This is a genomic window from Corynebacterium dentalis (assembly GCF_900232865.1).
GTDB lineage: Bacteria > Actinomycetota > Actinomycetes > Mycobacteriales > Mycobacteriaceae > Corynebacterium > Corynebacterium dentalis.
This window is the reverse complement of the sequence record NZ_OCTS01000005.1, coordinates 230,685-288,355: the sequence shown is the minus strand read 5'-3', so window position 1 is coordinate 288,355 and position 57,671 is coordinate 230,685. Positions and strand designations below refer to the sequence as shown.

The window sequence follows — 57,671 nt, the reverse complement described above, 5'->3', positions numbered from 1 at the left end:
GTCGCGATAGCGTGCTGTTTATTCACGTCTCCCTGGTTCCATACCTGGCACCGTCGGGCGAGTTGAAGACCAAGCCCACCCAGCACTCCGTGGCCGCCCTGCGCAGCATCGGCATTGTGCCGGACGCACTGGTTCTGCGCGCAGATCGCGACGTTCCGCAGTCCATGAAGGACAAGATCGCGCGCATGTGCGATGTGGACGAAGAAGCCGTCATCGCCTGCCCAGATGCGCCGTCCATCTACGACATCCCGAAGGTCCTGTACGCCCAGCATCTGGATACGTACGTTATTCGCCGCCTGAACCTGCCGTTCCGCGATGTGGATTGGACCACGTGGGGTCGCCTGCTGGAGTCCGTGCACAATCCCGAGGGTGAGGTGCGCATTGGCATCGTCGGTAAGTACATAGACTTGCCGGATGCCTACCTGTCTGTCGCCGAGGCCGTGCGCGCCGGAGGTTTCGCCCGCAACATCAAGGCACACGTGGAATGGGTTTCCGCCGACGATTGCGAAACCCCCGAGGGCGCCGCGAAGGTGCTCGGCGAGATGGATGGTGTGATCATCCCCGGCGGCTTCGGCAACCGCGGCGTGGAGGGAAAGATCGGCGCCATCGAGTACGCCCGCGAGAACAAGCTTCCTCTGCTGGGCATCTGCATGGGGTTGCAGTGTGTTGTTATCGACGCCGCGCGCCTGGCCGGGCTCACCGAAGCTACCTCCACGGAATTCGAGCCAGACGCGGCTATCCCGGTGATCTCCACGATGGAGGAGCAAAAGGCCGCAGTTGCCGGCGAGGCTGACCTCGGTGGCACGATGCGTCTGGGCGCCTATCCAGCAAAGCTCGCCGAAGGTTCTCTGGTCAAGGAGCTCTACGGAAGCGCCGACGTTTCCGAGCGCCACCGCCACCGCTACGAGGTGAACAATAAGTACCGCGAGGCCATCACTGAAGGCTCTGGCCTGCAGTTCAGTGGCACCTCGCCGGAGGGTCTGCTGGTGGAGTTCGTGGAATACCCCAAGGAGACCCATCCATTCTTCGTTGCCACCCAGGCGCACCCGGAGTACAAGTCTCGTCCGACCCGCCCGCATCCGCTGTTCCAGGGACTTATCGACGCCGCGCTGGATCAGAAGTAGTCAATCATGAGCCACGATTCGCATGCACACTCCACCGATGATCAGCAGGATCTGGATTACACAGTAAAGAACTCCGAGGTGATCTTCGACGGACCCATCTTCGCGGTGCGTCAGGACACCATTGAGACCAGCACAGGCGAGGCGAAGCGGGATGTGGTGGAGCATTTCGGGTCGGTGGCCATCGCAGCACTCAAGGATGATCACTTGCTGATGGTGCGTCAGTACCGTCACGCGGTGGGTCGCTACCTATGGGAGATCCCAGCAGGTTTGCTGGACATGGCTCGTGAAGACCCGTTGACTGCCGCTCAGCGCGAACTCGCCGAAGAAGGAGCCGTAGCGGCACGAAAGTGGTCGCTGTTGGGGGATGTGATCTCCTCGCCGGGCTTTTCCGAGGAAATGTGCCGCATCTTCAAGGCTCAGCACATTCACGAGGACCTCAGCGATTTCGATATTCCCGAGGCTGCCGACGAAGAGGCGGACATGCAACACCAGTGGATTCCCCTGAGCCAGGCACTGGCATGGGTACAGGACGGCACCGTGGATAACGCCATCGCCGTGGCCGCGATCCTGCACCTAGCCGCCGGCACGGAGCGAAGCATCGAGGAAGAGTTCGCTTTTAGCTCCGCATTGGGATCCCGCCGCGCACCCAAGGTGGCGCCAGGCGAAGATATGAAACCGGTGCGCTAAGTGGCGGCGGCCGAAAGCACGGGCAACGAGCAGAACCAGAAGTTGGTTCAGCGATGGATCCGCCACTTGAGAACTGAGCGGGATCTTTCGCCGCATACGTTGAGCAGTTACAAGCGTGACGTCGGGAAATACGTGACGTGGCTGGGGGACAAGGACCTCGGTGACGTCACCGCCACGGACATCGAGAACTACCTGGTCTACGTCCGCGGCGAGTTGGGGTTGGCCGCCAGTTCCACCGCTCGCATGCTCGCCAGCGTTCGCGGACTGCACAGCTTCGGGTTCCAGGAGCGCGCGCTGCCCATCGACGTGGCCGCCAGCGTCCCCGCTCCCGCCCGTGGTACCAGCATCCCCAAGGCCATGAGTGTGGATGATGTGGTTAGTTTGATCGACGCCTGCCCCAACGGCGACGGCGCCGGACCTCTGCAGCTACGAGACCGTGCGCTGGTGGAGATGCTGTACTCCACCGGAGCTCGGATCACCGAGTTGTTGGACTTGGACGTGGATGACTGGGACGCGGAAAACCAATGGGTGCTGGTGCGGGGCAAGGGCGGCAAGGAGCGGATCGTTCCGCTGGGCACGCCGGCACTGCGGGCGCTCGAACAGTATCAGGTGCGCGGGCGAGAAGCACTGAACAAAAGGGGGAGTCCAGCCTTATTCCTTAACCGATCCGGGGCGCGAATGGGGCGGCAAAGTGGTTTCAAGGTGGTCTCTGAGGCCGCCGAGAGGGCAGGCGTAGGACCGGTATCCCCGCACACGTTGCGCCACAGCTTTGCCACGCACTTGCTGGAAGGTGGCGCTGACGTGCGCGTTGTCCAGGAATTGCTAGGGCATGCGAGTGTGGCCACCACGCAGATCTATACCAAGGTGTCCCCGCAGCATCTGCGCGAGATTTGGGCCACCAGCCATCCGCGAACCTGACAGTCTGGCGTGAGTGCGCTGGCAAGTTGTGCGTTGAGTGTTTCGCGTTCCCGCCGCCTGCTAATCTGGAACGTGTAATTTAGTCTCCGACGTGCTGTGCATGCACACTTCGGACGCAGGTGTAACCACCACCTGCAAGTACAGTATTGAGATCAAGGGAAAGGGCTTGACAGTGTCCACTAATGACGCGCTGTTTAGTGAGCCCGAGCAGCGAATGGGACTCACTGGTCGGCCACTGCGTGAAATGCCAGATCCGCAGCCCTTGGACTCCCACGGACCGGCCACCATCATCTCCATGTGCAACCAGAAGGGTGGCGTGGGCAAAACCACTTCGTCGATCAACCTGGGTGCCTCACTGGCAGAGTTCGGTCGCAAGGTGTTGCTGGTGGATTTGGATCCGCAGGGCGCACTGTCCGCTGGCTTGGGCATCAATCATGATGAGCTGGACGTGACCATCTACGACCTATTGGTGGATAGTCGCAACTCCATCTTCGATGCTCTGCACTCCTCGCCCGTGCAGAACCTGGATGTGGTTCCTGCGAACATTGACTTGTCTGCAGCCGAGATCCAGCTGGTGAACGAGGTGGGGCGCGAACAGGCTCTGGCTCGCGCGCTGCGCCCGGTGATGAAGGATTACGACATCATCATCATCGACTGCCAGCCCTCCTTGGGCCTGCTAGCCGTCAACGCCCTGAGCTGTTCGGACTCCGTGATCATCCCCGTGGAATCGGAATACTTCTCCCTGCGCGGACTGGCTCTGCTGATGGACACGGTGGAAAAGGTCCGCGACCGCCTGAATTTCCGTCTGGAGACGCTGGGCATTCTGGTCACCATGTTTGACCGCCGCACGCTGCATGCCCGCGAAGTGATGGAGCGGCTCGTGGAGGCCTTCGAGGACAAGGTCTTCGATTCCGTGATCACCCGGACCGTCCGCTTCCCAGAGACTTCCGTGGCTGGCGAACCAATTAACTCGTGGGCGCCGACTTCCCAGGGTGCCGAGCAATACCGCAACCTGGCCAAAGAAGTCATCGAGCGCATCGCCAAGCTGCCCTAGAGCGCTAGCTGCAAGCGCCACGCGTAGGAGAACATGACAGAACAGCAGACAGCCGAGCAGCCAGAGCTCCCCGGATTCCGGGTCGCTCTGGCTAATTTTGATGGTCCCTTTGACCTGCTGCTCCAGCTCATTCACTCCCGGAAGATGGACATCACGGAGATCGCGCTGGCCACGGTCACGGATGAGTTCATCGCCTACACCAAGGGCCTGTCACACTCCGCAGACGATTTGGACGAGGTGACAGAGTTCCTCGTGGTGGCGTCGACCCTCTTGGACCTCAAGGCAGCACGCCTGGTGCCGCGAGGAGAGGTGGAGGACGAAGAAGACCTGGCGCTGCTGGAATCTCGCGACCTGCTGTTTGCCAAGCTGCTGCAGTACAAGACGTACAAGGGAGTGGCGGACATCTTCGCGCAATGGCAGCGTGACGCGGCCCGGAGATTCCCGGTGCAGCTTTCGATGGAAGAACACCATGCCACGCTGCTGCCACCGGTCACGCTGGGGCACACCCCGGAGAGCTTCGCCGAGCTGGCAGCTGCGGTATTCCGCCCGCGACCCAGCGGCGTGGACACCGGGCACATCCACACCGTGGCGGTATCCGTGCCGGAACAGGCCGGGCACATCCTCAACACCCTGAAGGTTGCCGGCGCGGATCACTGGGTGAACTTCCAAGCGCTGATTGCGGACTGCGAGATCTCGATGACCGTCATCGGGCGCTTCCTTGCCCTGCTGGAGCTCTACAAGGCGCGGGCGATCGGTATCGAGCAGCCGGAACCGCTGGAAGATATGTCCATTGCCTGGACCGGGCTGGACGTGGATCCAGCGGTGGTCGCGTCCGCCAACTGGAACTAGGCTGCACAAAACATCAGGCTTCAATAACCCCTCTAACCCCGAGCTACAACAAGTCACGATCTCTACAGGAAGGCCGCCATGGATCTCTCGCCCGTCAGCCTGCTGCGCAGCCGCATTGAATCCCTATTGCTGGTCTCAGACGAGCCGATTCCGGCCGCGGATCTCGCTCACGTGCTGGATTCCCTCGGTGACAACGAGGCCGTCTCTGCGGAACACGTGCGGGCAGAACTGCAGGCCATTGCCGACGAATATGATCAACGCGGATCCGGCTTTGAACTGCGAGAACAAGACGATGTTTGGCGGCTATACACACGCCGAGCTAACTCTGACGTGGTGGAAGCCAAGTTGTTGGACGGTACTCAGCAGCGCCTGTCCCGCGCGGCGCTGGAGACCCTCGCGGTGATTGCCTACCGCCAGCCATGCACCCGTGCCCAAGTGGCCAGCGTGCGCGGCGTGAACTGCGATGGAGTCATCCGCACGCTGTCCCTGCGCGGGCTAATCGCGGAGACAGGGGAGACCGGCGGCGCGCACTTGTACTCCACCACGGATCTGTTCCTGGAACAGCTGGGGTTGGATTCGCTGGAACAACTTCCAGACCTGGCCCCGCTGTTGCCTGATGTCGACGACATTGACGACTAATTGAAACAGCAAAATCCCTGATAGACTGCCAGCTGTAATAATCATTCCTACGTGAGGAATTCATACAATGAACGACCCCGCTCGCCGAGACGGCACACCGGAACAGAAGCCTAAAGATACGGACATCTATCTCTCCAAGGCTAAGCCGGCGAAACGTCAGCATGTCACAGAGAGTGAATTGGCCAAGGCTTCCGATTCCTCACCCAAAGAAAAAATCCGCCTTCAGAAGGTGCTCGCCGCCGCAGGTGTGGCCAGCCGCCGTATGAGCGAGAAGCTCATCGCCGCAGGCCGCGTAGAGGTCAATGGTGAAGTGGTCCAGCAAATGGGACTGCGCATCAACCCGAATGTGGATATCGTCCGCGTGGACGGCACCCGCGTGCAGGTCAACGAGGAAATGGTCTACTTCATCCTCAACAAGCCCCGCGGCGTGCACTCCACCATGCACGACGAGCTGGGCCGCCCTTCCGTGGGCGAGCTCATCGACGTCCGTTTCAAGCAGGGCCAGGGCCTGTTCCACGTCGGCCGTTTGGATGCCGAAACCGAAGGTCTGCTGTTCCTGACCAACGATGGTGAGCTGGCCAACCGCCTGATGCACCCCAAGTACGGCATCTCCAAGACGTACATGGCCACCGTGCTGGGCGAAGTCAACCGAAACATCATCAAGGAACTTAAAGACGGCGTGGACCTGGATGATGGCATCGCCCGCGCCGATAACGTGCAGATCGTAGACGTCTGGCAGGGCAAGTCTTTGCTAAAAATCGAGCTGCACGAGGGCCGCAAGCACATCGTGCGCCGCATGCTCAAGGAGCTCGGCTACCCGGTCACCGCGCTGGTTCGCACCAAGATCCACACCGTTCAGCTGGGCGAGCAGAAGCCGGGCACCGTCCGCGCGCTGAACCGCTCTGAGCTGGCAAGTTTGTACAAGGCCGTGGGGCTGTAAAGCACCCCTGATCACGCCATAACGCTTCATTTTAGAAAGGCATTGAATAGGGATATGAGCGAGAGCAACCTCACCTACCTCACCACGGTCGACAACCTCGTCGAGGGCGGATTCATCCTCGCAGTCGACGGCCCCTCGGGCACCGGAAAGTCCACGGTCTGCCGCCGCATCGCGCAGGCCGCGGGCGCCAAGTACTTGGATACCGGCGCGATGTATCGCGTGGCCACGCTGCACGTGCTGCGCCAAGGAATCGACATGGAGTCCTTCGATCCTGCGGATGCGGGTTCGGTTTCTCGTATTGTCGACGCCACCGCCACGCTACCTATGCAGGTCAACGAAGACCCAGACTCCACCGAAGTTCTGCTGAACGGCGAGGATGTCTCCGCCGAGATTCGCGGAGCAGAAGTCACGCGCCACGTCTCCGCGATTTCCGCGATTCCAGAAGTCCGCGAAAACCTGGTGAACCTGCAGCGCGCGATGGCGCTGGACGCGGGCCGTTGCGTGGTCGAGGGCCGCGATATCGGTACCGTGGTGCTGCCCAACGCACCCGTGAAGATTTTCATGACCGCTGCCGCAGAGGTCCGTGCGCAGCGACGCTATGAACAGGACATCGCGGCCGGCCGTGATGCGGATTTCGATGCCGTGCTTGCCGATGTGCAGCGCCGTGACGACGCTGATTCTTCCCGTGCAGTTTCACCTTTAAAGCCCGCTGATGATGCCGTGGTGCTGGATACCGGCGACATGAGCATCGAGGAAGTACTGGAGAAGTTCGCGGAGCTCGCGTTGGCGTCGGAAGACAACCCGGCAGACCTGACGCTGGACCAGGACGTCGACGAGCAGGACGTAAACGGCCACGACGGCGACAACACAGCTGATGACGACCTCGACGAGCTGGTGTTCCGCACTACCGGCGGCGCGGTGGTTGGAGCGGACGGCAAGGTCGTGCGCGAGGACATCTCCGAGGTCAGCGATGACATTGATGTGGTCGACGAGTCCGAGGCCGCGATGGATGAGTCCGAAACTGAGTTGGATGAGGTAAATACCGATTTCGACGAAGAGGACTTTGACGACAGCGAGTTCGGCGAAGCAGACCTCGCCGAGGATTCCTACTACGTCGACGATTCCGATTCCTTCGACCTGCTCGCTAGCGATAGCGAGAACACGGACTGGGATGCGGTGGAAGAAGCCTTCGGCGTGCTCGGCACCGACGAGGTGGAGAAGGAAGCGCTGTGCACGGTGGCCATCGTCGGTCGCCCCAACGTGGGTAAGTCCACGCTGGTCAACCGCTTTATTGGCCGCCGTGAAGCTGTGGTGGAGGATTTCCCCGGCGTGACGCGCGACCGCATTTCCTACCTCGGCGAGTGGACCGGTCGCCGCTTCTGGGTGCAGGACACCGGCGGCTGGGACCCAGATGCTAAGGGCATTCACGGCGCTATTGCTCGCCAGGCGGAAACCGCCATGGCCACCGCAGACGTGATCGTTTTCGTGGTGGACACCAAGGTGGGTATCACCGCGACGGACGAGATTATCGCCCGCAAGCTGCTGCGATCCTCCGTGCCCGTGATCCTGGTGGCCAACAAGTTTGATTCCGATAGCCAGTACGCGGACATGGCTGATTTCTGGTCCCTGGGTCTGGGCAATCCTTTCCCGGTTTCTGCTCAGCACGGTCGCGGTGCCGCGGACGTCATGGACCAGGTCCTCGAGGACTTCCCGGACGTGCCACGCGAGACGTCTATCGTCGCCGGTCCGCGCCGCGTGGCGCTGGTGGGTCGACCGAACGTGGGCAAGTCTTCGCTGCTGAACAAGATGACCGGCGAAGAGCGCTCCGTGGTGGACAACGTGGCTGGTACCACCGTGGATCCCGTGGACTCTATCGTGGATTTGGACGAGCAGACCTGGCGCTTCGTGGATACCGCCGGTATCCGCAAGAAGACGAAGACCGCCCGAGGTCACGAGTTCTACGCATCTCTGCGCACCCGTTCGGCCATCGATTCCGCCGAGGTGGTGGTGTTCCTGGTGGACGCCTCCGAGCCGATCGCGGAGCAGGATCAGCGCGTGTTGCGCATGATTCTGGATTCCGGACGCGCTCTCGTGGTGGCCTACAACAAGTGGGACCTGGTGGATGAGGATCGGCGCGATCTGCTGGAGCGCGAGATTGAGCTGCAGCTGGCACACGTTCCGTGGGCTCGTCGCGTCAATATCTCCGCCAAGACCGGACGTGCGCTGCAGCGCTTGGAGCCCGCCATGATTGAAGCTCTTGAGAGCTGGGATCAGCGCGTTTCCACTGGTCAGTTGAACAACTGGCTGCGTGCCGTGATCGCCGAGACCCCACCTCCTATGCGCGGTGGTCGTCTCCCTCGCGTTCTTTTTGCGACGCAAGCCTCGACCAAGCCTCCGGTGATCGTCTTGTTCACCACGGGATTCTTGGAGCACGGTTACCGTCGCTTCTTGGAGCGTAAGTTCCGCGAGACCTTCGGTTTCCAGGGCTCGCCAGTGCGCATCGCTGTGCGCGTGCGTGAGAAGCGGGGACGGAAGAAGTAGCGAAAGAACCTCCAGGTTCCGTGGCGCTAGATCTTTGGCGCCAGTCCTGAGGAGCTAGCCGTTGAGGTTATAGAGCTTGGGCCGCTGCAGCTTCGGCTGCGGTGGCCACTGCTTTATGGATGCTGCGATCCAGCGTGGGCTGGGCCTGCCGCTTTGGGTGCGCGGTGGCGCGCAGCGCCATGTACGCGATCTTGTCCGCTGCTTTGTTCAGCGGGTCCCCGGCATGGCCCAGCACGCGGCGGAGTTCTACATCGACCACCCCGTCTAGCACTTTCCACGCCTGGTGGAAGCGGGTGCGGGCGCCAGGGGAGATGCCCCGCCAGACGCGCCGCGACCGGCCTCCGCGCAGGACGTATCCCGTGGCTTCTAATGCGGCCATGGAATCGGATTCCACGATGGCGGACGTTGCGCCGACCCTGGCTAAGTACTTCAGTGCCAAGGTAATGGTCTCCAGTTCCAGCTCATCAGTCGAGGCTTTGGTGGCCTGCGTTCGCAGCTGGTAATCGCCGTTGGACGCCACAAAACACATGGTGCCTCGGGTCTGTGTATCCGAGGACGCATCGCAGGAAATGCGGATGTGGCCGCCGCCCCCGGCACTCTTGGAGGAATTGGGCAACCAGTGGAGTTCGGTGGTTTCTACTTCTTTGGTTTCCACCTGCTTCGGCGCTTCGCCTTCACGCTTGGCTCTGCGCTTGAGTCCCTTGGCACCGGTCCGGCGCATGTGGGCTGCCTTGTCGCTGGCGCGGTTTTGCTCGGAGAACGAGCCGGTGAGGTCAAAGCCGTTTTTCTTCAACAGCGAGGCGAGGGGGACGCGGCGTCGACCAACAACCACCCACGCTGCATCCTTGCCCTTGTTCGCCTTGCGCAACTCCTGATTCAACTCACGGAGAATGTGCGGATTGGGATCCTTCTCATCCGTGGTGCCCAGGTGAATGTAGGGCTTGTTGCCCTTCGGATTGATCGCCAGAACCCATTCCGTGCGAACGCCCGTAGGGGAAGACTTCCACGGCTCCTCCCACACCGCGATGGCGATGTGCAGTGGCCGATTGACCTGCTCGTCGGTCACTTTGCGCGTCTGATAGGTGCGCGATCGTGTGCCGGTGAGAGCCTCGGTCTCGAGTGGAGTCATGGGGTACAGGTTATCTGGTTGTCGATGCTGCACTCGCGGTTGGGGAGGTGCTTGCGAATGGGATTGGAGCGGCGCCAGCAACGAGGCGATGAGCAAAATTTATCGCGCCTATTGGAGGACGACCAGCCAGATCGCGATGTGGTGCAACGCGGCAGCGACGATGGTGGTGGCGTGAAAAACCTCGTGGAATCCGAACCAGCGCTCGGAGGGGTTCGGCCACTTGAATGCGTAGACGATTGCGCCGAGCGTGTAGACGAAGCCGCCCAAGACCATCAAGATTGACGCGGGAATACCGATTCCCTCCAAATAACCCAGTGGGGCGACGATCGCCAGCCATCCCAGCAGCATGTACACGGCCGAGGAGAGAATGCGCGGGTGATTGATCCATACGATGTTCAACGCCGCCGCTGCCGCTGCAGCCGCCCAGCTCAGCACTAGGATCCACAGTCCACCGGAATAACCCCAGCCTGCATTATGGAACCACTGGGAACCGAAAGCGCCCACCGTCACCGGGCCATAGCTGCCCGCGATGAACACGGCGATCATCACGTGATCCGCACGCCTCCATCCCTGGACGGTGGCTTCGGATCGCCATGGAGCGCGGTGATATAGGGAGGAGGTGGTCAGCATGCCTACCAGGCACACCGAGTACAAGGCGGTTACGAATGACATGACGCCGAAGCCCTGCAGGACAATCGCCACGACAGTCAGGGCGGTAGAGGTACCGCTGAAATACCATGCCGCTGCTGTGTGGAGCCGACCGCGCAGAACGGGCCTGGGCCCCCGATCGAAAATCTTGTGCGCGCGCTCAAAGTGCATGGAAGTTTTCTCGCCATCTTTTGTGGAAGTGGAGACGGTCATAGCGAACAGCGTACAAAAAATTCGCACAAGCCGGGCAGATTGTTAATAGCGCAGGGGGTTTGGCCTAAAATGCCTGTGATAGCCGGAAAATCCCGGATAGTACGTTGACTAACGAACAGTGAGGATCGATGACCTCTCCAGAGCAGCACCATAACGAATGGAACGAGCGCCTGCACTTGGCGCAGCAGATGCTTCCACTGATCAGCCAACTGCACCGCGAAAAGAACGTGGTCACTTCCATGTTTGGTCGCCTGCTGGTGAACAACTCGGACATCGACATCATCAAGTCCCACCGTTATGCGCGACGCATCGTGGAAAAGGAAATGTCCCTGACCCAGACCCTGCCGGTGCTCCAGGAGCTCACGACGATGGACCTGGGAACTGCTTCTATCGATATCGGCACTTTGGCGCGCCGCTACAAGAAGTCCTCCGAGGGCCAGGATCTGCGCAGCTTCCTTGAAGAGCAGCTGGCGGATGCCCTCGGTAAGGAAGACGGACGCGAGTCTCGCGACGTGGTGCTCTACGGCTTTGGCCGTATCGGCCGACTGCTCGCCCGGATCCTCATCTCCCGGGAAGCTACCTACGGTGGAGCCCGCCTGCGCGCTGTCGTTGTCCGTTCTAAGGGAGCAGGCGACCTGAAGAAGCGCGCCTCGCTGCTGCGCCGCGATTCCGTCCACGGGGCATTCGACGGCACCATCACGGTGGACGAAGAAAACAACATCATCTACGCCAACGGCACCGCGATTCAGGTCATCTACGCAGGCGACCCATCCGAGATCGACTACACCGAGTACGGCATCAATAACGCCATCGTGGTGGATAACACAGGTGTGTGGCGCGACCGCGACGGACTGAGCAAGCACTTGGAATCCAAGGGCGTCTCCAAGGTTCTGCTCACCGCTCCGGGCAAGGGCGATATCAAGAACATCGTCTACGGCATCAACCACGCGGACATCGACGATTCCGATCAGATCCTGTCCGCCGCATCCTGCACCACCAACGGCATCACCCCAGTGCTGAAGGTCATCGCGGATCGCTACGGCGTGAACCACGGTCACGTGGAGACCGTGCACTCCTTCACCAACGATCAGAACCTGATTGATAACTTCCACAAGGGCGAGCGTCGTGGACGTGCGGCGCAGTTGAACATGGTCTTGACGGCCACCGGTGCCGCCAAGGCCGTGTCCAAGGCGCTGCCGGACTTCGCTGGCAAGCTGACGGGCAATGCGATTCGCGTTCCTACCCCAGACGTTTCCATGGCCGTGCTGAACCTAGATCTGGCTACCGAGGTGGAGGCGGATGAGGTCAACAACTTCCTTCGTCGTGTGTCCCTGCACTCCAACTTGCGCCAGCAGATCGGCTACATCCATTCCCCAGAGGTTGTGTCTACTGACTTCGTGGGATCGACGCATGCAGGTGTCGTGGACGGCTTGGCTACCATCGCCAGCGGCAACCACCTCGTGCTGTACGTGTGGTACGACAACGAGTTCGGTTACTCCAACCAGGTGGTTCGTATCGTCGAGGAGATCGCGGGCGTTCGTCCGGCCGTGCTGCCTCGCCGAGCTTCTGCTGAAGAGGTTTAAAACCTCGCATTATGTGCCCCTGACCCCCGTGGTTCGCCGACAGGCGGCACGGGGGTTTGTGCTGTTCAGTGGGGGTAGAGGGGAGGGATGGGGTAGCCGAATCTGGTATTGGGAATAGAACCGGCACTCGTACCGTTGACATCCGTGTAGCAAATAGACAGATAGGTCTGTTTTTCGTTTCAAGGAAGTACAACGGTGCGTGAATGACAACTCAAACATCGGCCAGCGAGTCTCACAATGACTCCCGTGGCGACTCAACCGCTGACGCGACCGGAGCAGGGGACAGCACAGCATCAGGCTCTGGTACGAACAGCAGCACACAGCAATCCAAGAGCCCGTGGTACACGGGATTCGGCTCACAGGTCATCCTCGGCCTGTTCATCGGCTTGGGCCTGGGCTTTGTTGCTCGCGCCATCGGCACTCAGGGCGAAGAGGATAACTGGCTCGGTGCGTTGCTCGACGGCGTGGGCAGCGCCTACGTGCAGCTGCTCAAGGTGATGATTCCCCCGCTGATCATCGCTGCGGTGATCACCAGCGTGGCTAACCTGCGCAAGGTGACAAACGCCGCCCGTTTGGCCATCTCCACGCTGTGGTGGTTTGCGATCACCGCGTTCTTCAGCGTGCTGACCGGCATTGTGGTGGCGCTCGTGTTGCGTCCCGGTGAGGGCACCTCCATCGACGCCAGCGCCGCGCAAGCCCCAGAGAGCCAGGGCAGCTGGACCGCGTTCCTGCAATCCATCGTCCCGCAGAATATCTTTGGACTACAGACCAAGCTGGGCGAGGATTCCGTATCGCTGAGCTTCAACGTGCTGCAGCTGCTGGTGATCTCCATGGTCATTGGCGTGGCAGCGGTGAAGACCGGCAAGTCTGCAGAGCCGTTCCTGAACTTCATGGAAAGCTTCTTGAGTATCGTGCAGAAGGTGCTGTGGTGGATTATTCGCCTGGCGCCAATTGGCACGGCAGCTCTGATCGGCACCGCCGTGTACTCCTACGGCTGGGATGCACTGGGCGCGCTGGGCAACTTCGTTATCGCGATCTACGTGGGCCTGGCGATCGTCGCGGGCGTGATTTACCCCGTGGTGCTGAAGGCCAACGGGCTTTCGGTGCGTGAGTTCTACCGCAAGGTCTGGCCCGTGACTTCCCTGGGATTTGTGACCCGTTCTTCCATGGGCGTAATGCCCGTCAACCAGCGCGTTGCAGAGGATGAGATGGGCGTTCCCCGCGAGTACGCCTCTTTCGCGATCCCACTGGGTTCCGCGACCAAGATGGATGGTTGCGCCGCCGTGTACCCGGCCGTGGCAGCAATCTTCGTGGCGCAGTTCTACGGTGTGGATCTCAACATCACGCACTACCTGCTGATCATCATGGTGTCCGTGCTGGGAAGCGCCGCCACCGCAGGCACCACGGGTGCGACCGTCATGTTAACGCTCACGCTCTCCATGCTGGGACTGCCGCTGGCCGGTGTGGGCCTGTTGCTGGCCATCGAGCCGATCATCGATATGGGTCGCACCGCGGTCAACGTCACCGGGCAGTCCCTGTCCGCCACCGTGGTGGCCAAGCGCGCAGGTATTCTCGATCGGTCGCGGTGGGCTTAGGTTCTTTATTTTCGACGCCTACCGCCCCCGATCGGTTTTAAGCTTCGTTCTTGAGGTCGCTCAGAAGCGTCTTTACTCGGGAATCGATATCGTCCCGCACGATGCGCATCCGTTCCATACCGTGAATATCGCGGTGGGACGGCTCATCGATATCCCACTGCTCCAAGGTGCCGCGGGCACCTTCGGGCAGCTCCAGCTTGGCGCTGCTGCCCAAGATCACCACGCGGTCCACCGCCGCCAATAGCTTTGGATCCACGCCCTTGGGCTCACCCTGAGACATATCTGCACCGACCTCCGCGATCGCCTCCACGGATTCTTCATTCAGCGCAGTGCCGGGCTTGGTGCCGCAGGAATGGATCTCCACGTCACCGTGCGCGTGATGCTCTGCCAACGCTGCGGCCATTTGGGACTTGCCTCCATTGCTGGAGCATACGAATAGAACGGAAGGTTGAGAAGTCATGTGAGGGGGACCTTTTCTATTGGGTGGGGTTTGGCGTCGACAATGAAGAAGAAGGAACGGACCGGTCGCCAGGAAAGAGGCGGGGACCCATCCACAACATGGCATACACCAATGCCACTAGTACCGGAATTTCCACCAAAGGGCCGATCGTGCCGGCGAGAGCTTGCTGGGAAAACGCGCCAAACGTGCCGATGGACACTGCGATAGCGAGCTCGAAATTATTGCCCGCGGCAGTAAACGCCACAGACGCGGACTGCGCATAGTTCATTCCGGAAGCCTTGGACGTCAGCAGAGCCACACTGAACATGCCCACGAAGTACACCAGCAGGGGAAGCGCCACGGCCGCTACGCGCCACGGATCGTCCAGAACCTGCTTACCTTGCAGGGCAAACAGCAGCACGATCGTATACAGCAACCCGATCAACGCGAGGGGACTGATCGCGGGCAGGAACGTATCCTCGTACCAGCTGCGGCCCTTGGCCTTCTCACCGATGACTCTCGACGCAGCGCCGGCGAGCAACGGAATGCCCAAGAACACCACCACGGACACCACGATGGACCAGAAAGAAAAGTCTGCGGAGGACGTATCCAACCCCAGCCATGAAGGCAGAACCTGCAGGTAGAACCAACCCAGCACGCCGAACATCAGCACCTGGAACACAGAGTTGATGGCCACCAGAACGGCCGTGGCCTCGCGGTCAGCGCACGACAGATCAGACCAGATCAACACCATCGCGATGCACCGGGCTAGCCCCACAATGATCAAGCCCGTCCGCAATTCTGGCTGATCACTCAAGAAGATCCATGCCAGCGCGAACATGAACAATGGACCCACGATCCAGTTCAGCAACAAAGACACCGCCATCAGGCGCTTGTCCGCAGCAATCTCGCCAGCCTTATCGAAGCGCACCTTCGCCAGCGGTGGGTACATCATCACTAACAGTCCCAACGCGATAGGAATGGAAATGCCACCCACCTTCACCTTGTCCAGAGCATCGCTCAAACCCGGCACAGCCGCACCGAGACCCAGGCCCGCTGCCATGGCAATGCCGATCCACAACGGGAGCCAGCGGTCAAGAAAAGACAAGCGCGGACGCTGGACGGGAGGTGATGGTGATGATGCTGGGGAAGGGGCCATAAAATTTTCAATACTCCAGTGCGGTCAAACGTGCGTTCAACGTAGGGTCATAAACATGATCAGGAAAAGACTATCGGCGCTCCTCTTCCGCATTAGCAAGTGGTCGCTTGTTACAGAATACGCGCCGAACGAGCCCACCGTATTCGTCTGCGCACCCCACACGTCCAATTGGGACTTTATCTTCATGCTGGCCGTGGCGTGGCACCACAAACTGGACGTAAAGTTCGTGGGCAAGGCATCGCTGTTCGACGGATGGAAGGGCACGATCATGCGCGCCCTCGGAGGCATCCCGGTGGATCGCAACAACGCCCAGGACGTGGTTGAGGAGCTGGTCGCCGCGATGAAGAACGGGCACACCACAGGGCTGGTCATTACGCCCGACGGCACGCGTGGCGCACATGAGTATTGGAAATCCGGGTTCTACCGGATCGCGATGGAAAGCGGACTGCCCGTCACTCTGGCGTACATGGACGGATCCACCAAGACCACAGGGCTGGGGCCGACATTCCACCTCACGGGAGACAAGGCAGCGGACATGGACCGGATCCGCGCATTCTTCGCGGATAAGTCCGGGTTTTATCCGGAACGTCGGGTGGAGCCGCGGTTGCGGGACGAGTGAGTGTGGGGCTAGTGCTTGCTCGGAGACGGAAAAAGACCAGCGTGTGAACCATTTCGGTTGCTCGCTGGTCTTTGGTGATGTTGGTCGGACTGACAGGATTTGAACCTGCGACCCCCACACCCCCAGTGTGGTGCGCTACCAAACTGCGCCACAGCCCGCCGCCTTGAGAATCTTCCACCCGTGCAGGGTAAGACCGTGCGCGGAATCGTGCTCAAGACTTGCCATAGCTTACAACACTGTTGTCCGACAATCCCAATTGCCCCAGCGTTGTCTCGGCGGCCTTTAGTATTGGTCTCGTGACTGAATACATCCGCGTAATCGGCGCTAACGATAACAACCTTCGCAACATCAGTGTGGACATACCCAAGCGGTCTTTGACCGTCTTCACTGGTGTGTCCGGATCCGGCAAATCTACGCTGGTTTTCGATACCATCGCCGCCGAATCCCAGCGCCTTGTCAATGAAACCTATCCCAGCTTCGTGCAGGGCTTCATGCAGTTGATGGCACGTCCTGACGTCGACCAATTAGAAGGACTCACCGCGGCAGTGATCGTGGGGCAGGAACCCATGGGGGCCAACGCTCGCTCCACGTTCGGCACGGCCACGGACATCACCGGCATGCTGCGCGTGCTGTACTCCCGCATTGCTGAGCCGAATGCCGGTGGCCCAGCTGCGTACTCCTTCAACGTCCCGTCGGTGAGCGCGCAAGGCGCTATCAAGGTGGATCGCGCGGGAGCGAAGAAGGAAGTTACTCGCTTCGAACGCACCGGTGGCATGTGCCCGGACTGTGAGGGCATGGGACGAGTCAGCGATATCGACCTTTCAGCAGTGGTGGATGAAAGCCTGAGCCTGAACGAGGGCGCAATCTTGCTGCCCGGCGCGAAAGTAGACTCCTGGACGTGGAAGGCCTATGCAGAATCTGGGCTATATCCAGCGGATAAGCCAGTGAAAGACTTCACTGAAAAGCAGCGGCATGCCTTGCTGTATTTGGACGATGTGAAGGTCAAGGTTAACGGCATCAACATGAGCTACCAGGGGCTGATCCCTCGGATGCGTGGCTCGATGCTGAGCAAGGATCCCGAAGCCTTGCAGAAGCACATTCGCGAGTTCGTGGAAAAGGCCGTGAAGTTTGTCACCTGTCAGGCGTGTGACGGAACCCGCCTGGCTGAACATGCGCGCGAATCCAAGATCAATGGCAAGTCCATCGCCGAGCTGTGTGAAATGGAGCTTTGGGACCTCGTGGACTGGCTGCAAGACTTCAGCGATGTGCGGGTGGCGCCTCTGGTGGAGAACATCACTGCGGCTGTTAACAACGCGGTGGAGATCGGCTTGGGCTATTTGGCCCTGTCTCGGCCCTCAGGAACGCTATCCGGTGGTGAGGCGCAACGCACGCGCATGGTTCGCCACCTGGGATCCGCGCTGACCGACGTGACCTACGTATTCGACGAGCCTTCTGCAGGCCTGCACCCTGCAGATATCGAGCGAATGAACAATCTGTTGCTCGCACTGCGCGATAAGGGAAATACCGTGCTGGTGGTGGAGCACAAGCCAGAGACGATTGCGCTTGCTGATCACGTCGTGGACCTCGGCCCGCGGGCTGGCTCCCACGGTGGAGAAATAGTATTCACCGGAACAGTCGAGGAACTACGCGAGGCTGGCACTCTCACGGGCAAGCACCTCGCGGACATCGTGGAGCTGAAGAAGGAACTGCGCACCGCCCAGAACGCGCTGGAGATCCGCAATGCGAGCACTCACAACCTGCAGAACGTGGACGTGGACATCCCCACGGGCGTGCTCACGTCCATCACGGGTGTCTCCGGTTCCGGAAAGTCTTCGCTGCTGGGCAACTTGCCAGCGGAGTTGGTGGAAGCCGGGCGCATCGAATTTGTGGATCAGACCCAGATCAAGGGTTCTCGACGCTCTAATCCTGCGACATTCACTGGCGCGCTGGAGCCTATTCGCAAGGCGTTTGCCAAGGAAAATGGAGTGAAGCCAGGCTTGTTTTCCGCAAACTCAGATGGCGCCTGCCCGCACTGCAACGGTGCCGGTGTGGTCTACGTGGAGCTGGGCATCATGAGTGGCGTGGACGTGCCCTGCGAGGTGTGCGAAGGCCGACGCTTCTCCGACGACGTCCTCGAGTACACCCTGGGCGGAAAAAACATCGCCGACGTGCTGGAATTGCCCGCCGAGCAGGCGCACGCTTACTTCAAAGAAACTGACAGCAAGGTGCCCGCAGCGGCCAAGGTCTGCGCTTCACTCGAACAAGTGGGCTTGGGCTACCTCACCCTCGGGCAGCCGCTGAACACCCTGTCCGGCGGCGAGCGCCAACGCCTGAAGTTGGCCATGCATCTGAGCAAGAAGAAGGACGCCGCGGACGTTCTGGTGCTCGATGAGCCCACCACGGGGTTGCACTTGGCTGACGTGGAGATGTTGTTGGATCTCCTCGATCTTCTTGTCGACGCAGGCACCACAGTGATCTGCATCGAGCACCACCTGGCAGTGGTGGCCCATTCCGATCACATCGTGGACATGGGTCCCGGAGCTGGCTCGCGAGGCGGAAAGGTCGTCCTGGCCGGAACTCCCGCGGAGCTAATGGACGAATCCGAGTCCGTCACCGGCGCTTATCTGAAGAAGTACCTGTCTGCATAAAAAGAGCTTCGCCATCTGGCATAGGACCGGATGGCGAGGCTGCAGAACCGAACGATAAGGGGAGTGCTACTCAGCTGGCTCCACTGGCTGTTCGGTGACCACGATCCCATCGGAATCGCAGTATGCGATGTGACCTGGGATGAACTCCACGCCGCCGATGCTCACGGGAATATCGCGATCGCCCTCACCCGTCTTGGTGGACTTGCGCGGGTTAGTTCCCAGCGCCTTGCAACCGAAGTCCATCTCGGCGATGACAGCGGAATCGCGAATAGCGCCATTGACAATCACACCAGCCCAACCATGATCCTTGCCCAGGCCAGCGATGATGTCTCCCACCAGCGCGGTGTGCACGGATGCATCGCCATCGATAACCAGCACGCCTCCTGGGTTGTCCTCGCCCAAAATGCTCTTGAGCAGCGCATTGTCTTGGAAACACTTCACCGTGGTGATAGGACCGGCGAACTCCGTGGTGCCACCCAGATCGGAGAATTGTGTATCGCAGCTGCGCACGTCTTCGCCGATGATGTCCACTAGATCAGCGGTAGGAATAAAAGTCACATTGTTCTTTGGTGCGTTCATAGCGTTCTAGTCTAGCGATATATAGGCGCGTGCCCACTGTGCGATCAGCTCACCCACGCGTTGCCCCGACCCGCGTCGCGTCAGCAGATGATCAACTTCCGGCAAGGACAACAAGCTGGCGGGCTGCAGGGCGGCGTCGAGAAAACTCAAAGCGTCAGAAAACGCGACCGTCTGATCAAACGGGGAGTGGGCGATCAACAAACTGGCCTCCGTTTCACCCAGGACACGCAGGTCAGCGTGCGGATCGGAGGTCATGAGATCCTCGATCATGGAACGTTCGATGCGCACCTCGCGGCCAGCGAGGGGGACGTCTACATGCGATGGGCCGTCAGATTCGCGAAGCGGAGCCAGGGCTTCGGACAAAGAGGCCACGGCGTGGCTCGGGTCGAAGGGCGTGCCCACGGTAGCTACCGCAGTGATCCCCGCGAGCCGGGATGCAGCGCGAATTGCTGCCACGCCACCGAGGGAATGCCCCACCAGCAGCTGCGGAGTAAGGCCATGTTCCTGTCGCATCCACTCGGCGGCAGCCACTAGCTCATCCACGTTGTGGCTCAGCGTGAGATCAGAGAAATTGAAACGGGCACTGGTGATACCGTGGCGGGCCAGAGTTTTGGAGATGCGCGAGGTGCCCACGGCTTGACGATCGCAGGTAAAACAGTGCGCAACGAGGGCGGCGGCGGTGGTCTGCTCGGCGGGAGCATCAATGGTCCCGGCTATGTCTCCGAAAGGGCCGTCCGGCACCGTCACGTTGAACGAGCGCACCGCAGGCTTGCGGGAATGTTGTGTCGACATGGTCTTGCCATCCTTTGTCCCGAGGCTTCGCTAGTGTTGTTCTACAAGCAAGGTTGGTTTCCAACATTAACGATCGACCCGAAGGGTAGGCCACGCTCATGGCATTTGACTGGTTCTGGAAGACAATGGGTACCTCTCCCACTAAGAATCAGAAGAAGAGCAAGGCTGTTGTAGCGCAGGCGGGCGCGGATCGTTTCCGTGAAGCCTCGGATGCGGAACTGCGCGAAGCTGCCACGTCTGCCGTGGTGAAGCAGGACTTGGACGAGTACGGGCAGGGCCGAGTGGGCCGCGTGGTGGACGATTCCAAGCTGCTCGGCGCGATGCGTGAAGGGGCGCGTCGGACGTTGTATCTTTCTCCTTTCGACGTGCAGATGCAGGGCACGTTGCGTTTGCTGGCCGGTGACGTGGTGGAGATGGCCACCGGCGAGGGCAAGACGCTAGCGGGTGCGATGGCCGCCGTGGGCTACGCGCTGCAGGGCAAGCGCGTGCATGTGGTCACCGTGAACTCCTACTTAGCCGCGCGTGACGATGCGTGGATGGGGCCGATGTTCGACTTCTTTGGCCTGAGCCACGGCGCCATTTCCGAGGATCTAAACAGTGACGAACGCCGCGATATTTATGCCCGCGACGTGGTCTTTAGCGCGATCAATGAGCTGGGCTTCGACGTGCTGCGGGATCAGCTGATCACCAAGCGTGAGGATCAGGTGCGTTCAGAGGCCGATGTAGCCATCATCGACGAGGCAGATTCGGTCATGGTGGATGAGGCCCTGGTCCCGTTGGTTCTCGCCGGGTCCGAGCCAGGTGCCGCGCCAATGGGGCAGATCACCGAGCTGGTCAAATCCATGAAGGAGCAGGAGCATTTCCTGATCTCCGAAGATCACCGCAATGTGTTCCTTACCGACGCAGGCGCCTCCTATGCCGAACGCAAGCTAGGTATCGAGTCCTTGTATGCCGGTGGGGACGCGAACGAAAACGCTGACACGACAGATGCCGAAGACCAAGATTCTGCTGTCTCGGCGGAGCCCACGGGGGCGGAGCTGCTGGTGCAGATCAATGTGGCCCTGCACGCCGAGCATCTTCTGCAGCGCGATGTGCATTACATCGTGCGCGAGGGCAAAGTCCTACTCATCGACGGCTCGCGCGGGCGCGTGGCGGACTTGCAGCGATGGCCTGATGGCCTGCAGTCCGCGGTAGAAGCCAAGGAAGGACTGCAGGTCACGGAAGGTGGCCGCATCCTAGATCAGATCACCATTCAGGCGCTGCTGGGCATGTATCACGAGGTCTGTGGCATGACGGGGACCGCGCTGGCCGCAGGTGATCAGCTGCGTCAGTTCTACGGGCTCAACGTCTCCGTTATCGAGCCCAATGTGCCTACCCAGCGCTTCGATGAAGCTGATCACGTCTATGCATCCGCGGAAGAGCGCGACGAAGCAGTGATCGCTCACATTTTGGATATCCAAGGTTCCGGACAGCCGCAGCTGGTGGGAACCCAGGATGTGGCGGAATCCGAGCACATTGCTCACGCGCTGGAGCGGGTGGGCGTGGAGTGCTCAGTACTCAACGCGAAGAATCACGAAGCAGAAGCTGCCGTGATTGCCGAGGCCGGCCGCCCTGGACGAGTCACCGTGTCTACGCAAATGGCTGGCCGTGGAACCGATATCAAGCTTGGCGGAGCAGACGAATCCGAGCGCGATGAGGTGGTGGAAGCTGGGGGATTGCACGTGGTTGGCGTCGGACGATTCCGATCCCAACGCTTGGACAACCAGCTACGCGGACGCGCTGGCCGCCAGGGTGACCCCGGCTCCAGCGTCTACTTCGTCTCTATTGAGGATGACGTGGTCTCCGTGGGCGGAGCTGGGGAAGAACTGCAGGCCCAGCCCGACGAGGATGGACTGCTCAAGCAGAAGAAAGTCCTCAACTTCGTGGACCACTGCCAGCGCGTGACCGAAGGCCAAATGTTGGACATTCATGCCACCACCTGGAAGTACAACAAGCTGATCAAGGATCAGCGAGACATCATCAACGGCCGCCGCGACAAACTGCTGGATACGCCCACGGCATGGGACGACCTGAGCTACCACAACGTGGATAAGGCCAATGCCTTGAAGGCTGAAGGCATCTCTGAGGAGGTGCTGGAACAGGCAGCTCGAGACATCATGCTGTTCCACCTAGATCACGAGTGGAGTGAGCACCTGGCGTATCTGGACGACGTGCGGGAGAGCATTCACCTGCGCGCGATTGCTCGGGAATCGCCTATCGACGAGTTCCACCGCATGTCCATCGCTGCCTTTGGCGATTTGGCAGAACGTGCGGTGGCTAAGGCACGGCAGACGTTCGACGAGGTGACCATCACATCCGAAGGCGCTCAACTGGGTGATATCGGGCTGCACAAGCCGAGCGCCACGTGGACCTACATGGTTAACGACAACCCGTTGAGCAGTGGCGGCGGCTCGGTGATTGGATCCATCGCGCAGATGTTCCGCTAATCGGAATGCGAGCAGGAGGGTTTTGACCTGCTGATTTAGATAGATCTTTTTGTGCCCGCACATTAATTGTTAAGAGTTAGCCACTGAATGCCCTGAACTGTCCGCAGGGTAGTATTGTGGTCATAGTTGCAGTAAAAACGTCTCAGAGAGGACTACAACATGAGCGAAAACACCGGAATCCCAGAGGCTTCGGTAGAGACGACTTCGGTCTTCCGTGCTGATCTCTTGAAGGAGATGGAGTCTGGCGCACAGTCTGAGTCCGCTCCTGCCGGTGTGGAGGGCCTTCCAGAAGGCTCCGCGCTGCTTGTGGTTAAGCGTGGTCCAAACGCAGGTTCCCGATTCCTGCTGGATCAGGACACGACCGCAGCTGGCCGCCACCCGGATAGCGACATCTTCCTGGACGATGTCACCGTTTCCCGCCGCCACGCTGAGTTCCGCCGCAATGGCCAAGGGGAGTACGAAGTAGTAGACGTGGGATCCCTCAACGGCACCTACGTAAACCGCGAGCCAAAGAACTCCGCCGTGCTGAGCAATGGCGATGAGATTCAGATCGGCAAGTTTCGCTTGGTATTCCTGAACGGTTACAAGGAATCCTAAGTCCGGTGAGTGCTCAAGCGAATGCAGCCCGAGCGGTAGAGGGTAATAATTTCTCTACCGCTAAGAAGGTGCTACCCACCTCCACCATCGGTGACGTGCTGAAACAGCTCAAGCCTGACTTTCCTGATGTCACGGTGTCCAAGATTCGTTTCTTGGAGACTGAAAAGCTGATTAGCCCACGGCGTAGCCAGTCCGGTTACCGTCGCTTCTCACCCGATGATATTGCGCGCTTGCGCTACATCCTGACCCACCAGCGTGACAATTACCTTCCGCTGAAGGTGATCCGTGAACAGCTGGAGGCTATGGACTCCGGCAAGGTGACTCCAGTAACGGCCAAGCAGCCTGCGCCGGGAGCACTGACCGCTGAGCAGTTCCGTGCTGCGGACGCTCCTCGTCGCCTGACCAGGCCAGACGTTGTTGCGCGCGCGGATGTGGACGATTCTTTCGTGGGTTCGTTGATCCGCATGGGATTGATCTCCGCGAACACTGCGGGATTCTTCTCCGTCGACGATGTGCTGGTAGTTCAGCTGGCATCTCGCCTGACGGAATACGCCCTGGACACGCGTCACTTGAAGTCGCTGATGACCATTGCCCAGCGACACACGGACATGGTGGCTAAGGTCTCTGAGCCACTGGCCCACGGCCGCGACGAAAACGCTCGTCAGCGTGCAGATGAGACGGCCCGCGAAGTGTCGGCTCTCATCCTTTCTTTGAACGCCGCCTTGGTGAAGGGCAACCTTGGCTGATATCGAAGTTCACCTGATCGGCAGGTTCAGCGCAGCTGGGCTTACCGATCAGGCTGTCGATGTTTTGGTGTTCGCCACCCCGGATGGCTCGGCACTCTTGCCGGTCTGGGTGGAGCAAATGCAGGACCTCGGGGGACGTCCTACAGACGGTGAAATCTTGGCCAGCCTTTTGAGCTCTGGCGATGCCGACGATCCGTGGTTCGCGGAAATCTCCACCAATTCACGTGGTCAGATGACCGCAGGCCTCAAGCAGGGCGATCGCTACATTGATGTGCGCCCCAGCACTTTGGAATTCATATGGCACGCTGGCGTGCTGTTCGACGTGCGTGTCAAGGAAGCGATGGCTTCCACGATGATTCCATCCAACCCTGCGTTCGTAGAAGAAATGAAGAATCTGCAGGACACGGCGCGCAAAGCCGCGGAGTCAGATGCTGACGTCGAAGAAGAAGACGCAGCACTGTCCGCACTGGTACTGCGTTGGAACGGGGGACTGCCCACCACGGCATCACCAGAAATCGTCGATGAGTTTGAAGACATGTGGAAGGCCATGGGCTGGAGCGATGATCTTGGCGATTGGCTGGATGGTGAGTCCCCAGACGGGGAGAATTCTTAAGCTGCAGATCACAGGCGTGTTGTTACACGTGTGATTTTTGTGACTAGTGTTAATATCAACAGTGAAGTTCAGATTGAACCTTTGCAGGTTGATCCCACGTGCCTTTACCAAGCAGTTAAGTCACACGTGTGGAAATCACAATGATGTCCCTCTAATGTAGAGAACATCGCTAGCCAGGAGAGACAAACATGAGCAAGCAGCTTCCGCAGCAAGACGCGCTCTTTGACGTGGACGGACCCGACGAAGAGGTCGGCTACCGCGTACCCATTGCCTGCCAAGTGGCCGGCATTAGCTACCGCCAGCTGGACTACTGGGCACGCACCAAGCTGGTGCAGCCCACCATCCGCAACGCCCACGGCTCTGGTTCCCAACGCCTGTACTCTTTCCGCGACATCCTCGTGCTCAAGATCGTTAAGGGCCTGCTAGACACCGGAATCTCGCTGCAGAACATCCGCAAGGCAGTGGGAAAGTTGGAAAACCTCGGCGTGGATGACCTCTCCGGCATCACGCTGGTTTCTGATGGCACTACCGTCTATGAGTGTCGCTCGCCGGAAGAGGTCATCGACCTCCTCAACGGTGGACAAGGCGTGTTCGGCATCGCCGTGCCTGGTCTGATGAAGGAATTGACCGGCACCATCACCGCGTTCCCTTCCGAGAAGATCACTCAGGATCCAGCGATCGACGAGCTGGCAGCGCGCCGCCGTCGCCGCATGGCCTAGGCTGTCACGGCCTAAGGCCAGAGAGCCGCTAAGCCCTAGCCCTCTACCGCTTCACGCAGCGGCTCAGTAATACCCAGCGAATCAGCAGCGTGGTGTACATTGCCGCCACCGGCTTGCGCGATCTGCTGCATCGCCTCAGTGTCCACATTCTCTCCGATGGTCACCACCTCAAGCAGTACGGCCTGTTCGCCGTGCAGCTTTTCAATTGCCGCCACAGCAGATTCCAAACCAATGGAGCCACCGTCGTTGGGCCCATCGGTGATCAGTACCAGACGTCCGGGCTTGTCCGAACCACTCGCGTTGGCCACCGCGGCACGGTACGCCGCAAGCACCGATTCGTGTGTATACGTTGCCCCGCCAAAGCCAAGCTGGTTGACGATTCCGCTGGCCATCGTGCCATCATCACCCACGGAAATGTCCACGTTATCGCGGTAAGGAACGGAAACGCCCGGGTTGATGGGGGAGGAGTAGTTCCACAGGCTCACTATGCCGCCGCGCTCACCGATACCCCGCATGGCATCTGAGATGGGACCGCGAATATTGTCCATCCGCGTGTAATCGCCCTCGTAGAGTCCCATCGAGCCGGAGGTATCCACCACGAACGTCACGGCAGCTGGTCCAGAGGTAGTGGCACCGTCGGCATCAGCAGCGTTGTCATCAGCGGGCTTCTCAGCTTCAGATTGGTTACCTGCAGAGGACTGTGTCTCGGTGGTGTCGTTCGAGGTGGCGTCGACATCAAAAGAACCATCTGCGACCTGATCCAGCGGCACCACCTGGGCGCCCTCGGAATCGGCGGCGAAAGAGGCGAAGTCGTTGCCGGAACGCGCGGCCTGCTCATCGATGCCGCGATCATTGCCCAGCGCGAACACCGCGGCACCATCGACAACGGGGACGTCCTTGCCATTGGTATTGATACCTGCATCGGCCATGCCCTTGGCCACAGTGGAAGGAGAGGCGGGGATCCACACGCTGGAGACGCCATCAGAGCTCTTGGCCTTATCCAGCACCTCTTGATCGGCGACCTGGCTAACCTCCGCCTTCACGCAGTGATCATTGACCACCTGGCCAGACTCGTTGTACTTGTCCACCAGCTGCTGAGCCGCCTCGCCACGCTCGGGCGCGGCCCACACGTTGAGACTGTAATCGCCCTCGGGACACTGCTTTTGGTCGGTGGAGGCCTCGTTGCTCTGTCGCAGCGCACCCCAACCAATGATCAGCGCCACCACCAGCACCAGAGCGATCAGCGCAAACCAAATCCACCCGGCGATGCGGTAATTCTTCGTGCCGTTAGCGTGTCTACCCATGGTTCCTCCCGAGGCTGGTCAAAGGCAATGTGTCTGAGTCTAGCTGCTTGGTGCGCGCAGATGAGGGAAGGCCTCTTCTAGGATGTCGAGGATCTCCCCACGCAGCGCCTGCCCGCGCCGCATGAGCTCCTGCTGCCTGCGCACGTACTCCGCGCGTCCTGCGGGCTCTTCGATCTTCACCGGAGCAAAGCCCCATTCCTGCAGGTCATACGGGCTTGCCTCCATGTCCAGGACGCGCACATCGCAGGCCAGAGCAAAGGCGCGCAGCCACAGTTCACCGGGCAGCATCGGACCAAGTTTGGTCGCCCATTTGTACACGTCCATGGTGGCGTGCAGGCATCCGGGCTGCTCGAGCTCGGTCTGCGTCTCGCGCGTGGGGCGCAGCTCATTGCGCGGTGCGGCTTGTGGGGTGAAGAAGCGGAATGCGTCAATGTGCGTGCACTTGAGCTGGCTGTTCTCCACCACCTGGTTCGTGCCCTCGGCGCCGAGACGCAGCGGCTCGGGGTGACGCGGCGTATCGCGGTAAACCATTGCCCATTCGTGCAGGCCAAAGCACCCCAGCTGCGGCGGCCGCTGCTTGGTCAGCGAGAGCAACCGGTGCATGTAGCTAATGCTCTTTCCCCGGTCATCCCAGTGCCGCTGCAGATCCAGGCCCCATGCGGCGCCACGTTGTACGTAATGGTCTTTGTAGTGGGGAAGGAGGTGTTGTTTTTCTTCCGACGCCACCTTCGCCTTCTCCCCGGTGTCCTCCATGTCCAGCCAAGTGCCTGCCCCGGGATGCCAGTGAGAGAGTTTGCCTGGGCTAACGGGGTAGTAACTGAACATGAAGTCCCACACGGGGTGGCGCTCGGCGGAGCGCCGACGCTGACGGTGATTCTTCGTCAGCTCGTGGACTTGCTGTTGGTGCTCGTCCCGCAGCGCCATCCAGCGAGCTGCAGGCAACACGGACAAATGTCCTGTGTCACCGGGCTGCTCGTCGGTCTTGCTACTCATCGTGGGTCCAGTCTCGCACCGTACCCACCAACTCCTCAATGATGTCTTCCAACGTCACGATGCCCACGATTGCGCCGTCCTCACCCACAACAGCAGCGACGTGGCTGGAGTGCTGGCGCATGCGGCGCATAGCCACATCAAAGTTCTCATCGAGCGATACTTCGATGAGCTCGCGCACGTCCGTGGAATCCAGCGGGGTGCTGGAGGCTGGCGTGGTGGGATCGGAATCCAAGGCCACATTGTCCAGCACGTCCTTGATGTGGATGTAGCCGATCCACAGGCCGTTGTCTCCGGCCACGGGGAAGCGGGAGAAGCCGGTTTCTTTCACAGCATCCTCAACATCAGAGACCATCAGCTGGGCTCCGTGTTGCTGAATAACTCGCACGTCACGAGCCGGGATCAGCACTTCGCGCAGCGTTCTGCGGGAGCTGCCCAGCGCGTTGGATAGACGATCGGCTTCGGCGGGCGCGATGAGACCCTCGGAACGAGATTCCGCGATCATGCTGGCCAGCTCAGAAGGAGAGACGGTGGAATCCAGCTCGTCCTTTTGCTCCACGCCCACTGCGTGCAGCGTGATGCGGGCGATCCAGTTGAGGAACACCATGATCGGGTGAGCCAGCTTGACGAACAGCAGGTGCGGGCGGATCAGGTACGTTGCTACGGTCTCTGGACCAGCCAGCGCGATGTTCTTCGGCACCATCTCGCCCAAGATGATGTGCAGCACAGTCACGATCAGCAGGGAGATGGCGAAGGAGACCGGATGCAGAAGGTTATCTGGTAGCCCCACCATGTGGAACGGCTTCTCAATCAGGTGGGCAATGGCGGGCTCGCCCACCTTACCCAGCAACACGGAGGCCAACGTGATGCCGAACTGCGCACCAGCCAGTTGAATGGAGAGGTTCTCCGTGGCCTCCAACACCTTGACTGCGCTGCGGTTGCCCGCAGCAATCATGTTGTCCAGGCGATCGCGCCTGGAGGAGATCAGAGCGAACTCCACTCCCACGAAAAACGCATTGAGACCCAGCAGGAATACGGCAAAGATAATGCCCCAAATATCGGAACCCATTACTTCACCTCATTCTTTACTGGTCGCATGCGCACGCGGTCTACTCGACGGTTGTCCATCGAGGTGACCGTGGCTTCCCAACGGTGATCGCCGCCGGTTTCGAAGTTCACATAGTTGCTGGAAGCGATGGGCAGAAGCACCATATCGCCCTCTTGGGGGATGCGCCCCAGAGTCTGCATGACCAAGCCGCCGAGCGTTTCATAAGGACCTTCTGGTGGTGTGTAGCCTACGGACTCCGGCAGCTCGTCAATGCGGACTAGCCCGGAGACTTCCCAGTCCTGTCCGCTGCGCTGAACTTCGGCATCTTCGGCGCGGTTATCGTGCTCATCCCAGACTTCGCCGACAATCTCCTCCACGACGTCTTCGATGGTGACGATGCCTGCGGTACCGCCGTATTCGTCAGCCACCAGTACCAATTGGGAGCCGGCGCTGCGGACGCGGGCGAGCACGTCGTCGCCACCCAAACTGGACGGCACGGTAGGCACGGCGCGCGCCATCTCCAGCACTGGGGTGGTGGCGCGCTCGTTCTGAGCCACGCTGAGGGCATCCTTGACGTGCACCACGCCCACCGTGTCATCGAGGTCGCCGCGAGTGACGGGGAAGCGGGAGTGGCCGGTCTCGATGGCTAACTTAATCAAGTCCAGCGCGGTGTCTTCCACATCGAGAGTGACCACGGTGGACCGGGGTGTCATGATGTCATCCGCGCTGGCGTCGCCGAACTTCAGCGAGCGGTCCAACACGCGGGCCTTACCTGCGGAAAATCCTCCATCGCCCGTTGAGTGGCGAACCAATGCGGAGAGTTCCTGCGGGCTGCGGGCGCTGGCGAGTTCGTCCGCCGGCTCGACGCCAAACTTACGAACCACGAAGTTCGCCGCATCGTTCAGCGCACTAATAAAGCCAGATAGCGCCTTGTTGAAAGCCCACACAGGGCGGATGGTGTAGCGGCCGACCTGCAAAGGGTGGGCAATAGCGAGGTTCTTGGGAACCAGTTCACCGAAGACCATGGACAGTCCCGTGGCGATGATCAACGACAAGATCAGCGCGATGGGCTTGCTGGCCGATTCGCCCAGACCGACCAGATTGAGCAATGGGGTGAAGAATTTAGCCAGAATGGGCTCGGCCAAGTAACCCGTGGCCAAGGTGGTGATGGTGATACCCAGCTGTGCGCCGGACAGCACAAAGCTCAGCTCGCCGTGTGCGCGTCGCAGCAGCTTGGCGGTGCCATCGTCTTTCTGCTTGGCGTGGTCTTCGATCGTGGAGCGCTCCAAGCCCGTCAGGGCAAACTCCACGGCGACGAACAGACCGGTGCATGCCGTCAGGGCCACAAAACCAATGAGGCCGACGATCGATAATACGATCTCCACGAACTAGGCACGTCCCTTCTGGATCTTCAGCATGTCAATCAATGCGCTGGTCTTCAGCTCCGTGGCTGTGACACCCGCCTTCTTCAGCAATGCTCGCGCATCGTCGATGGCATCAGCAAAGCACAGGGTTACGACAGTGCCGGAGGTGCCAGCGCGCGCCGTGCGACCTGCGCGGTGAACGTAGGCCTTGTGTTCAGCGGGCACGTCTACGTGAACCACCAGATCCACGCCGGAAATATCGATACCGCGGGCGGCAATATCGGTGGCTACCAGCACACTGGTATCTCCGGAGGTGAAGCTATCGATGGCGGCGGTTCGGGAGTTCTGCCCCTTGTTGCCATGCAGCGCTACCGCGCGTACTCCGGCCTTGACTAGCTTTTTCGCAAACCGGTCCGCGCCGTGCTTGGTGCGGACAAACATGATGGTCTTGGTGGATTGCTTACCGATAGCCACCACTAGTTGGTTGCGCGATGGGCCATCGGCAACCGGGGTGAGGTAGTGGTCCATGGAATCCACCCGCACCTGCGCCTCACCCGTGGAGTGGGTCACGGGATTGTTCATGTACTTATCCACCAGGATCTGCACATCGCCATCGAGGGTGGCGCTGAACAGCAGGTGTTGAGCGGTACGAGGCACGCGGTTGAGCAGCTTCTTGACCTGCGGAAGAAAGCCCATGTCCGCCATCTGATCCGCTTCATCGAGCGCCACAATCTGCACGTCAGCAAAGGAAATTTCCTTCTGATCCAACAGGTCTTGGGCACGGCCTGGGGTAGCCACCAAGATGTCCACGGGACGAGCCAGTGCGCGGATGTTGTGGGAGATCTTCACTCCGCCCACAACCTCCAGCACACGCTGGCCAGCCGAAGCAGCGATCGGCTCCAAACGGGCACGAATCTGTGCGGCAAGTTCACGGGTCGGCGCCAGAATCAGGGCCCGGGGTGCCTTGGGCTTGGATGCACCCTGCATCAGCGAAGCGATAATCGGCAGACCAAACGTAAACGTCTTTCCAGAACCAGTCGGTCCGCGCCCCAGAATGTCTTGGCCGCCCAATGCCTGCGGAATGGCCTTGGCCTGGATAGGGAAGGGATGCTCGATGCCTTCCTGACGCAAGGCTCTGACCAGCTCCAATGGAAGACCTAAGTCCGCGAAAGTAGTGGAGGTATCCGCCATCACCGAAGGAGCAGCGGCAGGGGCTGGCGCAGACTTTTGCGCCGTGGGCGAGTGGTGAGATGCGCGCTGTTGCCGTTGCGGGCGAGCGCATTGATCCGCGGAACGCTCACCGCGACGCTTCTGTGACTTGCCCTTGCCTTGGCCCTGTGAGGAGCTGGCGTTCGGGCGAGCATTGCGTCGGGAAGAAGAACGGGAAGAATCAGAAACCACGCGGCTACCGCGTCGAACGACCCGGCGCCGCTTGGAAGAGCCAGAAGTCACTTAGGCTTGAACCTCATTTCGGTCGGCTGACCAGAGAGTATGGAATGCGCCCTCGCGGTCGATGCGACCGTAAGTGTGGGCGCCGAAGAAATCGCGCTGACCCTGGATCAGGGCGGCGGGGAGACGATCGGCGCGTAGTGCGTCGTAGTAAGAAAGAGAAGAAGCGAACACAGGAACCGGCAGGCCCTGCAACGTAGCTGTGACAACGATACGGCGCCAAGAATCAATCAGATCCTGCAGCTCGCCATTGAAGTAATCATCCAGCAGCAGGGAAGGCAGCTGCGAATCCTTTTCATAGGCCTCGCGAACACTGTTTAAGAAACGCGCGCGAATGATGCAACCACCGCGCCAGATGGTGGCCATGTTCTTCGGATCAACATTCCAGTCATACTCCTTGGAGCCTGCCTGGATCTGATCGAAGCCCTGCGCGTACGCCACCAACTTGGACGCGTAGAGAGCGCGGCGAACGTCCTCGATGAAACTCTCGCGATCCTCGGGGGCGATGCCCTCTGCCAAAGAACCGGACGGAAGCTTTTCCTGCGCGGCCGCGCGCTGATCGCGAGCAGAAGACAGCGCGCGGGCAAATACAGCCTCGCCGATACCGGTGACAGGAATACCCAGATCCAGCGCGGACTTGACGGTCCACCGGCCGGTGCCCTTCTGACCAGCGGAATCCACGATGATGTCCACCAATGCCTTGCCGGTCTCCGCATCCACCTGTGCCAGCACCTCAGCGGTGATCTCAATCAGGTAACTTTCCAGCGCGCCCTTATTCCACTCACGGAACACCTCGGCAATTTCTGCAGGCTCCATGCCAGCGGAGTAACGCAGCAGGTGGTAGGCCTCGCCGATGACCTGCATGTCCGCGTACTCGATGCCGTTGTGCACCATCTTCACGAAGTGGCCGGCGCCATCTGGGCCAATGTGGGTGCAGCACGGCACGCCATCTACCTGCGCGGAAATGGACTCCAGCAGTGGGCCCAAAGACTCATAGGACTCCTTCGGGCCGCCAGGCATGATTGCCGGACCGTTCAGAGCGCCCTCCTCGCCGCCGGAGATGCCCGCACCGACGAACATCAGGTTGCGCTCAGACATCTCCTTTTCGCGGCGGATCGTGTCCGTGTACAGGGCGTTTCCGCCGTCGATGATGATATCACCCTCATCCATCGCATCAGCCAGCTGGTTGATCACGGCATCGGTACCCGCACCGGCGGCCACCATGATCAGAGCGCGACGGGGACGCTCCAACGAGGCCACGAAATCCTCGATGGTCGCGGATGACACGAAGTTGCCGGTATCCCCGAATTCCTCCATGAATGCCTCGGTCTTGGCGGTGGTGCGGTTGTACACCGCCACCGTGTGGCCGTGGTTCGCAAAGTTCCGGGCGATGTTGGAGCCCATGACGGCCAGCCCAACAACTCCGATCTGAGCGGAACCTGCAGCGGACGCAGTACCGAAAGTGGCAGAAGAATTAGTCATGGTTATACATACTAGCGACCCAAACTCCGATACGGTGAGCCCATGAACGATAACTCGCATGCAGATGTCAGCAAGGACGCCAAGCGCGCCGCTCTGCTTAAGTTCCAGCAGCTTTCGGAAATTGCGGCGCAGCAGGATTTGGATGACTCGCAAATCGCGCAATTCAACAAGGCCAATCGTTTCGATACGAACTTTGACGTGGTCATGGGATCGCAATACATCGAGGTTGGGCCACGAAAGGTCGCTCTGCGCGTGGAGATCACCGCCGAGCACTTGCAGCCGTGGGGGATTACTCACGGTGGTTTGTTGGCCGCGCTGGCGGAGTCCGCAGGTTCTGTGGCTTCGTACCTGGCCGCTGGTGCGGAGCCTGCGGTGATGGGCACCAGCAATCACACGGACTTCCTGCGTCCTTCTGTCAAGGGTGATGTGATTGTGTCGACGGCAACCCCGGAACACCTGGGCAGGAGCACCCATTTGTGGCGTATTGAGCACAAGAATGAGGCGACGGGCAAGTTGGTGGCCTTGACTCAATTGAAAACCGCGGTGGTTCCGAACCTAAAGCCTAAGCGCTAGCGCTGGTTGCATTTTTCTGCGTCGAATACGCCAAAGGCGCCCTCATGCTGAACGCATGGAGGGCGCCTCAGTTCTTCAGAGAGGGCGAACCGAGGATTAGTCGGATACGGCGCGGGTATCGCGGCCTTCGCCGAAACGGAGGTTGTCGCGAACCTCGATGGAGCGGATGCCCTCGTTGTCTTCCATCTCGCGCAGCTTGCGCAGCGCGTTGCGTGCGTGCAGCTGCTGGCGAGTGGCAGTCAGCTGCCAACGGCGACGGGACACGGAGTTCAAGCCCCAGCTGAATGCGGCAACGGCGCGGTTGCGGAATCCCACCATGTACAGCAGGTGCAGAACCAGCCACATCAGCCAGCCCAGGAAGCCGGAAACCTCGGCCTTGTTCATCTTCACCACTGCGTTGAAGCGGGAGACGATGGCCATGGAGCCCTTGTCGAAGTAGTCGAATGGAGGGCGAGAAGATGGGGAGGTGCGGTTTTCCACCTGGTCGATGATGGTGCGCGCAGCGTACTGACCACCCTGCATTGCCACCTGCGCCACACCTGGGAGGCGGTTCAGGTTGATCATGTCTCCGATCATGAAGACATTGCGGTGCTCGCCGACAGTGAGGTCGTCATTGACGGACACGCGACCCGCACGGTCTACCTCGACACCAGCCTGATCGGCGACGTGCTTGCCCAGTGGGGAAGCGGCCACGCCGGCGGACCAGATCTTGCAGTATGCGGGAACGAAGGACTCTTCTGAGGTCTTCATATCCTTCAGGGTCACGCCTTCCTTGGTCACATTGGTGACCAAGGAGTTGGGGATGACATCCACATTGAGCTTTTCCAGGATGCGAGCAGCCTTACGGCCCAAACGCTTGCCGAATGGCATGAGAACGTGCGGTCCACCATCAACCAGCAGGATGCGGGTGTTCTTGGTGTTGATTTCGCGGAACTCGTCGCGCAGAGTGCGGTGAGCCATCTCGGCCAGCTGTCCAGCCAGCTCCACGCCAGTCGGACCTGCACCAACGACGACAAAGGTAAGCAGGCGCTTGCGCTCTTCAGGGTCATCCGTGATCTCTGCGCGCTCGAAAGCGCCAGTGACGCGGGCGCGGATTTCTAGTGCGTCGTCAATGGACTTCATGCCCGGCGCGAACTCGGCGAAGTGCTCATTACCGAAGTAGGACTGCGAAGCGCCAGCGGCGACGATGAGGCTGTCGTATTCCAGGACCTCGTCCTTGCCACCGAGGTCGGCGGTGACAGTCTGTCCTTCCAGGTTCACGTCGCGAACTTCGCCCTTGACGACGCGGACGTTGTCCTGATCAGCCAAGATCTGGCGGATCGAAGGAGCAATCTCGCCCTCGGAGAGGATTCCGGTTGCTACTTGGTACAGCAGCGGCTGAAAGAGGTGGTGGTTGGTGCGGTCAACGATGGTGACGGAGACGTCAGAATCTTTGAACTTCTTTGCTGCGAACAGGCCACCAAAACCCGCTCCGATGATTACGACGTGGTGGCGACCACCTTGCGGGCGATACGGGGTTTTCGACATGCGGAGTTGCTCCTCCAAAATTGCTCACTGTGTTTTGTTTATTGACAAGCGTTCATAAACCTCTGATGTGAGGATCTTCGTCCTATGATAAGCGCCACACGGACAAAGATTCATGTCACGAGGGGGTTAAATGCCTTGACCGTTACCCCGTAGGCACTTAATTGCAGGAAATCGGTTGTGTCGAACGAGGAAAATGTTGGTTTCCTAGTAACTTCGGGGGGACTAGGAGGTGCGCAAACAACCGTGGAACAGTACATCGATGAGCAACGTTGGCCGAATGTGGTTCGGCCACCGCAGGCTCGGTTTCAAGGCTTGCGTGCCCGTGATGTGACAGACCGCCTCGAGGCGCTGCTGAAATCCAATGACATCGCTCTAGATACCAGCAGCGTGCCGAACATGGTGGTGCGCGATGGCCAAGTTATCGATCGCATCGTCGCAGAGGGTTGGCTAGGCCTCGCAGAAGGCTACTTGGCCGGGGAATGGGATGCCGAGCCGCTGCCGGATGTGCTTAACGTGCTGCTCTCCCACGAATGGGAGAAGAAGTCCGGGAAGCTCATGGGATCCTTAGGGTCCAAATCCCAGCGCAATTTCGGCACGGTCCGGCCCGGCGAACTTCCAGAAGGGCTGGTGGAACTGTACGCAGGATCCACTCGAGCCACGGGCAGCGCGCTATTTTCTGCTGCTTCGCGCTCCTCTGCCACAGAGATGGTGGATGTCCAGACAGGATCCTCCAAGCGCTCCACAACTCAATGGCCCATTGACGTGACCTGGTACGGCACTCCGGAATCGGTGGAACGGCTCGATCTCGATGACGCTCAAGTACGACGTATCGAGGCGATGCTGGACGAGGCCGGAGTGGGCCCAGGGGACAGGGTGCTGGAACTTCCCAGCTCCGGTGGTCAGCTGGCCGTTGAAGCCGCACTCCGCGGTGCAAGTGTGGACGTTCTGACCAGCGACGAAGACCACGTGGAACCCGTTGAAGCCCGGGTGCGTGCCGCTGGCGTGGCAGGTGCCGTGCGAGTTATCACCATCGACGGCCCCATTCCGTCTCCTCGGCAATGGTCGGGGACTTATGACGCCATCTTTTCCGTCGAAAGAATGGAAACGTTGGGCCCAGGCGGCATGCGTCACTTCTTGCGGACAATCGATCGCATGTTGGCTGCAGGCGGGCGCGCTGTGGTGCAGACGTGCGTGGCAACGGATGCAATGCGTGAGACCAGTAAGGAAGCTCTCGACGTGATGCGGGCGTACGTCTGGCCCGCGCTGGGATACTCCACCGTCTCAGACATTCGCAATGCCACCGCCAAGCACACCAGCTTGAGCATCAGTGCAGAAAGCCACTTGGGATCGCATCTTGCCGCCACGATCCCTCTGTGGCGCGCGAATTTCGCGGCTAGGGAACGGCAGGCTGCTGCGGCTGGTTTTGATCCCGTGTTCCGCCGCTTGTGGGAATACCAGCTCGCGCTGCACCAGTGCCTCGCGGAAGCTGGCGAACTAGATTGCGTGCAGTTCGTTTTCCGTCCTCGCAGCTAAAAACCTGCTGCAGGATTAATCGCGCAGAACCTTTTTCGGACCCGCGGAGTCATATCCCGTTAGCCATTCAATGATGCGGTCAACCTCTTGCTTCGTGCGCTGCTTGCGCTCTGCTTTGGCCACGTAGTGGGGATACACATCGGCCACTGCCATCGCGAAAATCTTGTGCTCAGCCAGGCACCTCATAATGCATAGTCGTGGAACTTCTGGTGAAAAGCGAAAAATTCCCCGAACTTGCAGCGATGGGTTCGCCAACAAAATAAGATCTCACGCACAGCGTGCCCTGTTTCAGCCGTGGCATTGTCAGAGAAGTAGAAGTATATGTGCAGCCCGCACATCCCGAGCTCGAAAAGTATGGAAAAGAGGCGCATCGGCCGTGAGTTTTCGCCCTACCGCGTACACATCAGAGTCCCCGAACTATACCGAGCCGAACGACGGCGCAGAGACCGAAAGCCAAGTCATCATCGTTGGTGGTGGCCTGGCAGGAATGGTCGCCGCCTATGAAGCCGTGCGCAGCGGTTTGCGCGTGACGGTGGTGGAGCAGGAGGGTCGGCAAAACCTCGGCGCGCAGGCGTTTTGGTCCTTGGGTGGCCTGTTCTACGTGGATAGCCCCGAACAGCGCCTCATGGGAGTCAAGGACAGCGAAGAGCTGGCGTGGCGCGATTGGGAAAACTCGGCACAGTTCGACGATGCGGAAAACGACTACTGGCCGCGCCGGTGGGGCCGCGAGTACGTGCGTTTCGCAGCCCAGGAAAAGCGTGACTACCTCAAGGGGCTGGGCCTGAACGTCTTGCCCACTGTAGGTTGGGCCGAGCGCGGGTCCGGCGACGCTTCCGGTCACGGCAACTCCGTTCCCCGCTTCCACCTCACGTGGGGCACCGGTCCCGAGGTGGTGCGAGTGTTTCGGGAGCCATTGGAGAAGTTCGAGTCCGAAGGCAAGGTCACCTTCCTTTTCCGGCACCAAGTCGATGAACTAATCACAGAAGGCACCCCGGAAGGACCCCGTGTCGTGGGTGTGCGCGGCAGCGTTCTGGCCGAGGACTGCCAAGAGCGAGGAGTTGCCTCCAACCGCGAGGTCACGGGTGAATTCGAACTGCGCGGGCAGGCCGTGGTGGTCACTTCGGGCGGCATCGGCGGAAATTTGGACTTGGTGCGGAAGGCATGGCCAGTCGGGCGTTGGGGAGAGGCACCCAAGGACTTGGTTTGCGGCGTTCCCGCACACGTGGATGGTCGCATGATCCAGATTTCCAAAGATGCGGGTGCTCGCCTGACTAATACGGACCGGATGTGGGCCTACCCAGAAGGCATGATGAACTGGGATCCGATCTGGCCTCAGCACGGCATTCGCATCATCCCCGGGCCGTCATCCATGTGGTTCGACGCAGAGGGTAATCGCCTGCCGAACACAATCATTCCTGGTGGAGACAACCTGGCTGGCGTCGAGCAGATTGGGCGAACGGGGCACGGTTACTCCTGGTTCGTGCTCAACAAGGCGATCGCAGACAAGGAGTTCATCTTCTCCGGTTCCGAACAGAACCCGGACCTGACCATCAAGAAGGTCAAGAACCTGCTGAGCAAGGTGGGACCGGGCACCCATCCGGCGATTCAGGCATTCATGGACAACGGTGAGGACTGGGTCATCGCGGACAACCTGGGTGAGCTGGTCAAGGGCATGAACGAGGTCACCGGAGAGGATGCGCCGCAGATCGATGTGGCTCGCCTGCGCAAGCAGATCGAGGATCGCGACAGCCAGGTGGACAACAAGTTCGGCAAGGACTATCAGGTCAACTACATCCGCACGGCTCGCGGTTACTTGGGCGACAAGATTGTGCGCTGCGCGGCCCCGCACAAGTTGCTGGATGAGGATCAGGGCCCGCTGATCGCGGTGCGTCTGCGCATGCTGACGCGCAAGACGCTGGGCGGTATCGAAACGGATCTGTCCGGCCGTGCGCTGCGCTCCGATGGTTCTGTTCTGCCCGGCCTATTCGCTGCTGGCGAGGTCTCCGGATTCGGTGGTGGTGGCATGCACGGCAAGAATGCGCTGGAGGGCACGTTCTTGGGCGGCTGTATCCACTCCGGCAAGCGGGTTGGAGAAAACCTGCAGTACTTCGTGGATTAGCAGAGTAGCTATGGCACAGGGAGAGTCGGGCATGCATCCATCGACGTGGCAGCAATTCGGGGTTCGCGAGTGGCGACAATCCGTGCTGAAACATCCCGGTTCAGGAGCTCGAGAGGGCGTGGAAGCGTGCCTGTCACGGATCGCGGAGCTCAACCCCACGCTCAACGCGATCCACGTCCTGCTGGATGACGAAGCGCTTCGTACCGCCGATGAGCTGGATCAGCTGGCACTACAGCCTGACTTTCAACCCGGACTCCTCCACGGTGTGCCCATCCTCATCAAGGACGAGATCGACGTGGCCGGAACGCCAACCACCTTCGGCACTGCGGGCAACCCCACCCCGAAAGCGCGCGATTCCCTGCTGGTCAAGCGCTTGCGGGAGGCCGGGGCGATCATCCTCGGCAAGACCCTGATGCCTGCGTTTGGCGCCTTTCCCTTCACGGAGTCCGACGCTTTTGGAATCACCCGGAACCCGTGGGATCCGTCTCGTACACCAGGAGGTTCCTCGGGTGGCTCTGCGGTTGCAGTGGCTGCGCGTATGGTGCCTGCGGCCATCGGCGGCGACGGTGGCGGCTCGATCCGCATTCCGTCCTCGCACTGCGGCACCGTTGGTCTGAAGCCCTGCCGCGGATCGGTCCCCACCGACCCGTATGCAGATTTGTGGATGGAGCTGGGCACCTCCGGGCCGATCGCGCGCTCCGTGGAGTGTTGTTCCCTCATTTTCGACGCCATCGCCACTGATCACACCCGCGATTCTCTCCTCACCAAGAGGGTTGGGCCCCGAAAGCTCGTCATCGGGGTGAACACCACGCCCGCGACTCCCGGTATCAAAGTCCATGATGATCACCTTCGCGCCGTGGCTTATGCCGTGCACAGGCTGCGGGCAAAAGGGCACGAGGTGCGCGAGGTGGATTTTAAACGTCCAGACCCCACCTTGGCATTTGTCACCCAGTTCTACGGTGGAATTCGGGAGGAGATCGCCGGGCTGGAATTCCCTGAGCGGATCGAACCGCGCCACAAGCGCACCAAACTACTGGGCGCGTGGGCCCGGTTCAAGCTCAAGGAATGGGCACGCGAGTACTCGCGGACGTTCGGAGAGACAATGACGCAGAAGCTGGAAGGATTCGACGCTCTGCTGACTCCGACTGTTGCCGATCGCCCGGCGCGCGCGGGCGCGTACCTGAAGACGGGAAGCCTGCGCACCCAGTTGGCCTCGCTGTCGTCCACCGCGTTCGCCGCAGAGTGGAACGTGTCTGGTCATGCAGCAATCTCGCTGCCTGGAGGTATGGGCAGCGACGGGCTGCCCGTCGGCGTTCAGCTGGTGGGTCCACGAGGAGAAGCGGATCTGCTGCAGGTGGCGCAGATTCTGGATTCGGCGATGCTCTACGACGATGCGATTCCGCACTTCCAATGTCCTAGCGCGTAGAAGCTAGCAAGCCTTCAGCGGAAAAACCAGGGGAGAAGTGGGCTAGGAGGAGAGGTTGGCGTCGGAAGAAAAGGCGTGAGGCAGCACACCCGGACGAATCTCATCCATCGCCACCCACTGCTTGCGCAAATCAAAACCATCCGCGCCGGCGATCGTCGGCACCATGCCGCGGTGCAACACCTCACCCAAAGGAGCGGCCGTTCCGTGCGCCAAAACGTGCTCACTTGGAGAGAGAGCTGACGAATAGCCAGCGCGGCCACCCGATCCGGGTGCTCCTCGGCGAAATTGCCGTAAATAAACGGATCGTGCTGCCCATCATCGCCCACCAGAATCCACGTGATATTTGGGAAATCAATCACCAAATTACGCAGCTGCACGCGCTTATGCTCCTGACCAGAGCGGAACATACTCGTCTGCGAAGGTCCCCAGTCCGTGAGCAACATCGGCCCCTTGGGCAAAGCGTGCTTGGCAATGAAATTCACCAAAGAATGAAACGTATTCCATGCGCCCGTGGAGAGATAGAAGAAAGGAATTTCCGGGTGCTCGTCGAGAATCGTCTCATAAAATTCCGTCATGCCTGGCACCGGCTTACGCGCATTGGTGCGGACAAACCACGAGTTATACGCCGCGGTCACGGCGCGGGGGAGCATCGTGACCAGGATCGTGTCATCGATATCTGAGACCACACCGAACCGCGTGCCCGGTTCCAAGATCAGCACCTCGGCATCCACGGGCTCGGCGCCCTCAGCCTCGATCCGCACCGTCTGCCAGCCGGGTTCCAAGCCGTGGTTCTTCACCGGGAAATCCACGTAGCCGCCACTGTTGGTATGAGTATTAACGGTCTCGTTACCAGCCTGAATGGTCACGGGATGATCGCCAACTTGGATGGTGAAGAACTGGCGGAACCCGCGGCGCGGCAGGATATTCTCGCGATCCGGGGCCTTCATCATGACGCGGGCGAAAACGCGAACCTTGTCCACATCGCCGTAGCCGTAGTAACCCGCGAGGCTGGGATGCCACCCCGCCCGCTCGGTATAGCTGATACCAGCGCTATTGATGCGTTTTTCCACGGCGCGCGCGAAGTCAGAGATGGCCATGAACAAGATATTAGGGCAACTCGGGAATTGGCGCGGGAGGGGAGCATGCGTGGAAGCAGCAATGGGGCTGGCTGCAGGATCGCTAATAGTGAGTGACTAGCCAGTGAGCCTTATCGGAAGAATTCAGGCCAGTGCTATAACATGCACGACTGGAGAAAAATAGACAAGGTTTCATAACTAAGTTTCATAACTCATAGGAAATGGAGACTTCGTAGTGTCGTTCGTACGCTCGATGAAAATCGCCTTGGCATTCGTGGGCCTGTTGGTAGGCGCCGGATTTGCCACAGGTAAGGAAGTCATTCAGTACTTTGTATCATTCGGCTATTTGGGAATCGCCGGCGCAGTGATCGCTGGCATCGTGATGGCCGGAGCAGGCGCCGTCATCTTGCAGCTGGGCAGTTACTTCCTGGCTCGTGAGCACAAGTTCGTGTTCAACAACCTGACGCACCCCATCGTGTCCAAGTTCTTGGACTTCGCCGTCACCTTTACCATGTTCACCGTCGGTGTGGTGATGATCGCCGGTGCAGGTTCAACGCTGGACCAGCAGTTCGGATGGCCGGCATGGATCGGCTCGCTGGTCATGGTGGGCATCGTGATGTTCACCGGCCTGATGGATGTGGACAAGGTGTCCAGCATCATCTCTTTCATCACGCCGTTCATCATCATCGCTGTCATCGGTGCATTTATCTACTCGCTGGTGAACTTCCCAGCTGACTTGGGGTCCCTGAGCGAGTTGGCTCAGCAGCAAGAGTCTCCGGTTAAGCCATGGATTCTGTCCGCGTTGAACTACAACGGTCTGGCGCTGGTCCTGGGCGTGTCCATGTGCTTGGTTATCGGTGGTAGCACCGCAAACCCACGCGAGGTGGGCTTGGGTGGCCTCATGGGTGGCCTGCTCTACACAGTCATGCTGTTGATGTCCGCTGTGACTTTGCTGCTGAACATGGACAAGGTTGAAGGCTCTGACGTGCCAATGCTGTCCATGTTTGACACGATCCACCCGATCCTGGCAAGCATCATGGTGTGGGTCATCTACGGGTTGATCTACAACACGTGCATCGGCATGTTCTACGCTCTGGGCCGTCGTCTGACTGCCAAAAGCCCGGGCAAGTACGCGCCGGTCTTCCTGGTCACCTGTGTGGTGGGCTTCGGTATCAGCTTCGTGGGATTCGAGGCTCTGATGACCTACGTCTACCCAGTGATTGGTTACGTGGGCATCCTGACCATCGGCGTGTTGGTGGCGTGGTGGATCAAGAACCGCGAAATGATCAAGAAGGAAGGTCTGCTGCGCGAGGAGATCCACTCCCTCGTGGAAAAGCGTGAGAATCCTGAAGAGGACTTCACCGAGGAGGATCACAAGACCCTATCCTCCAAGCTGGAGGAGTCCGATATGGACAACACCGGCGAGGTCATTGAGGCTGAGGTGTGCGACGATGATTCCAGCGAAGAAGACGAAGATTCTTCGTCCGACGCCAACTCCGACGCCGCTAAGACTTCTTACTAGCTGCAGCGCTAGTCAGCGCTAGCTTGTGCAGGGCTAGATCCTGACAGGGGTCATGCCTTGTAAGGAAAGCTTGTGCAGGGCCTGGGCTCCGATCCTTTATCGGAGCCCAGGCCCTTTTTGTTTATGCCGGTGCCGGGTTGGGCCGGTGCCTGCTCAGGTGACTGTTTGGATGGGCGCGTGTTTGGTCCGGTGCCCCATTGGCCTGGCGCCTGCTAGTTTTGGCGCCTTCTCTGGGCTGCATATGCACAATGATCCCCCGGAAGTGCCACCCAGTTTGCATTTTCCCAGGTCGCGGAAAGCGTCTTGGCACTTCCGGGGGATCGTTGTGCTAAACGGGGACAACGGTGGGAGAGGCGGGGGAGTTTGGCGTCGGGCAAAAGAAAATGCCCACCGCCATGAAGCGATGGGCATCTAGCCGGACTCGATCAGAGCTTAACGAGGGCTGACGGTACCGAACTTGGAAGCAACAGGGGCGATCAGCAGTGGACGTGTTGCGAACAGCGCGCCGATGGTGATCAACAGAGCGCCGACGGCCCACAGGAAGCCACCCCAGCCCTCAGCCGGAGTGCCAGCGAACATGTGGTTCAGGTTTTTCAGCATGCCGGTGGTAACAACCAAGAAAACGTGACCGATGATGAAGACAACGAAGAACAGCATGGTGGGGAAGTGGATCTTACGAGCCAGTGGAGCTGGGTAGATCTTGTTCAGCTTGTCTGCCTTCTTTGGCCACCACTCGCTCATACGCAGGCCGGTGATGATCGCCAGAGGAGCGGCGATGAACACGACGATGCCGTAGGTGAGCTGCTGCAAGCTGTTGTAGTTAACCCAGCCGTTCTCCGCTGGCCAATCCATGGATGCGTACTGCAGTGCCGCGGACAGAGCGTTCGGGAAGACTTCCCAGCTGGTAGGGATGATGCGTGCCCAGTGGCCGCTGACGAAGAGCATCACGATGAATAGCACGCCGTTGACGATCCACAGGATATCCAAGGAGGTGTGTAGCCAGAGGTTGATGCTGATCTTCTTGCCGCCCTTCTTTGGCTGCCACACAGCCGGTGGCTTCTGCTGCTGACGCACGCGCAGACCGGACTGGATGATCAGGGCCATGAAGAAGAAGTTCAAGAAGTGGGTCCAGCGTGCCCACCAAGGGAAACCGGGCTCCACGAAGTCAGGCAAGTGGTACTCGCCTGGGTACTTGTCCATCCAGCTGGACACGGAGTCCAGGCCGGTGAGCCAGCGAGCGCCGAAGATGACGATGGCCGCGAGGACCACGACACCGGCGATGGTGATGCCAGCGATCTTGCCCCATTGGCCGAGGGTACGATCGCCAATGACAACTGGCTCGCGCTTCTTCTTCGGCTTTTCCTTTGGCTTGTTCTGGGCGGCCTGCTGAACAGGAGCCTTGCCACCTGCAGCGGGAGCGCCAGCCGCTGGAGCGCCTGGTGCGGATGGAGCAGAAGGAGCGCCTGCAGCTGGGGCGCCGGGAGCGCCCGGAGCAGAAGGTGCACCTGGGGCAGAAGGAGCCTTAGGGGCACCGGGAGCACCCGGTGCGGAAGGGGAGAAGGCAGAGGGGGCGGGCGGAGCGCCCGGTGCGCCAGGAGCAGATGGAGCACCCGGTGCGGACGGTGCCTTTGGCGCAGCCGGAGCAGAAGGAGCTCCAGGAGCGGATGCTCCCTCGGAAGCCGCTGGTGCAGACGGTGCAGAAGCAGCCGGGGCAGCAGGTGCACCAGGAGCTCCCGGTGCACCTGGAGCGCTTGGGGCGCTTGGGGCGCCAAGCTTCAGCGGGCCACCGCCATTGGTGGCCGCAGCGGTAGGTGCTTCCGCTGCGGACTCGTTAGTAGTGGACTCAGCGGCAGGCGCTTGAGGAGCCTCAGGGGCCTGAGCGGCCTCAGCTGGCTCGGGGTTACTAGGTGCCGGGGCATTGGCCGCCGGTGCTGGCGCCGATGGCGCACCCGGCGCCTGGGCGACTGCCGGGTTCAGCTTGAGTGGCTGACCCTTGGCATCATCGTTGGACATATGTAGTCTCCTGCAGATTGAGGCTCGTCATAGCTCTGGTTATATAACCTTAGCCCATATAATTTACATCACTCAAAGAGTGTAGTTGAGCATTCGCCACACCTTGAAGTTGCCTTGAGTTCGCCCGCAATGCGAAAGCCCAGGGCAGGCCTTCAAAAGCTAAAGTGTCATAATGTATATTATCGGCTATTTGTGACCTTAGGTGGAGAAAGTGGTGCACAGTGAGTTGCTTGGCGTTTCTGCCGTGTGGCGGATGCGCCTTATGTCCGGTTCGGCGACATTGGGCATGCTCACTACTGTGTGCCCTGAGCACCACCTGGCTTCTCTATCGACTTGTCGATGATCTAAGACGCACTACGTATTTCCGGCCACTCAAACTACTTAACGGTCAAACAGATCGAGATTCTCTCTAGAGCTCACTATGGAAATCTGCCCACCTGGCTCAAAGCTCAACTGAGATGAGCCTGGCGTTGAAAATGGAAAGCCGCCCGGGAGGCCACCGGGCGCTGATAATGGCCACCAGCCTCCCTATTTGCGTGGCCAATTGCTCACCTTAGTTTCGTCACGTGTGACGAAACGACGTCCGTATTCGGGGCGAGCAATCGACCATCCCATAGCTTTCCATCACGCGTGTATAAATGGTTGGTGGTCGGCGAACCACCGAGCTACACACCGTTCACCACAAGAACCCACAAACATTCAAGGAGCTTCTCACCATGACGAAAATCTTGATCGCACTCACCGCCGCCGATCACTGGACCCTCAAGGATGGCACCGAGCATCCCACCGGTTTCTGGGCGGAGGAATTTGTGGTTCCTCATGATATTTTTTCCGACGCAGGATATGAGATCACCATCGCTACACCTGGTGGCAAAACTCCTGTCGTGGATCAGCTGAGCTTGAAGGTTTCCGGTGGCGTACTTCCATCCACGGCGAAGAAGATGAAGGAACGGCTCGAAGAACTCAAGCCAGCCTTAGAAAATGCCGCTGACCTGCATGAATTGAGTGCAGATGACTTTGACGGGGTGTTTTACCCAGGTGGACACGGACCGATGGAAGACCTCTCCGTAGATAAGGCTTCTGGCAAGATTCTCATTGACCAGCTCGCTTCAGGTGGCCAGCTGGGACTTCTGTGCCATTCCCCTGCGGCACTGCTAGCAACAGTCGATGAGCAGGGCAATACCCCGTTCGCCGGACGCAAGGTTACCGGCCTGTCGAACGTCGAAGAGCGCATCAACCCGTTCGGATGGAAGGCCAAGTGGTACCTCGAAGACAAACTGAAGGAAGCCGGTCTTTCCTACAGCAAGGGATTCCCGCTGCGTTCCAACGTGGTTCAGGACGGAAACCTCTACACGGGCCAGAATCCGCAATCCTCCAAGGAATTAGCTGAGTTAATGGTTGCTACCCGCAACCTTGGCTAATTAGCTCTGTTTCATAAAACGCCGCACGCTGAACAATTCCGGAGACTTCAGCGACCCCTGCTAGCCACTACCCTGTCGCCTACTACCCCGTCGCCGCGGCGATCTGATCCGCCATGATCGTCCCGGCGACCGTGAAGTAAATAACCAGGCCGGTGGCATCCACCAAAGTAGACACGACTGGCGTCGAAAAGACCGCGGGATCTACGCCCAACTTCCGTGCCAACAACGGCAACACGCCGCCCACGATGCATGCCCAGGTACAAATGGCCACGATGGTGATGGAGATTGTGGAAGCCACTGGCAGGGCATAGATCCAGAAAATGACCGGAAAAATCACCACGCCAAGGAACATTCCCAGGAGGAAGCCCACGCGGATTTCGCGCCAAATCACCCGTGCCACGTCGCTGGGCCGTACCTCGTTGACGGCCAGTGCGCGCACCACCGAACTAGCAGCCTGAGCGCCAGCGTTGCCGCCCGTACCGATGATCATCGGCACGAACACGCTCAAAACCACCACCGCCTCCAGCGTGGATTCGAAAAACTCCATCACATTGATGGTCAGAAAAGCCGCGAGAATCAGCAGTACTAACCACGTGCCGCGCTTCCTCGCCAGCGTGAGCACCGTTGCCTTCAGGTACGGCTCCTTCAGCGGCTCCGAACCGCCGGAACGGTACGCATCCTCGGTGGCCTCGAACTCCAGGACCTCCATGGCATCGTCGACGGTGATCAAGCCCAGAATCCGCTCTTCGTCGTCTACCACCGGCAGCGCCAGCAAGTCAGCTTCCTGCATCAGGCGTGCCGCGACCTCCTGGTCCTCGGATGCCTTGACCTGGAATTTCTCCCGGTGCATGATCTGCTCGATCTGCGTTCCCGTGGGAGCCGCAACCACTGCGGACAGTGACACCGTGCCCAACAGACGGCGAGAATTATCCGCCACCGGAACCACCGCGATATCGGAATCGATCACCGTGGAATCGTGATGGTCATCCGCCGAAGATTGCGCCTGTGCGTTGCGCTGAATCTTGTCAAGCGCTTCTTCTCGGGTCGCAGCTGGGGCGAGAACTGTTGGCGTCGGAACCATAAGACGCCCCGCCGACTCCGCAGGGTAACCCAACAAATCCGAAACGAAACTCCGCTCGCTGGCGGGCAGACCCTCCATGAGACGCGCCGCGACTTTGGCCGGAATCTCATCCAGCAACTCCGCCTGATCATCTGGCGCCAGCGACCGCAACATGCTCGCCGTCTCCCCCTCCACCAGGCCAGAGAGCAACTCCGCCTGCACCGGAGGGTCCATGTATTCAAAGACGTGCAGCGCCCGATCCTTCGGCAGCACACGGAACGCAACCGCCATCTGCGCGGGCGTGAGGCGGTGCAGTTCCTCGGCGATAATCACCGAGGGCTTGCCGTCCAGCCAGTCGCGGACCTCGTCCATCTTTTCCGTTTCGACGACAGACTTCAGCGGTTTCTGAGCAGCCGGGCTCATTACTGGTTATCCCTCTGGTGGGTGGTCCACAGCTGGAAGACGGTCACCGCGAGAAACAGACCACACACTGCGGCAAACAGGTAGTTCACCCAGTTGCTAGCGGTGATCAGCAGAAATCCGATGAAAAACGCGAGCACCACGCTACGCATGATGCGGGAATAGAAAACCATTTGCGGGGACATAGATCTAGCTTAAACGCCCGTCACTGCGGCGGGTGGGAAGGCTGGCTATCTGCGGAGATTGGGGGCGTGAGCGACCGCGTAAATTGCTGCGCTAGCCGCGCTTCTGGAAGACCAAGAGGAGATCGATGGTGCCCTCATCGTCGATGACAGCGGCCACGAATTCCCCGGCTTCGATATCGAAGTCGCTGCGCTTGACCGGGATATTGCCCTCGATGATCACGCTCTCCGCGGTGCGCAGGGCGGTGAGCTCGGTGGTGATTTCTTTGGTTTTGCCGTGCAGCGTGAGGTCTCCTGTGACTTTCACGGTGCCGACGGTGCCGTCGCTAGGCAGGTGGGACAAGTCCGCTGGTTTGGTGACGGTGAACTCGGCGGTTGGGTAGGAATCAGTGTGCAGGATGTCCCGGCGGACGTTGACATCGCGGCGCTGGTTGTCCGAGCTGATATCGCCCACGTCTACCTTGACCGTGCCCTCCACCAGCGTGTCATTTTCTACGCGCAGCTCGCCATGCACGCTTTCGCCATCGTGGTTGTCTGCGCGGCCGGAGGTGGTCTTGTCTTCCGCAGGGAGTTTCTCGAAGAAGGTATATCCCGCCTGCGTGCTGTTGGAACCGTAGCCCTCTACCGTGAACCAGGTGCCATCCATGCCGATGCTGGCTGGCTCGCCACCGTTGGCCAGGTTTGCGGTCTGCAGGCCCTTATCGTTGAGCACGCGGTACGCGAGCGGACCGAAGGCGAAAAGCAGACTGGCAATGATGCCGATGACACCGAGCGTGATGATTCCCTTACGCATAAATATCAGCCTAGCCCTCCGTCGCAGATTCTCTAACCCGGCAGTGTATGCGGTGCGGAGTGTGGCTGAGCGCTGCGAACGGTCAGTGAATCATTCCGCTTGGCCACGTAGCTTCTCGATGCGCCGGGCGATGTCCACCAGCTCTGTGGCCAGCTCGGATATCGAGGCTGCATCCTCGCCTTCCGAAACGGCAGTCTGGATATCTTCCGCAGCGCATCGGAGCTCGAAGAGTTCGTCCAAAAGTTGGTTCGCGGAGCTGGCGGAGTAAATCACGGCATCGGCGGGAATGCCCGTTCCGGTCAAGTTTTTCCGCTGTTCGTAGGCGCGCTGTTTGCACGATGGCGAGCAGTACTTCCGTGGCCTACCCGTGCCGCTTTCTCCCAGCTCGCGGCCGCACCAGTGGCAATGCTGTGGGCGGGTGCGGGAAGTAGCGGAGCTCATGGGAACAAATCCTAGTGTTGGTTCGTTGAGTTCATGGTGACCGAATCCTCCTTGAGGCATCTATCCCTACAGTTTCCGGGTAAGATGAAGTGGTTTACGGTCAGATTGTGAATAATCTATTTGAGGAGTGAGGCATAAATGGCAGATCGCGTATTGCGTGGCAGCCGAATGGGCGCGGTTTCTTATGAGACGGATCGCGACCATGACCTGGCACCTCGCCGCATGGTGAAGTACCAAACCGATAGCGGTGAGGTCTTTGAGGTGCCGTTTGCCGACGATGCAGAAATCCCTAACGAGTGGATGTGCAAGAACGGCCAGCCGGGCACTCTCATGGAGGGCGATGGACAGGAGTCCAAGCCGGTAAAGCCTCCCCGCACCCACTGGGACATGCTGCGTGAGCGTCGCTCCCTCGAAGAGCTGGACGTGCTGCTGGAAGAGCGCGTGGAGTTGCTCCGCAAGCGCCGTCGCAATGCCGTGAAGCTCATGAAGGAGCAGGAAGCAGCCAAGAACGCCTAAAGCCTTAGGCGTTGCAGGTTCGCTGACAAGCACGAAGGCCGGGCACCACGAATAAACGTGGCGGCCGGCCTTTCGCATGGCCGTAGCGCGAAAAGCTACTTGGTGAACATATTCTTCACGGTGCCCGTGCCAATACGGGAGAACTCCGTCACCAAGTTCTTCACCTGGTCATAGCGGTGAGCCACTCCCCACTTAGTGACCTGCAACATTGCCTCGGTGACAATGTTGCCGCTCATCTTGGACTCGCCCAGCTCACGCTCGGTGAAGGTGATAGGAACCTCGCGCACGTCGAAGCCCAGCTCCACAGCGCGGAAAGCCAAGTCCACCTGGAAGACGTAGCCCGCGACACCCAAAGTGTCCAGATCAATCTCTTCCAGTACATCGCGGCGGTACGCGCGGTAGCCACCGGTGATATCGGACAACCCGGCGCCCAGCGCCAGCGAGGAGTAGATGTTGCCACCGCGGGACAGAAGCTGGCGGCTAACTGGCCAGTTCACGGTCTTGCCGCCACGCACGTAGCGGGAACCCAGAACCATCTCAGCGCCGTTATCGATGCGGTCCAGAAGCAGATGGAGCTGCTCGGGCGCGTGGGAGCCGTCGGCATCCATTTCACAAAGGATTTCGTAGTCGCGCTCCAAGCCCCACTTGAAGCCAGCAACATAGGCGCCTGCCAGGCCACCCTTGCCTTCGCGGTGCATGACATGGATGCGGTCGTCGTTGGCCGCCAGTTCCTCGGCCTTGTCTCCGGTGCCGTCCGGGCTGGAATCGTCGACCACCAGCACGTTGACGCGCTCTGGCTCTGCGGTGAGCAGGCGGTCGATGATGAGAGGCAGATTCTCGAGTTCGTTGAACGTCGGAATGATAACCAGCGTCTTTTCGCTGAGTTTCGCCATGTCTATGTGCAACCTTTCTTAGCGGGTGTGATGACCCAATACCGTAACGATACTAATTACTTCTTCCGGGTTGTGCGCTGACGGACACCCGAATTGGCCTTCTTGTTCTTATTGTTTTTCTTAGCGGGCACATTTCTTCCCGACGTCACTTCCCGCGGACGCGCCATTATGCCCACCAGAACACAGAGCAGACCAGCTGCTGCGAGCACCCATTCCACCCAGGGGCCGATGCGAGCAGACACAGTGAGGTTCTGGTGAAGCGGGAGCTCCGCGCTGAGCGAATCGGCTTCGAAGATGTGCGTCTGCTGGCCGACGGATCCGTCCGGCTGCACTATCGCGGAGACACCGGAAGTCGCGGCTACCACGAGTGAGCGATCGTATTCGATGGCTCGCATCCGGCTCATCGCCAGTTGCTGGTAGGTCATGTCCGTAAAACCGAAGGTCGCGTTGTTGGTGGGAGTGGTCAGCAATTGAGCGCCATCGCGCACGGAGGTGCGGAACGCATCGTCGAAGCTGATCTCGTAACAGGTGGCGATGCCCACGGGTATATCGCCGCCGTGTGCCTGCTCGGAGGTGGTCTGCACGTGTACCAGACCGTTGCCCTGCCCCGGCTGGAAGTTTCCAGCGCGATCCACCAGCGGGGTGATCTTGCGGAGCAGATCCCGCAGCGGCATGTATTCACCGAAGGGCTGCAGGAAGCGCTTATCGTGAATATCCATGGGGCCTTGCTCCGTCCACACCACCATGCGGTTGTGCTCTGGGGTCACTGTTCCCAACAAGATTGGCGCATGGATCGCGGCTACCGCGTCACCGATGATCTGGGCAGCATCCTGGCTGGTGATGGGATTCACGTCAGAGGCGTTTTCCGGCCAGATCACGATGTCTGGCTGGGGCTGCTCTCCCCTTTCCACCGCTTCCGCCAGCTTGTGTGTCTGGCGCGCATGATTATCCAGAACGGCCCGGCGTTGGGAAGCGAAATCCAGGCCCAACCGAGGAACATTGCCTTGGATGGCGGCCACGCGCACAGTGGGAGTTTTGCCCCCGTTTTCGTCCCAAGGATTAATCTGTGCGGTCTGGCTGAGCACCAATCCCACAGCCACGGTCACGATAAGCGTGATCGCGGAAGGCAGCAGCAAAGAGGCCTGCTGAACAGGGCGGAGTTGGCGTCGGAAAAAAGGAAAACGACCAGCCACAACGGTCCAGAACAACCATGCCAGCGCTGCGCCAGAAAGTACCGTCACGAAGGTGACCAACGCGGGGCCACCGAGGCGAATCCACCAGGCCAAAGGACCGCCGATCTGCCCCCATGCCAACCGGGCCCAGGGAAACCCGCCGAAAGGCCAGGCAGCGCGCAGTAACTCCGTGGCCACGAACCACGCGGCGGTGGCAATACCCGAGACGACGATGTTGGTCGTCGTGGTACCGAGGGCCGGCGAGCGGTACAAGTAGCGCAGGCCCACGCCAAAAGCCAGCGAATATAGCGACTGAACCGCAGCCAAAGCGATCCATGCATACCATCCCACGAACTCGCCAACCCAGGGCAAAAGCAGGAGGTAGAGAACCAGACCTTGCAGCCACGCAGCGAAGATAGCGTTACGCGGCGTGACCGCGCCGAAGAACAGCGCCATACCCAAAGGAGCAGCCCACCACAGGCCGGTGGGCTGGAAAGACGCGAAAAGCATGAGCCCGGAAAATCCGGCCAGGAGCAGACGAATCACTGGTGCGTTCCGCCGTTGTTGTGGGGATCCTCAGGGGACTCGGGACGGTGGGACTCGCCCTCGCGGTGATCGATGACCTCTCCCCAACCTTGCGGCTGTGAGGAACGCTGTTCGCGACGGTCCGCCTTGCTTCCCGGACGGGCCACGCCATAAACACTGGTGAAAGTGGAATCCGCGAAACGGGCCAACGCAGCTCGGGCGCCGGCGCCAATGCCCTTGCGGATCAGCGCGCGGGTGGGCGGCAGCAGGAAGAAAATGCCTGCCAGGGAGCTCACCACGCCGGGCACCGCGACCAGCAGAGAACCGACGAACGTCAGGGCGAGGTCGCCGGTCAAGCGGCCCGGGTGACCACCTTCTGGGTGCTCCGCCTGCTGCGTGGCGCGTTGAGTGAGTGCGCGGAACTGCCAGCTAGCGATGGTCAGACCCGCCACGAACAGACCGATGATGGCCAGCAATGCCCAGCCGAAGCCGATCCACATCCCGAGCAGGATAAATGCGATGACCTCAACGATGAGGTAGGCCGCCGCGAACAATGGCATGGTGCGAACTCCTAAAAGCTTTAAGGGGGTGATGCTTCCACACTAGTCTGCGCCACTTCCTTTGAAATGCCGACGGGGGCGCGCTAGGTTAGACGAAGCTTCCATAACAAAATAATAACGATCTTTAGAGAATGGATTTTTCAGGATGCGCACTCGCAAAAACGCACTGGTAGCAGCCACCGTCGCGGCACTGTCCTTCACCGTAGTCGCTCCCGCCCAGGCGGAGCAGGTCACCGCGTACGCAGCGGAGGCCGATGCGGCAGATGGATCCACTGACCCGGGCCTTGAAGGCAGCAGTGAGGGTGACGCTGAGGGATCTTGGTTCTTCGAAAAGTCTGAGGGGGAAGGCTTCGAAAGCTACTCTCCAGCTGAGAAGGCCGCCGTGATCATCTTCGGCGGAATCGCTGCAGCTACCGCAGGAGCGTTCCTCTACGGCGTACTGCGCACCCTGATTTACAACATCGCCGGCGTTTAACGCGGCGCGCGCCGCCACAACCAGCGCGGCACGATCTGCATCACTGCGGCCAGCTGCCGCAAAGTGCCTGGGATCCACACGTCCTGGGCGCTTTCGCTATTAATGGCATCCACCGTGGCTCGCGCCACCTTGATCGGAGTGGTCGAAAGCGGTGCCGGATCCATCCCCTCGGTCATTCTGCCGATGACAAAACCTGGGCGGACTACCAGCAATCGCACACCGGTGCCCACCAACGCATCCTGCATTCCCTGGCAGAAGCCGTCCAGCCCTGCCTTAGCGGAACCATAAACATAGTTGGGGCGGCGAACTCGTGCCCCGGCGATGGAAGAAAACGCCACCACCGTGCCACGCCTCCGCTGCTTCATGCGGTGCGTCAGCTCCGTCAGCAGCACCGCCTGCGCAGTGAAGTCCGTGTGCAGAATCTTGTGCACCTCTTCCCCACTGCGCTCAGCTTTTTCTTGATCCCCGAGTACGCCGAACATCGCTAGGGCCGTATCAATCTTTCCCTCGGCTTCAATTTCTTCGATGATCTCGGCGTGGGTGTGGGTAGAGGTGGCGTCGAAAAACACATAACGAACATCCACCGCACCCGCGCTACGAAGACGCGACGCCTGGGACTTCAGGTCCTCCAAGCGACGACCAGCCAGCACCAGGCGGTTGCCGGGCGCGAGCAGCTGGGCGATCTCGGCACCGATCTCGCTGTTCGCACCGAAGATGGCGATGGTGCGAGGGCCGCGTGAGCCGGACGTGGCGGAGTTGATTGCGGAGGGATTGGGTTCAGCAATGCGATCATTCACCCGAACCAGTGTAGGCGGGCGAAAACCCTTAGGCCTCCAACGCCACGACAGAGCGGTTGATCGCCTTCACTGCCTTGCGGCTGGTGGTCTTCACCCGGTCCGAGTAGGCGGTGTTGCGAATCTGATCCAGCAGATCGATGACGCGGCGGCACCAACGGACGAAGTCGCCCGGCGTTAGCGAGGCGCCGGAAGCCTCCGCAGCACGCAGGCAATAGTCCAGCGGTGCGCCTGCCGTCCACTGATGCAGGGCGGTGGCGAAGCCGAGTTCCGGCATCCTGGTGATGGGGATGTTGTGGCGTTGCTCATCGGAGCTGAGCTCGGTGTAGATGCGGATAGTGTGGTCGATCGCCTCGGCCAGGGGTTCGGAGGGAACCTCCATCTCCTCGCCGGTTTCGCGTCGGTTCTCGAAGACCACCACGCTGGACACCGCGGCTAGTTCTGCCGGATCCAGATCATCCCAGATCCCGCGGCGCAAGCACTGCGCCACCAGTAGGTCAGATTCGTGGTGAATGCGCGCCAGGCGCTCGCCCTCGATGGTGATATCGGCGTGCTTCGTGCCGCTTTCATCGATGCTGGTTTCCACGTAGTCCAGTTCTTCCAGCAGCGCCACGATGCGATTGAACTGTGCCGCGAGACTCTCTCCCGTGGTGGTGACAGTCCCCTGCTCAAACTCCAAACGACGTTCCGCCTTGATGTACTGAATCGCCGAGCGGGAAATGTTCTCCCGAGAATCCCACGCGTGAACGGGATGATCCTGCACCTGCATGCGCAGCGACGTCGCCTGCGCCGAACCGCCCTTAGCCTTTGGCTTGAGCTTGGTTGGCTTCTGATCGAAGTGCATGCGGCGGAGATTGGCGGCCACCGAACGCGCCTGGCGCTTGGGGTTGCGGCCCACGCCCTTGTGCAGCTTCATGTGGCCGATATGCACCGGTGCGTTGCTGAACATATCCGGGGTCAGTCGCTCGACCCACGCCTCCTCCGTCACCACGGTTGGGCGCGGGTGCCGCGGCGAGGAATCAGCGCGGACTACCACGGCCGTCAGTGGATCGCGGCCGGTGGGAAGCGCGATGACATCACCCGGTCGCAGCCCCTGGAACAGTGTCACTGTTTCTTGTTGGCGCTGGCTGCCCGCGTGCTGCTTGGCCCGGCGTTCCTCCTGCGCCAATTCCCGACGCAAACCTGCGTATTCCACCGCAAGGTCCAAATCCTCTTGCGCCTTTTCCGGCTGGGTGGGGCGCTCCCTGCGAATCAGCGCCGCCAGCTCCTTGGCCTGGTGTTCCAGTTCGCGTCGCCGGCGCTCTACGGCTTCGGCTTGTTCCACCACGGAGCCGTTGGCTTGGTACTGAGCGAATGATCGGTCCAGCAGGCGGTGGGACTCTTCCCATCCCTGGGTGCCGAGCATATTGACGGCCATGTTGTAGCCGGGGCGGAACGTAGAGTTCAGCGGATAAGTGCGGGTGGAAGCCAGCCCAGCCACTGCGTATGGATCAATGCCTTGGGACCACAGCACCACGGCGTTGCCGACAGTATCGATGCCACGGCGGCCCGCACGGCCGGTGAGCTGCGTGTACTGCCCGGGGGTGAGATCAACGTGTGCCTCACCGTTGAACTTGATGAGCTTTTCCAGCACCACGGAACGTGCGGGCATGTTGATGCCCAGCGCGAGGGTTTCCGTGGCGAAGCAGACCTTGAGCAGGCCGCGGGAGAACAGATCCTCCACGATGTGACGGAATGCGGGGAGCATGCCTGCGTGGTGGCTGGTGAAACCGCGGGACAGCGCGCGGCGGAAGTGGCGGAAGCCCAGCACCTCGAGGTCTTCGGAGGTCAGCCCGCCCACGCCCTCATCGACCGTGCGCAGAATTTCTTCGCGTTCTGCGGGTGAGGTGAAGTCCACCTTGTCCACGAGCAGTTGCTTGACCGCGCCATCGCAGCCGGCGCGGGAGAAGATGAAGTAGATCGCGGGAAGCATGTTGGCGGCGTGCATGCGGGTGACCACATCCGAGCGCTTCGGCCCGCGGCGCTTTCCGGTCTCTTCCTGCTTTGCAGCCGCTGCTACTACTGCCCGGTTGATGGAACCGATGTGCTCGTCGGTGGAATCAAACAGCGGCATGATCTGCTTGCTGACCATCATGAACTGATTGAGCGGCACGGGACGCTTATCGGTGAGAATGATGTCCGTTTCACCGCGAATGGTGCTCAGCCATCCGCCGAATTCCTCCACATTGGAGACTGTGGCGGAGAGCGAAACCAAGGTGACGCGAGTGTCCAGATTCAAGATCGCTTCTTCCCACACCGGCCCGCGGGAGGGGTCTGCGAGGAAGTGGACCTCGTCCATCACCACGTGGGTCAGTGAGCGCAGGCGTTCCGAATCCGCGTAGATCATGTTGCGGAGAACTTCGGTGGTCATTACGACGATGGGAGCATCGCCGTTTACGGTCACGTCGCCCGTGAGCAGGCCGACGTTCTCCTCGCCGTAGCGGGCAACCAGGTCGTGGAACTTCTGGTTGCTCAGTGCCTTGATGGGCGTGGTGTAGAAGCACGCGCCCTGGTTGTGGAAGGCGGTGTAGACAGCGAATTCACCGACGACAGTCTTGCCCGCTCCGGTGGGGGCTCCCACCAGCACTCCCCTGTCTTGGGCAATGGCTTCAGCTGCGTCTAGCTGGAACTTATCGAGCCCGAAGGGATACTCGGCGCGAAATTGCTCGACGATTGGGGAATAAACAGTGTGTGTCTGGTCAGTCATCGTCCCCGAGCCTACCCGCGCGAGTCGGCGGGTATCGCGGCTAGAGGACGTCGTCGAAGAATCCGCCTGCTGCTCCGGGTGCAGTTCCGTTCCCGCTGTCTGGGCCATTATTTGGTCCATTGTGTGGGGACCCGTTGTTCGGCGTTTGAGAGTTTTGCTGGTTGGATTGCAGATTTAGTCCGTTGCGTCGTCCATACGTGTCCTGCTGCATCGGACGCGCACTACTGCTACTGCGTGGCGCGGGCGTGGCAGTGACTGGTTCTCCGAATTGGTTCTTTAAGGACTCTGGGTTGTCGATGGAGGAAGCCGTGACCTGCTCGGCAGGATCGAGGACAGAACCCGCTCCACCGATTGGAGTAGCTGCATCGATGGAGGACGATGATTCGTCATCCACGTCCATCCACTCCTCGCGGCGCTTGGCGCGGCGCCTGTCATTCACGCGGGCAATCTGGGTGGCGATTTCCATCATGACGCACAAAGACAATGCCAGAATCACCATGGAGAATGGATCTTGTCCAGGAGTGATAAACGCGGCAAAGATGAAGAGGAACGCGATGATGTAGCGGCGCTTTTCATTGAGCTGCTTATAAGAAATTACGCCCGCAGCGTTGAGAAGCACCGTCAAAAGTGGAACTTCAAAGCTCACTCCGAAAATGAGGAGCAAACTAATGGCAAAACTGAAGTAGCGCTCACCGTTCAGTGCTGCGATCTGAGCTTCGTCGCCCAGCGTGAGCAGGAACTCCAAGCCCATCGAAAGAACGAAGTAGGCCAAAACTGCGCCGATCGTGAACAAGGTACTTGCAACGATGGAAACTCCAAGTGCCCAATTCTTCTCGTTTTTCTTCAGGCCTGGAGTGACGAATCCCCAGATCTGTCCCAGCCAGACTGGAGAGGAAAAGACCAAACCGGCGAGAGAACCAACCTTCAATC

General features: G+C 60.0%; 50 protein-coding genes, 1 tRNA gene and 1 pseudogene (2 of these 52 cut by a window edge). 25 read left to right on the top strand and 27 right to left on the bottom strand.

Annotated features, from left to right (window positions below; translation table 11 throughout):
• The 8 genes from pyrG to der all read left to right on the top strand — a co-directional run.
• Window positions 1-1,124 carry the 3' portion of a CTP synthase gene (gene pyrG, locus CS919_RS07285; protein ID WP_099298808.1) on the top strand. The gene continues 532 nt to the left of window position 1, outside the view, so the window shows 1,124 of its 1,656 coding nt (coding positions 533-1,656); its start codon lies beyond the left edge, outside the window; its stop codon occupies window positions 1,122-1,124.
• 6 nt (window positions 1,125-1,130) lie between these two features.
• Complete coding sequence (locus CS919_RS07280; RefSeq protein WP_099298807.1) at window positions 1,131-1,811, top strand: NUDIX domain-containing protein; 681 nt, start codon at window positions 1,131-1,133, stop codon at window positions 1,809-1,811.
• Entirely contained in the window at window positions 1,812-2,729 is a 918-nt protein-coding gene (locus tag CS919_RS07275; protein ID WP_099298806.1) for a site-specific tyrosine recombinase XerD, read from the top strand. It abuts the gene before it with no gap.
• A 214-nt stretch (window positions 2,730-2,943) separates the two neighbouring features.
• On the top strand, window positions 2,944-3,783 hold the full coding sequence (locus CS919_RS07270) for a ParA family protein (protein ID WP_194187466.1): 840 nt from the start codon (window positions 2,944-2,946) through the stop codon (window positions 3,781-3,783).
• Between the two features lie 33 nt (window positions 3,784-3,816).
• Complete coding sequence (locus CS919_RS07265) at window positions 3,817-4,632, top strand: segregation and condensation protein A (protein WP_099298804.1); 816 nt, start codon at window positions 3,817-3,819, stop codon at window positions 4,630-4,632.
• Between the two features lie 78 nt (window positions 4,633-4,710).
• Entirely contained in the window at window positions 4,711-5,271 is a 561-nt protein-coding gene (gene scpB / locus CS919_RS07260; RefSeq protein WP_099298803.1) for an SMC-Scp complex subunit ScpB, read from the top strand.
• A gap of 67 nt (window positions 5,272-5,338) precedes the next feature.
• Window positions 5,339-6,211: a pseudouridine synthase gene (locus tag CS919_RS07255; protein WP_099298802.1), complete on the top strand. Its 873-nt coding sequence runs from the start codon at window positions 5,339-5,341 to the stop codon at window positions 6,209-6,211.
• A gap of 54 nt (window positions 6,212-6,265) precedes the next feature.
• Window positions 6,266-8,752: a bifunctional cytidylate kinase/GTPase Der gene (gene der, locus CS919_RS07250; RefSeq protein ID WP_099298801.1), complete on the top strand. Its 2,487-nt coding sequence runs from the start codon at window positions 6,266-6,268 to the stop codon at window positions 8,750-8,752.
• A 67-nt stretch (window positions 8,753-8,819) separates the two neighbouring features.
• Here the strand turns inward: der and CS919_RS07245 are convergent, their stop codons facing one another.
• Window positions 8,820-9,881: a ribonuclease HI gene (locus tag CS919_RS07245; RefSeq protein ID WP_099298800.1), complete on the bottom strand. Its 1,062-nt coding sequence runs from the start codon at window positions 9,879-9,881 to the stop codon at window positions 8,820-8,822.
• A 108-nt stretch (window positions 9,882-9,989) separates the two neighbouring features.
• Complete coding sequence (trhA, locus tag CS919_RS07240; RefSeq protein ID WP_306345846.1) at window positions 9,990-10,742, bottom strand: PAQR family membrane homeostasis protein TrhA; 753 nt, start codon at window positions 10,740-10,742, stop codon at window positions 9,990-9,992.
• 128 nt (window positions 10,743-10,870) lie between these two features.
• Here trhA and CS919_RS07235 point away from each other — a divergent pair, with 128 nt between their 5' ends.
• Complete coding sequence (locus CS919_RS07235; RefSeq protein WP_099298799.1) at window positions 10,871-12,325, top strand: glyceraldehyde-3-phosphate dehydrogenase; 1,455 nt, start codon at window positions 10,871-10,873, stop codon at window positions 12,323-12,325.
• A gap of 203 nt (window positions 12,326-12,528) precedes the next feature.
• The gene (locus tag CS919_RS07230) at window positions 12,529-13,920 is read left to right on the top strand and encodes a dicarboxylate/amino acid:cation symporter (protein WP_099298798.1); all 1,392 of its coding nucleotides are present in this window, start codon (window positions 12,529-12,531) and stop codon (window positions 13,918-13,920) included.
• 37 nt (window positions 13,921-13,957) lie between these two features.
• Here CS919_RS07230 and CS919_RS07225 read toward each other — a convergent pair whose 3' ends face one another.
• Window positions 13,958-14,380, bottom strand: coding sequence for an arsenate-mycothiol transferase ArsC (locus CS919_RS07225; protein ID WP_099298797.1), 423 nt, complete (start codon window positions 14,378-14,380; stop codon window positions 13,958-13,960).
• A 16-nt stretch (window positions 14,381-14,396) separates the two neighbouring features.
• A complete protein-coding gene (gene arsB, locus CS919_RS07220; RefSeq protein WP_099298796.1) occupies window positions 14,397-15,518 on the bottom strand; it encodes an ACR3 family arsenite efflux transporter in 1,122 nt (373 codons plus the stop codon).
• A 55-nt stretch (window positions 15,519-15,573) separates the two neighbouring features.
• On the opposite strand from arsB, the gene CS919_RS07215 reads away from it, so the two are divergent.
• Entirely contained in the window at window positions 15,574-16,137 is a 564-nt protein-coding gene (locus CS919_RS07215) for a 1-acyl-sn-glycerol-3-phosphate acyltransferase (RefSeq protein ID WP_099298795.1), read from the top strand.
• An 81-nt stretch (window positions 16,138-16,218) separates the two neighbouring features.
• On the opposite strand, the gene CS919_RS07210 is transcribed toward CS919_RS07215, so the two are convergent.
• Window positions 16,219-16,295 (bottom strand) — tRNA-Pro (locus CS919_RS07210).
• 138 nt (window positions 16,296-16,433) lie between these two features.
• Between CS919_RS07210 and CS919_RS07205 the strand changes: the two genes are divergently transcribed.
• Window positions 16,434-18,785, top strand: coding sequence for an ATP-binding cassette domain-containing protein (locus tag CS919_RS07205; protein ID WP_370737755.1), 2,352 nt, complete (start codon window positions 16,434-16,436; stop codon window positions 18,783-18,785).
• A gap of 66 nt (window positions 18,786-18,851) precedes the next feature.
• Here the strand turns inward: CS919_RS07205 and rraA are convergent, their stop codons facing one another.
• Both rraA and CS919_RS07195 read right to left on the bottom strand, forming a co-directional pair.
• A complete protein-coding gene (rraA, locus tag CS919_RS07200; RefSeq protein ID WP_099298794.1) occupies window positions 18,852-19,364 on the bottom strand; it encodes a ribonuclease E activity regulator RraA in 513 nt (170 codons plus the stop codon).
• Window positions 19,365-19,370: 6 nt separating this feature from the next.
• On the bottom strand, window positions 19,371-20,156 hold the full coding sequence (locus CS919_RS07195; protein WP_099298793.1) for an alpha/beta hydrolase family protein: 786 nt from the start codon (window positions 20,154-20,156) through the stop codon (window positions 19,371-19,373).
• Between the two features lie 98 nt (window positions 20,157-20,254).
• Between CS919_RS07195 and secA2 the strand changes: the two genes are divergently transcribed.
• From secA2 to CS919_RS07170, 5 genes are all read left to right on the top strand, one after another.
• Entirely contained in the window at window positions 20,255-22,642 is a 2,388-nt protein-coding gene (gene secA2, locus CS919_RS07190; RefSeq protein ID WP_099298792.1) for an accessory Sec system translocase SecA2, read from the top strand.
• 159 nt (window positions 22,643-22,801) lie between these two features.
• A complete protein-coding gene (odhI, locus tag CS919_RS07185; RefSeq protein ID WP_099298791.1) occupies window positions 22,802-23,239 on the top strand; it encodes an oxoglutarate dehydrogenase inhibitor Odhl in 438 nt (145 codons plus the stop codon).
• Window positions 23,240-23,244: 5 nt separating this feature from the next.
• Window positions 23,245-23,985, top strand: coding sequence for a transcriptional regulator FtsR (gene ftsR / locus CS919_RS07180; protein WP_099298790.1), 741 nt, complete (start codon window positions 23,245-23,247; stop codon window positions 23,983-23,985).
• Window positions 23,978-24,598: a hypothetical protein gene (locus CS919_RS07175; RefSeq protein WP_099298789.1), complete on the top strand. Its 621-nt coding sequence runs from the start codon at window positions 23,978-23,980 to the stop codon at window positions 24,596-24,598. The genes ftsR and CS919_RS07175 overlap by 8 nt, the downstream gene beginning before the upstream one ends.
• 188 nt (window positions 24,599-24,786) lie before the next feature.
• Window positions 24,787-25,317: a MerR family transcriptional regulator gene (locus tag CS919_RS07170; RefSeq protein ID WP_099298788.1), complete on the top strand. Its 531-nt coding sequence runs from the start codon at window positions 24,787-24,789 to the stop codon at window positions 25,315-25,317.
• Window positions 25,318-25,352: 35 nt separating this feature from the next.
• Here CS919_RS07170 and CS919_RS07165 read toward each other — a convergent pair whose 3' ends face one another.
• The 6 genes from CS919_RS07165 to gnd form a co-directional block, all read right to left on the bottom strand.
• Entirely contained in the window at window positions 25,353-26,621 is a 1,269-nt protein-coding gene (locus tag CS919_RS07165) for a vWA domain-containing protein (RefSeq protein ID WP_099298787.1), read from the bottom strand.
• A 39-nt stretch (window positions 26,622-26,660) separates the two neighbouring features.
• Entirely contained in the window at window positions 26,661-27,545 is an 885-nt protein-coding gene (locus tag CS919_RS07160) for a 3-methyladenine DNA glycosylase (protein ID WP_099298855.1), read from the bottom strand.
• A 61-nt stretch (window positions 27,546-27,606) separates the two neighbouring features.
• Complete coding sequence (locus tag CS919_RS07155) at window positions 27,607-28,680, bottom strand: hemolysin family protein (protein ID WP_099298786.1); 1,074 nt, start codon at window positions 28,678-28,680, stop codon at window positions 27,607-27,609.
• On the bottom strand, window positions 28,680-30,044 hold the full coding sequence (locus tag CS919_RS07150) for a hemolysin family protein (protein WP_099298785.1): 1,365 nt from the start codon (window positions 30,042-30,044) through the stop codon (window positions 28,680-28,682). Before CS919_RS07150 ends, CS919_RS07155 begins: the two co-directional genes overlap by 1 nt.
• Before the next feature lie 3 nt (window positions 30,045-30,047).
• Complete coding sequence (locus CS919_RS07145; RefSeq protein WP_099298854.1) at window positions 30,048-31,214, bottom strand: DEAD/DEAH box helicase; 1,167 nt, start codon at window positions 31,212-31,214, stop codon at window positions 30,048-30,050.
• Between the two features lie 261 nt (window positions 31,215-31,475).
• Entirely contained in the window at window positions 31,476-32,954 is a 1,479-nt protein-coding gene (gene gnd, locus CS919_RS07140) for an NADP-dependent phosphogluconate dehydrogenase (protein WP_099298784.1), read from the bottom strand.
• A 42-nt stretch (window positions 32,955-32,996) separates the two neighbouring features.
• On the opposite strand from gnd, the gene CS919_RS07135 reads away from it, so the two are divergent.
• Window positions 32,997-33,527, top strand: coding sequence for a PaaI family thioesterase (locus tag CS919_RS07135; RefSeq protein ID WP_099298783.1), 531 nt, complete (start codon window positions 32,997-32,999; stop codon window positions 33,525-33,527).
• 96 nt (window positions 33,528-33,623) lie between these two features.
• Here CS919_RS07135 and CS919_RS07130 read toward each other — a convergent pair whose 3' ends face one another.
• Window positions 33,624-35,054 (bottom strand): NAD(P)/FAD-dependent oxidoreductase, encoded by a 1,431-nt coding sequence (locus CS919_RS07130; protein WP_099298782.1) that lies wholly within the window; start codon window positions 35,052-35,054, stop codon window positions 33,624-33,626.
• Between the two features lie 243 nt (window positions 35,055-35,297).
• Between CS919_RS07130 and CS919_RS07125 the strand changes: the two genes are divergently transcribed.
• Window positions 35,298-36,587 (top strand): cyclopropane-fatty-acyl-phospholipid synthase family protein, encoded by a 1,290-nt coding sequence (locus CS919_RS07125; RefSeq protein WP_099298781.1) that lies wholly within the window; start codon window positions 35,298-35,300, stop codon window positions 36,585-36,587.
• A 15-nt stretch (window positions 36,588-36,602) separates the two neighbouring features.
• Here the strand turns inward: CS919_RS07125 and CS919_RS07120 are convergent, their stop codons facing one another.
• Window positions 36,603-36,773: a DUF2200 family protein gene (locus CS919_RS07120; RefSeq protein ID WP_200818356.1), complete on the bottom strand. Its 171-nt coding sequence runs from the start codon at window positions 36,771-36,773 to the stop codon at window positions 36,603-36,605.
• 190 nt (window positions 36,774-36,963) lie between these two features.
• Between CS919_RS07120 and CS919_RS07110 the strand changes: the two genes are divergently transcribed.
• On the top strand, window positions 36,964-38,706 hold the full coding sequence (locus tag CS919_RS07110) for an FAD-binding dehydrogenase (protein ID WP_268803749.1): 1,743 nt from the start codon (window positions 36,964-36,966) through the stop codon (window positions 38,704-38,706).
• A 31-nt stretch (window positions 38,707-38,737) separates the two neighbouring features.
• Complete coding sequence (locus tag CS919_RS07105) at window positions 38,738-40,132, top strand: amidase family protein (RefSeq protein ID WP_099298851.1); 1,395 nt, start codon at window positions 38,738-38,740, stop codon at window positions 40,130-40,132.
• Window positions 40,133-40,174: 42 nt separating this feature from the next.
• On the opposite strand, the pseudogene CS919_RS07100 reads toward CS919_RS07105, so the two are convergent.
• Window positions 40,175-41,229 (bottom strand): annotated as a pseudogene (locus CS919_RS07100) (App1 family protein phosphatidate phosphatase).
• A 232-nt stretch (window positions 41,230-41,461) separates the two neighbouring features.
• Between CS919_RS07100 and CS919_RS07095 the strand changes: the two are divergent.
• Window positions 41,462-42,730, top strand: a complete 1,269-nt coding sequence (locus CS919_RS07095) for a YkvI family membrane protein (RefSeq protein ID WP_099298779.1) — start codon at window positions 41,462-41,464, stop codon at window positions 42,728-42,730.
• Window positions 42,731-43,162: 432 nt separating this feature from the next.
• Here CS919_RS07095 and CS919_RS07090 read toward each other — a convergent pair whose 3' ends face one another.
• Window positions 43,163-44,743 (bottom strand): cytochrome b/b6 domain-containing protein, encoded by a 1,581-nt coding sequence (locus CS919_RS07090; RefSeq protein ID WP_099298778.1) that lies wholly within the window; start codon window positions 44,741-44,743, stop codon window positions 43,163-43,165.
• 716 nt (window positions 44,744-45,459) lie between these two features.
• On the opposite strand from CS919_RS07090, the gene CS919_RS07085 reads away from it, so the two are divergent.
• Entirely contained in the window at window positions 45,460-46,164 is a 705-nt protein-coding gene (locus CS919_RS07085) for a type 1 glutamine amidotransferase domain-containing protein (RefSeq protein ID WP_099298777.1), read from the top strand.
• Window positions 46,165-46,246: 82 nt separating this feature from the next.
• On the opposite strand, the gene mgtE is transcribed toward CS919_RS07085, so the two are convergent.
• The 4 genes from mgtE to CS919_RS07065 all read right to left on the bottom strand — a co-directional run bounded on the left by mgtE (window position 46,247) and on the right by CS919_RS07065 (window position 49,060).
• On the bottom strand, window positions 46,247-47,647 hold the full coding sequence (mgtE, locus tag CS919_RS07080) for a magnesium transporter (RefSeq protein ID WP_099298776.1): 1,401 nt from the start codon (window positions 47,645-47,647) through the stop codon (window positions 46,247-46,249).
• Entirely contained in the window at window positions 47,647-47,829 is a 183-nt protein-coding gene (locus tag CS919_RS07075) for a hypothetical protein (RefSeq protein WP_099298775.1), read from the bottom strand. Before CS919_RS07075 ends, mgtE begins: the two co-directional genes overlap by 1 nt.
• Window positions 47,830-47,920: 91 nt before the next feature.
• Window positions 47,921-48,619, bottom strand: coding sequence for a YceI family protein (locus CS919_RS07070; protein ID WP_099298774.1), 699 nt, complete (start codon window positions 48,617-48,619; stop codon window positions 47,921-47,923).
• A 90-nt stretch (window positions 48,620-48,709) separates the two neighbouring features.
• A complete protein-coding gene (locus CS919_RS07065; protein ID WP_099298773.1) occupies window positions 48,710-49,060 on the bottom strand; it encodes a hypothetical protein in 351 nt (116 codons plus the stop codon).
• A 138-nt stretch (window positions 49,061-49,198) separates the two neighbouring features.
• On the opposite strand from CS919_RS07065, the gene CS919_RS07060 reads away from it, so the two are divergent.
• Entirely contained in the window at window positions 49,199-49,576 is a 378-nt protein-coding gene (locus CS919_RS07060) for an RNA polymerase-binding protein RbpA (RefSeq protein WP_099298772.1), read from the top strand.
• A gap of 95 nt (window positions 49,577-49,671) precedes the next feature.
• On the opposite strand, the gene CS919_RS07055 is transcribed toward CS919_RS07060, so the two are convergent.
• Genes CS919_RS07055 through CS919_RS07045 form a run of 3 tightly spaced genes read right to left on the bottom strand, consistent with a single transcriptional unit; the run spans window position 49,672 to window position 52,726 of the window.
• Window positions 49,672-50,469: a polyprenol monophosphomannose synthase gene (locus CS919_RS07055; RefSeq protein WP_099298771.1), complete on the bottom strand. Its 798-nt coding sequence runs from the start codon at window positions 50,467-50,469 to the stop codon at window positions 49,672-49,674.
• A 56-nt stretch (window positions 50,470-50,525) separates the two neighbouring features.
• Window positions 50,526-52,151 (bottom strand): apolipoprotein N-acyltransferase, encoded by a 1,626-nt coding sequence (gene lnt, locus CS919_RS07050; protein ID WP_099298850.1) that lies wholly within the window; start codon window positions 52,149-52,151, stop codon window positions 50,526-50,528.
• A 32-nt stretch (window positions 52,152-52,183) separates the two neighbouring features.
• The gene (locus CS919_RS07045; protein ID WP_099298770.1) at window positions 52,184-52,726 is read right to left on the bottom strand and encodes an FxsA family protein; all 543 of its coding nucleotides are present in this window, start codon (window positions 52,724-52,726) and stop codon (window positions 52,184-52,186) included.
• A 145-nt stretch (window positions 52,727-52,871) separates the two neighbouring features.
• On the opposite strand from CS919_RS07045, the gene CS919_RS07040 reads away from it, so the two are divergent.
• Window positions 52,872-53,201: a hypothetical protein gene (locus CS919_RS07040; RefSeq protein ID WP_099298769.1), complete on the top strand. Its 330-nt coding sequence runs from the start codon at window positions 52,872-52,874 to the stop codon at window positions 53,199-53,201.
• On the opposite strand, the gene CS919_RS07035 is transcribed toward CS919_RS07040, so the two are convergent.
• From CS919_RS07035 to tatC, 3 genes are all read right to left on the bottom strand, one after another.
• Entirely contained in the window at window positions 53,198-53,962 is a 765-nt protein-coding gene (locus CS919_RS07035; RefSeq protein ID WP_099298849.1) for an SDR family NAD(P)-dependent oxidoreductase, read from the bottom strand. The two genes, CS919_RS07040 and CS919_RS07035, sit on opposite strands and share 4 nt — an antisense overlap.
• 64 nt (window positions 53,963-54,026) lie before the next feature.
• A complete protein-coding gene (locus CS919_RS07030) occupies window positions 54,027-56,741 on the bottom strand; it encodes a DEAD/DEAH box helicase (RefSeq protein ID WP_099298768.1) in 2,715 nt (904 codons plus the stop codon).
• Between the two features lie 40 nt (window positions 56,742-56,781).
• On the bottom strand, window positions 56,782-57,671 hold the 3' portion of the coding sequence (gene tatC, locus CS919_RS07025; protein ID WP_099298848.1) for a twin-arginine translocase subunit TatC. 238 nt of this gene lie beyond the right edge of the window; 890 of the gene's 1,128 nt are visible here — the last part of the coding sequence; its start codon lies beyond the right edge, outside the window; its stop codon occupies window positions 56,782-56,784.

Bases quoted from the DNA above. Each gene is read 5' to 3' on its own strand.
- mgtE (WP_099298776.1), bottom strand. From the start codon at position 47,647: ATGAGCCCGGCTGCTCAGAAACCGCTGAAGTCTGTCGTCGAAACGGAA.
- CS919_RS07160 (WP_099298855.1), bottom strand. From the start codon at position 27,545: ATGGCGCTGCGGGACGAGCACCAACAGCAAGTCCACGAGCTGACGAAG.
- CS919_RS07230 (WP_099298798.1), top strand. From the start codon at position 12,529: ATGACAACTCAAACATCGGCCAGCGAGTCTCACAATGACTCCCGTGGC.
- CS919_RS07065 (WP_099298773.1), bottom strand. From the start codon at position 49,060: ATGAGCTCCGCTACTTCCCGCACCCGCCCACAGCATTGCCACTGGTGC.
- gnd (WP_099298784.1), bottom strand. From the start codon at position 32,954: ATGACTAATTCTTCTGCCACTTTCGGTACTGCGTCCGCTGCAGGTTCC.
- CS919_RS07270 (WP_194187466.1), top strand. From the start codon at position 2,944: ATGGGACTCACTGGTCGGCCACTGCGTGAAATGCCAGATCCGCAGCCC.
- CS919_RS07265 (WP_099298804.1), top strand. From the start codon at position 3,817: ATGACAGAACAGCAGACAGCCGAGCAGCCAGAGCTCCCCGGATTCCGG.
- lnt (WP_099298850.1), bottom strand. From the start codon at position 52,151: ATGCTTTTCGCGTCTTTCCAGCCCACCGGCCTGTGGTGGGCTGCTCCT.
- trhA (WP_306345846.1), bottom strand. From the start codon at position 10,742: ATGACCGTCTCCACTTCCACAAAAGATGGCGAGAAAACTTCCATGCAC.
- CS919_RS07095 (WP_099298779.1), top strand. From the start codon at position 41,462: ATGAAAATCGCCTTGGCATTCGTGGGCCTGTTGGTAGGCGCCGGATTT.
- CS919_RS07165 (WP_099298787.1), bottom strand. From the start codon at position 26,621: ATGGGTAGACACGCTAACGGCACGAAGAATTACCGCATCGCCGGGTGG.
- CS919_RS07060 (WP_099298772.1), top strand. From the start codon at position 49,199: ATGGCAGATCGCGTATTGCGTGGCAGCCGAATGGGCGCGGTTTCTTAT.
- CS919_RS07280 (WP_099298807.1), top strand. From the start codon at position 1,131: ATGAGCCACGATTCGCATGCACACTCCACCGATGATCAGCAGGATCTG.
- CS919_RS07170 (WP_099298788.1), top strand. From the start codon at position 24,787: ATGAGCAAGCAGCTTCCGCAGCAAGACGCGCTCTTTGACGTGGACGGA.
- CS919_RS07055 (WP_099298771.1), bottom strand. From the start codon at position 50,469: ATGGCGAAACTCAGCGAAAAGACGCTGGTTATCATTCCGACGTTCAAC.
- CS919_RS07130 (WP_099298782.1), bottom strand. From the start codon at position 35,054: ATGTCGAAAACCCCGTATCGCCCGCAAGGTGGTCGCCACCACGTCGTA.
- CS919_RS07215 (WP_099298795.1), top strand. From the start codon at position 15,574: ATGATCAGGAAAAGACTATCGGCGCTCCTCTTCCGCATTAGCAAGTGG.
- CS919_RS07135 (WP_099298783.1), top strand. From the start codon at position 32,997: ATGAACGATAACTCGCATGCAGATGTCAGCAAGGACGCCAAGCGCGCC.
- der (WP_099298801.1), top strand. From the start codon at position 6,266: ATGAGCGAGAGCAACCTCACCTACCTCACCACGGTCGACAACCTCGTC.
- CS919_RS07235 (WP_099298799.1), top strand. From the start codon at position 10,871: ATGACCTCTCCAGAGCAGCACCATAACGAATGGAACGAGCGCCTGCAC.
- CS919_RS07030 (WP_099298768.1), bottom strand. From the start codon at position 56,741: ATGACTGACCAGACACACACTGTTTATTCCCCAATCGTCGAGCAATTT.
- CS919_RS07040 (WP_099298769.1), top strand. From the start codon at position 52,872: ATGCGCACTCGCAAAAACGCACTGGTAGCAGCCACCGTCGCGGCACTG.
- CS919_RS07245 (WP_099298800.1), bottom strand. From the start codon at position 9,881: ATGACTCCACTCGAGACCGAGGCTCTCACCGGCACACGATCGCGCACC.
- CS919_RS07090 (WP_099298778.1), bottom strand. From the start codon at position 44,743: ATGTCCAACGATGATGCCAAGGGTCAGCCACTCAAGCTGAACCCGGCA.
- CS919_RS07120 (WP_200818356.1), bottom strand. From the start codon at position 36,773: ATGAGGTGCCTGGCTGAGCACAAGATTTTCGCGATGGCAGTGGCCGAT.
- CS919_RS07155 (WP_099298786.1), bottom strand. From the start codon at position 28,680: ATGGGTTCCGATATTTGGGGCATTATCTTTGCCGTATTCCTGCTGGGT.
- CS919_RS07070 (WP_099298774.1), bottom strand. From the start codon at position 48,619: ATGCGTAAGGGAATCATCACGCTCGGTGTCATCGGCATCATTGCCAGT.
- CS919_RS07105 (WP_099298851.1), top strand. From the start codon at position 38,738: ATGCATCCATCGACGTGGCAGCAATTCGGGGTTCGCGAGTGGCGACAA.
- CS919_RS07255 (WP_099298802.1), top strand. From the start codon at position 5,339: ATGAACGACCCCGCTCGCCGAGACGGCACACCGGAACAGAAGCCTAAA.
- CS919_RS07195 (WP_099298793.1), bottom strand. From the start codon at position 20,156: ATGTCGACACAACATTCCCGCAAGCCTGCGGTGCGCTCGTTCAACGTG.
- CS919_RS07145 (WP_099298854.1), bottom strand. From the start codon at position 31,214: ATGGCGGATACCTCCACTACTTTCGCGGACTTAGGTCTTCCATTGGAG.
- secA2 (WP_099298792.1), top strand. From the start codon at position 20,255: ATGGCATTTGACTGGTTCTGGAAGACAATGGGTACCTCTCCCACTAAG.
- CS919_RS07045 (WP_099298770.1), bottom strand. From the start codon at position 52,726: ATGCCATTGTTCGCGGCGGCCTACCTCATCGTTGAGGTCATCGCATTT.
- arsB (WP_099298796.1), bottom strand. From the start codon at position 15,518: ATGGCCCCTTCCCCAGCATCATCACCATCACCTCCCGTCCAGCGTCCG.
- CS919_RS07225 (WP_099298797.1), bottom strand. From the start codon at position 14,380: ATGACTTCTCAACCTTCCGTTCTATTCGTATGCTCCAGCAATGGAGGC.
- CS919_RS07085 (WP_099298777.1), top strand. From the start codon at position 45,460: ATGACGAAAATCTTGATCGCACTCACCGCCGCCGATCACTGGACCCTC.
- rraA (WP_099298794.1), bottom strand. From the start codon at position 19,364: ATGAACGCACCAAAGAACAATGTGACTTTTATTCCTACCGCTGATCTA.
- CS919_RS07075 (WP_099298775.1), bottom strand. From the start codon at position 47,829: ATGTCCCCGCAAATGGTTTTCTATTCCCGCATCATGCGTAGCGTGGTG.
- scpB (WP_099298803.1), top strand. From the start codon at position 4,711: ATGGATCTCTCGCCCGTCAGCCTGCTGCGCAGCCGCATTGAATCCCTA.
- odhI (WP_099298791.1), top strand. From the start codon at position 22,802: ATGAGCGAAAACACCGGAATCCCAGAGGCTTCGGTAGAGACGACTTCG.